The organism is Bacillus sp. RE35, assembly GCF_052146655.1.
Lineage (GTDB): Bacteria > Bacillota > Bacilli > Bacillales > Bacillaceae_G > Bacillus_A > Bacillus_A cereus.
This window is the reverse complement of record NZ_CP197377.1, coordinates 1,897,579-1,954,317: the sequence shown is the minus strand read 5'-3', so window position 1 is coordinate 1,954,317 and position 56,739 is coordinate 1,897,579. Positions and strand designations below refer to the sequence as shown.

Below are 56,739 nucleotides of genomic sequence, written 5' to 3'. Positions count from 1 at the left end.
TTCTCCTCTTAATTCATTTTGTAAGTTTTGTAGTTGACGTAAAATGTCCTCAATTTGATTTGCACCTTGTCCATATCGAGTCGCTTTCGATTTAAGCTCCTCTGGTGACATACGAATTTGTCCTGCCATTATTAAATCCCCCTTAAAATTTAAAAATAGTAAAATTAACCAATAATCAATTCTACAAATTGATTATATCAATAATTTAAAAATTTCTAAACAAAAAAATGATATTTTTCCAAAATTTCTCTTTTACTATAATAACGATATATTGTATAATACTAATTTATTTGTTTTTTAAGCACACTCTATAAATCTACTATAAAATAAAGGCAAACCATCTATTTTATATATTTATAAGGACTTATTCACTTTAAATCCCAGCGAGAAAGTAGCCACTAAATCATTATTTCCCTCCCATTCAGACTATAATACTCACTTCAAAGTCATAATTACCTGCCTTTCAACAAACCCAAACTCTTCGTACATCTCTTTTGCAAAATTCCCAGCAAATACATTCAACCGAATTTCTGAATACTTCTCCTTTAATTCCTTAATACTAGCTTCCATCAGTTCTCGCGATAATCCTCTCCCGCGATATTCTGGGAAAACGTACAATTCATATATAAATCCAAGTTTTTCACGAGAAAAATAGTCTGTATTTTCCCCTATTAATATCCATCCCATTACTTTATTTTCTTCTTTAACAATTAAATAGTATGCTCCTTTTTCTACAATCGGCTTTGTAATCTCAATTGCTTTCTCGGTACTTAATTGACAATTCCCTCTCGTCCCCTCAAAAAGCGATTGGGCCGCATATTTTAATATTTCATTGGTATCTTCTTGATTCGCCTTAACAATCATTTTTCACAACTCCCCTTGAATAATAGGCATTACTATCGCTTGTTCAAGATTCTCCGCTTCCATAACAATTGCTGTTAATCCGTGTTCTGTACTTGTTTCATGGAGCTCTCCCTTTTTCCAAAACACAGCTTGTCCCGCCTCTACCTTTATCTTTTCTTTATTTACCCCACATACATATCCTGCTCCTTCCACAATAAGAAGCAGTTGAGATACAACTGCTTCATGATTACCGATGATTCCATTCTCGTGTAAATGCATAGCACCGATATGTATATTTCCTTGATGGTTTAATATTTTTGACATGATGAAATTAGATTGAAATACTGATAGGTGCTTTCCTACTTTTTCACTAAAATCAAAAATTTTCATTACTAGTCCTCCTTATACGTATAAAACCATCCTTACTGTCTGCATCATATGTCCTTCAAAGTCTTCTTCAAATTGCTCTAATTCAGCAAAACCTTTCGCTTCATAAAAGCGTTTTCCTTTTTCATTTGCTGCTTCTACATGTATGTACAATTTCCGTATCCCATTTAATGCTTTAATTCCTTTTTGTAATAAAGCACTTCCGATCCCTTTTCCTTGCTGATCTGGTAACAAATAAATCGCACCTAATTCCGCTTCGTTTTGTAGTCTAACAGGTGAAAAGTTCGCAAACCCTATTACTTCACCCTCTTCTTCCGCAACGAATAAATGCGTATTTTTAAGACGATATTTCATTTTTTCATCAGAATATGCCTCGTCTAAAAAACTATCTTGAATTTCTCTCGGAATAATGCCTTCATATGTATCATGCCAAGCTATTTTTGCTACTGATTGTACAGCGTGAATGTCTTCTTGCTTCATTTCTCTAATTATATATGTCATCTCGATGTCTCCATTCTCTTTAAATTATATTCTGCTAATATACTAGAAGAAACGGCAAAACCATTTTCATAATTCACCTTAATTAATTTTAATTTCTCAATTGAAGCTGTTGCAAAATTAAACTTTCCATAAATATATTCCATTACACTTAAAAACTGCTTTGTATGTAATCTATTTGCAATTGTACAATGCGGAACCCATTTTCCCGGTACGTAATATGAATTTGGGTTGTCATGAAAAGTTTTAAAATAATCATGATAAGAATAATGAAGTTTTAACAATTCATCGGTAACGGTCGGCGCTAGAAAGACCGTTCCATTAGTAGGAAAAATTCCAACAGAAGGAAAAGTTACTGCGTCTATATTTTCTTGAATGGCTACAAACTCCCCTAGTTTCTCCGTATACAAATGAACATCTAACTCATTATAATCCGCAATCGTTATATGAGGTTCTACTCCAGCTAATTGATTTGTTCCAATTACATTTGTTAATTCATTTTGCAGTTCTGTAATTTTATGAGTAAACACACGATCAAATGTAGCAATAATAGCGTACAATCTTTCTCACCCCTTCGTTACACATAGCGCTTCCCATTCTTCACGAATCATGCCCATTCGAATAGAATCATAGTATGTTCCGTTATAATAACGACACTTTCGCATTCTACCTTCTAAGCTCATTCCTATTTTCTCCGCTACTTTCATCATTCGTTCATTACCAGACCAAGTCGTGAGCCCTACTCTACCAATTTCCATCTTTTCAAATAATAAATCTCGATATAACGTTAACGCTTCTGTACCGTATCCACCATTCCAGTAAGTTGGATTATAAATAACAATTCCCATCTCCAGCCAACGCGTCGGTTTATGCTCCCAATAAAATCCGACCTTCCCTATAATTTGACCGTTATTTTCTATAATTAAATTTGACAGTGGTTCTTCTTGCAAACGAGTTTGCACCTTCTCTTTATAGGAAGAGTATTCTTGCATTGAGAACGGGAAATATGGTGCATCCCATTTCTTCCATTCTGGGCTTTCTTCTTTAAATACGATATTCCATAATGTTTTTATATCTGATTCTTCTATTGTACGAATTGTAACTTTCTTCCCCTTTAATATAACGTTTTGCATAATTCCCTCCTGCATTCCTCTTCATTTCATATATAATTATAATGTTTTTTCAGAAAAATCAAAACTAATATCATTTATTATATTGTATAATTTTGTTATTAGATACCAATTATTGATTTAGAAAGCTGGTGATTTAGTGAATAATCGATTTAGTATTGCTTTATTTCTCACTATTATTACGACAAATATTATTCTATATTTCTTCTTACCATCAAATATTGTTACGAAATGGGACTTCAATGGAACGCCTACATCAACAATGGATAAAAGCACTTTTGTAATCGTAAATATAATTATATGTTCCTTCTTATTCTTTGTATTTTTAGCTTTATCTAAAGCAGCGAATAACCAGAAATTTCTCCATTGGATCGGCAACACAATGTTACTATTCTTATTTTTTGTCGATATTGTCATCGCCCTCATTGCTCTTGGCTTTTCACTTCCTCTTGATCATTTCATATTTTTAGCATTAGGGCTTTTATTTATATTAATAGGTTATTTCAGTTCCAAAATTGATACGACTAAATCAACCGTTTCATTAGAATGGAATGATAAGTACCTTGAAAAAAGAGCTTCAAATATTAGTAGTATTTCAATGATGATAGCAGGTATTTTTTTAGCGATACTTCCTTTTATCGTTTCTGCTCCCTATAGAGGTTATGCTATACTAGCAATTCTTTTAGGAATGACGCTTATCATTCTGCCGAGTACGATTTATTTACTTATTAAAGACAGCAAGCAATATACTCCTTAAAAAAATAGGAGGTTATATCCCTCCTATTTCAGCTTAATGTTTTATTTTCCACTTTTTCTATCTCAACTAAAATCCCTTTCTCTATCCAACCCTCTACGCCATCTTTTTTAATTAAATCATATCCTGAACAGCTACCATCAATGAGAGAAACGATATCTCCCTTCCTAACGCTTATTTGCGCACAAGAAATATCGGTTTTCACTGTATATTCACCTGACTCAAGTTGTTTTATATATTCATTTTTTACAGTGAGTAAATTATTCGTTTCCTTTTGTTTACATACGGTGTAGTCTTGCATCTTCTCGATAGGCTCTATGTAATAATACGGATATGTCACTCCGCCCTGCATTTCTGAATTCGCATTAAAATCCGCTATTACTTCATACTCTGGAAAATAGTCTACATATGTATAAGAAAACGTATCGCCCGTTTGTTTCCTCTGAATAATAAATGCATTTAATTGTCCTGCTTCTTTAATTGCATTTCCTCCATCAATTGCAATAATTTTTTTCTCCTTATCAATAACTGGATTGTTAGACGGTGCTTCTTCAGAATAGTTCACGACAGGCCAATGACCAACTATTACATACTTATTTGCTTTATGTGATTTATTAAAAAACTCTGGCATTGCTATCGCATTTTTGCGCTCTGTTTCTTTCCAATCTACTCTATCTTCTAGACCGGCATGCACAATAATATAATCTTCTGTTTCAATCGCTGTTGGCAAGTCTGTTAGCCAATATAGTTCTTGTGAAAATTCACTTAACAATGCTTCTTTCACTTCACGAATTGAAGTGCCCTCATGAACTGAAAAACCTAATTGCTCTAGCCATTCATTAAAAATCGAGTGCTTTCTCATACATAAATAATTAATAAGATCAGGATTTTCATTTAGAAGAGCATCAACTAAAACTTCACAATTCCCTTCAACAACGTGAACCTTTGAATTGTTCTTTACAAGATTCATAACGTAGTTTACTACGCCTACGCTATCTCGTCCTTTCTCGCAAGGATCTCCATTAATAATTAAATAATCTTCATCTTTAAAGTTAACTTTATGTAGTGCTTCTTTTAAAAGATTTAATTCTCCATGAATATCAGATATGACGATAACTCTAGCATCATTAGGGATTGATAGTTTCTTTATTTTTTTCAAGTATAAGCGCTCCAATCATTCTCTTTATTAAATTAAAACAATTCGACAAAATACACTATATAACCTTTTCAAATACATATACCATAACTTACAACCTATTTACGGTTTAATAATAACTTAAAAAATAAGAAGAAGCTGTTCCAAACTTTTGCGGGACAACTTCTTCTTATTTTTTATAATTCTTTATGAAAAGAATAACTCACCTTATCATACCCTTCTCTTTCATAAAAACGATGAGCATCAATTCTTGAAAATGCTGACGTGAGGACGATAGACTCACATTCGTTTTCCTTTCCCCAGTTCTCTATATACGAAAGTAATACTTTCCCATGTCTTTTTGAACGATGTGCTTCTGCTGTTACAAGGTCATATACGAAAACGTGTTTCTTATTATAAAAGTTCGTACAAATTGCTACACCTGCAAGGCTAACAACTTCATCATCCTCATTACGCAGCGAAAATAGTTTATAATTTTCTTCTTTCATATTTCGAAATAAAGAGCTTGTTTCCTCTTTTGAAAGTTTCGTTCTTAATTGCTGTAAAACAGGTAATACTTCATGTAATTGCTCTTCTGTTACTACTTCTTTAACATTCATTTTTAACTCTCCCTTTACTATTTAAATAATTTTCTAAATGTTATATCATTATTATAGAAAGCAACTGCCCTTTACTTAAGCGGCAGTTTAAGTGTTTTTTATAAGGCCAGTTTTAAAGGAGAGTTTTATATGGATTTTACTATCCCATTGCAATTACAAAGTAACACACCTATTTACTTGCAAATTTACGAATATATAAAAGCTGAAATTATACAAGGGACTATTTCTGTTGGCACACGTCTACCCTCACACAGAAATTTAGCATCACAACTTAATATTAGCCGCATTACTGTTGAATCAGCTTATCAACAGTTATTAGCTGAAGGTTATGCAGAAAGTAAACCGAAACGTGGTATTTTTGTAGCAAATTTCGATATTGACATTATCCCAAATAAAAAACGAAATGCAGCAAAGAAGACGAACAATTTGATAGAAGAAAAATTTGAATATGATTGTAGCCAAGGGCTTATTGATCAAAATGCATTTCCGATTACAAATTGGAAACGAGCATTACAAGAATCCATACTTACATACGAAAATGCACTATTTGCCAAAGAAGATCCTCAAGGTGAATTCGCTCTTCGAGAGCATATATCAACATATTTATATCATTCTCGCGGTGTACATTCTTCACCTGATCAAATTGTGATCGGCGCCGGAACACAGCCACTTCTCTGGCTACTACTTCAACTGCTTGGCCCTACAAAAGAATACGGCATTGAAAACCCTGGATTTCACCGTATACACGCAATTATTAAAAGCTGTGATAGACAAATTCATCCCATACCATTGGATGAAAAAGGGATTGATATTTCTAGTTTATACAATACAAATTCCAATGTCGCATACGTTACACCATCACACCAATTTCCACTCGGGATTATTATGCCTTTATCTAGAAGATTAGAATTGTTAAAGTGGGCTAATGATTGCAATGGATACATTATTGAAGATGACTATGACGGAGAGTTTCGCTACGCTGGTAAGCCGATTCCTTCTTTACAAAGTCTTGATTCAAATGAACGCGTTATTTATATGGGAACTTTCTCAAAATCTTTTTTACCTTCTTTACGAATGGGATATGTTGTTTTACCACCACACCTTTTAAAGATATACCAAGAACTGCATGGAATTTTCAAACAAACAGTCGCTACAATACAACAACTTGCTTTTGCTAACTTTATACAAAATGGGAATTGGGAACGTCACCTTAATCGAAGTCGTACACTTTATAAAAGAAAACATCATGCATTAGTAAAATCCATTATGAAAGAAATGGGGGCTAATGTTCAAATTCTTGGCGAACAGTCCGGACTTCATATTGTTTTATGTGTAAATAACAGTATGAATGAAAATGAACTGATTGAATCCGCTAAAAAACAAAGCGTTAAATTATACCCACTTTCTCCATATGATTTCGTGAATGATTTACGTAAGGAATCATACGTATTACTCGGCTTTGGTAGTATTCCGGAAAATAAAATTGAAACGTTGGCTATATTATTGAAAGATGCTTGGTTTCCTAGTTGCAAGGAAACTTGTTAACAGTGGGTTTAACTTGTAACATGTTAACAATTCAACAAAATAAAAAAGAAGGCTGTTCCAAAATAACTTTTTGGACAGCCTTCTTCTAGTTATTCACCTGACCTAGCTTTCCTTCCCGGACGTTTCACACCAGTCGTTTCTGTTGAATAGGAAGCTTCAATTATAGCCGTTGGATCTACAGAGAGAACGAGATCTTTCATTTTCGGATAAATGAATCGGTTTGTAATGCAATAAATGATTCTCTTATGCTCCCCTAAAAAACCACCTTCTCCATGTAGATACGTAACAGATAGTTGCAATTCTTTCATAAGTAAATCGCCTATTTCTTTATTCTTACCAGAAATAATCATAACGCTCTTACCTTGATTAATACCATCTAGTATAAAATCAATCATCTTCGTAACAATATAGAAAATTGCTAACGAGAACATCGCTTGTTCGATTGAAAATAAAATGGCAACAAAAATGAAAATAACTGCATTTACTGCAAGTAAAAATGTACTAATCGGTACATTAAAGTGTTTATTCATCCAAACTGCCAACATTTCCGAACCGTCAATTGCTCCACCCATTTTAACAACAATCCCAACACCAATTCCAAACAGTACTCCACCATAAAGTACAATTAATAACTCAGAAGTCGTAATTGCTGGAAATGGTTTTAAATAAATTAATCCGAGTGTTGTAACTACATTCGCATAAGATGTACGGATAAAAAACTTCTTTCCCATTACTTTTGCAGTAAATAATAAAATTGGGATATTAATTCCTAAGAACACACCATAAAGCGGCAATCCTGCGACTTTATTTGCCATAATAGCAATAGCCGTTACCCCGCCATCTACTAATCCATTAGGTGCTAAAATAAGCTCTAATGAACCTGCTACTATAATTGAGCCAATTGTTAATAATACGTATTCAAATACTTTCTTCATTCATTACCCCCAAAACTTATATATTTTCTTAGTATTATTTTAACGTAATTTTACTACTAATTCAAAGGTATCGATTTATATACAGAAAAGTTTCACCTTTATCGCTATTTTTATGTAATACATGTAACGCGTAATACTAAAAACACACTTACAAATTAAAAGTAAGTGTGTTTTTAACATCTATTTAATCTTTACGTACGGCTTCATTTTTAATTTGAATATTTCCTCAACTGCCCTTTGATATCCACCAGCATTTCTAAGCGACTCTCCCACTTTACGACTATTTTCCTTAAACGTCACATCATCCATTACTTTCTTTACAGTCTCACGTAACAATTCAGAAGTTAACTCGTTACGATTAAGTGTTATGCCTGCCCCTACTTCAGTCAATCGTTTTGCAACGAATGGCTGATCTCCTGTTACCGGAATTACAACTAATGGAACACCGTAATATAACGCTTCACTCGAACTATTCATACCACCATGTGTCACGAATACATCAGCATGCTGTAAAACTTCTAATTGCGGGACATAATTATACAATTTAAAATTTTTCGGGATATTTTCAAATTGACTTATATTTATCTTCTTGCCAACGACTAATACGACTGTCGCATCTACATCTTTAAACGCTTCAAAACATTTTTCATACAAAGCAGGTTGTTCATTAAAAACTGTTCCCATAGAAATGAAAATCACTTTTTCATTTTTTAAATCTTCGGTAGGAAAACTCCCCACTTCTTTTCGAGTAGCAATTGATGGACCTACAAATTTATACGATTCATCAAATACCTCTGAACGTGGCTGATATTTTTTTGAAGTATATACAATCGTAATATCACCAGGATGGTTCATAATATCATACATACTATTACATTTCATTCCATACTGCTTATTCCATCTTTCCATTCCCGCTAAACAAGATTGATATAATGGATCCATTTCATCTACTTGTCTCAATTCTTGCTCATCATGAAAATTAATGTACTGATTAACAGCAAACGTTGTACAGGATGAAACGCTTGGTAATTGTAAAATATTCGCTATAATACGTCCTACTGGAAAATGATTATCATATATTAAATAATCATATTTTTCCTCTTTTGTTTCTTCTACAATTTGAGTAACAATACGCTCTGATGCTTCAATCATATGAGATAGCATCGTCAAAGGGCTCCCACCTTCATTTACTCGTTCCATAATATTAATTTGAGAGAGAAAATTCTCAAACACTCGGAATTCCGCACCTGTTGCTTCAACCTTCTTTCTATAATCTTCAATACAATAAGAAACAACTGTTTCCCCTCGCTGAATTAACTCACTTACAACAGCTAAAGTCGGATTAATATGACCTTCCCCAGGAAAATTTATTACGAGTACATTTGCCATAACATTCTCTCCTATCCAATTAATATAATAAAATTAACAATTAATTATATTAATTAATTTAAGTCTATTATAAATGAATGCATTCTACTTCTTCATGCTTTTCTCTTCATTCTATTATTGAGAAATATTTTCTATAGTCTACATTATTGTGATTCACAATCTTATAAATGAATGCTTACTTTTACTCTTCATAAATTTAAAGATACGAGTCTTACATTCAAGTATTACCACTATTATTTTTAGACAATTCATACAAAAATAGAGAAATATAATATTTTTAATGAGTTTTCACTATAAATGTAAGTATGCTGTCTATCTTTTTATCTTTATCCTCATAACACATCATCTGTTATATAATGAATTTATGGAATTTACAGAAAAAGAAGCACATGCCTTTAAAAGTGGTTACGAAACAATTATGTCTATTCCTCACTTAGAAGAATATAGACAGCCTTATCGTTATTTATACCGACTGTTATCTGTGCAAGGTAATGTGGAATTTAAAAAATGGTTAAGTCACCCATCCTATTTTTAAATACGAATGAGAGGGAGTATACAATGGATATTCAGAAAAAGCGTTCTGTAACAGAAAGTGAAATACAGCAAATGAAGGATTTGGCTTATATTTGCGGGCAACAAGATAACCTTGATTACTCTTCAGATTTACATATCAACTTTTTAAAAAATCGAAATGAAGATTATATAAACGATTTTCTTCTTTATAACGGTACTCAATTAATTGGCGCTTTAAATATGTATGATTTCGAAAGACCAACAAAGCTTGAACTAATAGGCTTTGTACATCCTCATTTTAGAAAACAAAGTTTCGGAACTATCCTTTTACAAACTGCAATGAAAGAAATACAAAATAGAGAGACAGATGAAGCTCTTCTTATTATTAATGGGGATTCTATTTCTGGGAATGAATTTGTAAAACATATGAAGTTACCATATTTATATAGTGAATATAGTATGGAGTTCAAAACAAACGAAATTCAAAAAACAACAGATAATAATATACAGCTTACTCTTGCACCTTCAGAATCACTTCTTGACCTTATTAAAATTTCTAGTAAAGCTTTTGGTGATTCAGTAGAAAATACGGCTACATGGTTACAAAAAATGATGAATTCATCTTCCCATCAAGTTTACAGTGTCCTTATTGCTGAAAAAGTGATAGGAACAATTACAGTTTCTAAACAAGAGCAATCTACTACACTATCAGGATTCGCCGTTCATCCTTCTTATCAAGGTAAAGGATACGGAAAAGATATTCTTTGTAATATAGTACATACCCTTATTACAGAAGGAGTTTCAACAATTGAGTTAGACGTCGAAACGAAAAATATCCACGCTTTAAAACTATATACACAATGTGGTTTTGAAATTAAAACGAGGCATGACTATTATAATTTAATGAATTTTTAGGTGAATACATATGTTAAAAAAACAATTTATTCTAATTATGATATTTTAGCAAACATCTATAATAAACATTGGAGACATTTTGTTGAATCCTCCTACCCAGCCTCGTTTTACAAGATGCTCTTCCCTACTCTCGTATATTAGATCTTTGTTGCGGGACTGGTCATCTCTGCCGGTGATAGTTTAATTTAGATGAACTAAAAAGTGTGTTTCACAAAGTTTACTCCGTATTACATAACGAGGGTATATTCGCATTTGATATGAATAAAAAAACTGAATCGAAATGATTCAGTTTTTTCTTAATATATTTACAACTGCAGTTGTTTCGTCATTTTCTTTATAGACACGCGGAATTCTTCTATCTAGCATACATGTAACTTCATAGTTTATTGTACCTAACATATCCGCTATTTCTTCTACTGCGATATTTTCTTCACCTTGTTTACCGTAGAATACTACTTCGTCTCCTACTTGTACTGGCATCGCTTTTGAAACATCCAACATTAACTGGTCCATACAAACACGGCCAATAACAGGTACTCGAACCCCGTTAATTAACGCATAGCCTTTATTAGATAATTGACGATTATAACCATCAGCATAACCAATTGGTACAGTCGCAATCCATTCTTCACCAGTTGTTACATACGTATTCCCATAACTTACACCACGATTCTTCTTCGCATGTTTAATATGAGCTACTTTTGATTTTAACGACAACGCAGGCTGTAAAGAAACGACTGAATGATCCACTTCTTTTGACGGATACATACCGTACACTCCTATTCCAACGCGTACCATATTTTGAAATGTGTTACTTAATTCCATTGATCCCGCACTATTTGAACTATGAATATATGGTATTTGAATTCCTAATTCTTTCGCTGTATTAACAGCTTTTTCAAATAAACTTGTTTGCATATTCGTATATGATTTATCGATTTCATCTGCCGTAGAGTAATGCGTAAATATCCCTACTACCTCTACATACTCCATACGGTTTAATTCTTCTAAAAATGGTTTAACTTCTTCTTCTTGTAAACCGATACGACTCATTCCTGTATCAATTTTCACTTGAATTTGTACTTTCTTTTGAAGACGGTTTGCAATTTCATTTATACCATGTAAATCTTCTACTCTATAAACAGTCATCATAACGTCATATTGAATTACATCTTCTACAGCCGCTACTGGTGTGTATCCTAAAATTAAAATCGGCACAGTAATTCCTGCTTCTCTTAATTCTATTGCTTCATCTACAAATGCAACTGCAAGTTGATGTATTCCTGCTTCAATTGCAGCTTTGGCAACTTCAACTGCCCCATGGCCATACCCATTCGCTTTTACAGCAGCCATCATCTTAATTTCTTCATCATTTACATGTTTTTTAAATTCTTTTACATTATGTTTTACAGCATTTAAGTCAATTTCTACAATTGTATCTCTTCCATATTTCAAACTCATTGGTCTAACTCCTAACTCAATAATTGCATTCCATTCTATTTCACGTTTCATATGACCTTTTACAATATAATACTTTTCATTATGCTAGTCAAACTACTAGAATTTTCGGAATTTTGAGTATGATATAATATCCTCAAGAAACTATTATATACGGAGACGAGGAGAATTACAATGTTTGTTCAATCTGCATTGCATCAACTAAAAGTTGCTATTGATACTTCTATTGATATGCTTAACCAATATAGTGAAAACAATTTAAAAATACAACCGATTCACTCAAAACGATCATTATTTGAAATGTGTGCACATCTTTCTCTTATTTGTCATGCTGATTTACTCATTTTAAATGGTATTCCAGAAAAAGAATTACATACCTTTTATATAGAACGTACCCCCGTAACAGTTGCTCACATGCAACAAACGATGATTGAAGGTTACAACCTTCTCTCTAAAACATTTCTTTCCTACTCCCAAATAGAATTAGCAGACGTTATGACTGCCTATTGGGGTATTTCTTATTCGCGCTTTGAATGGTTACTTGAAATCGTTGCACACTTTTATCATCATCGTGGACAAATTTATATTTTATTATGCGAGCATATGAAAGATCCTCGCATTCCTTTATTTGAGTGATTTTCCACTCATTCATTAATTATAAATAGAGAAGCTACAAAACCAATAAAAAGTATCATTCCTAATAAAATAAATGTTTGAGCATAACCTCCTATTTTCATAAGATAAATAGAAATGATAGGTCCTATACTAGTACCTAAAAATAAAATAAAAGTATAAATAGATACTGCTATTCCCCTTGCTCTCCCTCCTAATTGACCTACAAGAGAAACTAAAGACGGAACGGATATAGCAATACCTATTACAAAACAGACACTCATCATTACAAGTAGAGATAGATACGAAACAAAGCCCATTGAACTTAGACTAAAAATAGCAATCAACAATCCTCCTTGAAGAACTTTCCTTACTTCAAACCTCTTTGTTAAACGACCTGCAAGTGGTGACAGCAACATACCAAACAGCCCTGCTAAGCGAAAATAAAGGATTTGTTCTGCAGTTAAATTGTAAGTAGGGGAGCTCAAATAATTCCCTAAAACAGTATACATATTAACAAAAGCCATTAATAAAACGAATGCAATTATATAGCTTAATACTAAGCTTTTATTTGTAAAAACTTTACCCATCTGTTTAATTGGTCCCAAAATATCAGTATAGGATTGAGACGTCTCTCCTTTCGGAAGAGAATAATAAATCCATATAGCAGTACTTATATAGACAATGCTAAGAAGAAAGAAAACCATATGCCATCCAAAATGCTGACTAACAGCAGTACTTATTACCTGCCCTACAATTCCAGCTACTAAAAAACCGGTACTAACAAACCCTATTGTTGTAACCCTTTTTTCTACTGGGAACATTTCTACAACGTAGGCTAACGCTACTGGAGAAAATGTAGCTGCGGCTATCCCCTGTATACCTCTAAAAATAACAAGCCAAAATAAACTATCTACAAACCCTAAGCAAAAAGAAACTATCGACAGTGCAAGCAATCCAATAAAAATCACTTTTTTTCGTCCATATTTATCAGAGATTGCCCCAAATAACAAACACCCTATAGCAAAGCCAACAGAAAATATACTTCCTGTAGCTGCCGAGTGTGTTAATGACGTATTAAAAATGTTTGAAAATAGAGCGATTAAAGGTATTGTTACATATAGGCTAGACATAACTACCATACCGGACCAACATAATACAGCTGTCATTATTGTATAATTCTTTTCACTATTTACTTCCTTTCCTATTTCCATCATAAACTCTCTCCCTTATTACGATTTGTTTTTATTAGTTTAAAATCTCTAAATCACTAAAATAGCATTCCTTTAACTCTTATTTTAATTACATAGCAAAAATTATTACCGTACATAAAGTTAGTTAAACATATAATAAGGCAAACTAATTATGTGTCCAAATAAATAAGTTGATCTTCATAATCAACTTATTTACCTACCTTCTCCTAATTTCACCTGCATAGTTGCTTGCATTTTATTTAATAGCTTTTCTAAAACTTGACGCTCTTCTTGATTAAAGCCATCAACTAACGAAGCGCAAGATAACCAAAAAGTTGGTAAAGAATGTGTAACTAGTTCTTTTCCTTTCGGAGTAATTTTCACCTTTAATCTTCTTCGATCTTCAGAATGGTGGAATCTTACGATTAACTCTCGTTTCTCCATCCAATCTAATAAGCCAGTGACAGAAGCACGTGTAATCCCTAATCGACTCGCAATATCCGAAGGACTCATGTTCACCTCTTCCCCATTCGCTTCCATTTCACGCAAAATAAACAATAGTAAAAAATCTAATTTACTCTCTGAAATACCAAGCGGAGCTAAATCTACGTCAACAGCATCAAGAACATTATCAGACGTCCATAACATTAACAAACCAAGTTTTGCTGCAATTTGATCCGTATCCGCTGATGCTGTCTTTTTGATTAACTCTGCGTACGGCTCAATCCCTAAAGGAAGAGAGTCTTTTCTTGAATCCATTCATCTTCACTCTCCTTTCCCACTAATTAATTAGCTTACCTAATCACTTTCTCATTATACTCATATTTTTCCTTTTATTGCAAGCACATTGTTAAACAAAAAATCCTATTATTAAAACAGGATTTTTCACACTCACTAACTATTAGTTTTAAATAATGCGCAACTTCTTTAAGGCATAAGAAATTCCGCCTTCACTCGCCTTCGTTGTAACGAAATCAGCCCTTCTCTTCAACTCCTCTCCACCATTTCCCATCGCAACTCCTAATCCTACATACTGCAACATCTCAATATCATTTCCACCATCGCCAAAAGCAATGGCTTCTAATTTACTAATGTTTAAATGTTCCAATACTTTTTGAATTGCAGTTAGCTTCGATACTTTACTATCTTCCAATACATTTATAACGTAACCATGAAAACGCTCAAACGTAAGTGCTGGATATCTTTCAATGAATTTTTGAGCTTCTGTATCATCAGCATACAGACATATGCAATAAATCTCATCTGATAAGTTTCTAACTTTGTCAGGATACTGCTCTAAATTTAAGGTTTCATTTAACGCTCGCATGACACGTTCATCTGTGGAAGCAATATTATTCATTGCAAATTCTTCTGTAAAGTAAGAAACACTGTGACCATGTAATTCAGCAAAATTTGAAATATCATGAACGATTTCGCTTGAAAGTACTGATTTATGTATAACTTCTTTCCCACATTTTATATGTGCACCATTTGCTGAAATAAACGTATTTATACCTAGTTCCTTAAATTGTGAGCATAAACTATATGGTCTTCCAGTTGTAACAACTACGTGAATTCCTTTATCTATTAATCTTTGTACCGCTTCTTTTGTACTTTCGTGCATGCTTCTATCAATCTCACTTAATAACGTACCGTCAACATCGAAAAATACAACTTTGTACATAAGTCTTTACATCCCGTCCAAATGATTCGTATCATTAATGAAATGCACCGTTTTTTGTTCACCCTCAATTTCAATTAAACTTATTCCCGTATCTCCCATTTTGAAATAGTAGTCCATTGAAATTGGCATTTTGAAAAATGCACGTAATAGACTATTAATTACGCCCCCATGGGCAACAATTGCAATTCGGTCATATGTATTCTCTGTCAAGATTTTAGAAAAGATTCCTTCTATTCTCATTCGAAACTCAATAAACGATTCCCCGTTTTCAAAACGATCATGAAGAAACTTTGGCTCTGGATATTTCTTTGCTTCTTCAAATGATAAGCCTGCTTGCACTCCATTATTAAACTCCATTAATTCCTCTTCTAATTGAATTGGACAACCAATTGCTTCTGCTAATGTTTCACCCGTTTCACGAGCGCGTTTTAATGTGCTTGCCCAAATGAAATCTGGTGCAAAATCTTTCTTCACTTTCTGTACAAGTCTTTGTACTTGTTGTCTCCCTTTGTCAGTTAACTCAAAATCAGCTCGACCTTCATGCACATGTAAAATATCAGCTTCTGATTCTCCGTGGCGTATTAGTAGTATTTGCATGTTTCTCTCTCCCTTTATTTAACATTCATAAAATTCCATTATATCACATTTTAAGATTCCAAAATAAAAAAGGAACGGTCTCCCGTCCCTCATCCATTCACTTTTTCCGCATCATTCCAATAATATTTACTAAACGCTTCTGTTAACACATCAATTGTGTTATATAATTCATCTAACGTATTATCAACACCACCAACTTCAATTAACATCGCATTTTTCGATAAATCTTGGTTATAAACGCCATTTCCATCTTTTTTATACTTTGGAAAAATCCCTCTACTTAATCCGTAATAGTTTTCATCTAAATAACTATTGATCGCTCTTGCAATTTTTTCATTTTCAGCACGGCCTTCATTTTCCATCCCAATTATAAAATATAATCTTGCATACGATTTTCCGTTAATTACTTTTGTTGTTACTTTCTTACGCTGATCGTCACGGTGTATATCAATCGGAAACGCAATTTTATTATTTTGTGCTAATGCTTCTTTTACATATTCATGAGACGCTTTATATGACTGATACCATACCCACTTTTTACTCGCTAATAAATCACCCATATTCGTTTTATCATGAACTACCGGAATTCCTTGTCCTTCAAGTTGCTCTTTCATACGTTTTCCTAGTAAAGACACATTTACATCTGGGCTAGATGGATCAGTTGCCCCTGGTAATAATGGAAAGAAGGATTCCCAGCTATGTGTATGATAAATATATACTGCACTTTCACCTTTTTTCGCTCCGTTCTTTTTCTGAACCGGATTATTCTTTTCCGCTTCTGTAACTTTATCTTTTGCTATTTCCCGTTCTTTCGTTACTTCTTCAATCGGTACACTAGATTCATTTGGGATATTTGTCAAGTTTGTCCCTTCCCCAGCTACGATAATATTAGAATAATACTTTGACATACCAGGTACTTCTTTACCGACGAATGTTCTTAAATCTTTAATTTTCAAATCTGTCGCGATAGAGAACATTAAATTCCCAACTGACTCTCTTTTATTCTTCTTAAAATAATCACATCCGTAATAGCGATTCTCACTTTCTATCATTTGAACAAAACCTTGCATCGATACTTTTCCAAACCATTGATTTGCATAATTCGATTTCATTGTATGTAAAAATGACGTCAAAATCGACGCTATCATAATTACTATTAGCGCATATAAAAGGAGTAACGAAATCAGCTTCTTCCCATGTATTCGAGTTGCATACTTTTTCACTGCATCACCTTCTTTATACATGGATATGTACAAGCTTTTCAGAATATACGCACAAAAAAAGAGAAATGGTATACCATTTCTCTTCCTCACTTTTATTGTTCTTTTCCTGTATCATTTGAAGGTAGTTTCTTCGCTTGTTTTTCTTTAAATATTTCTCCAATTGCCCCAAGAGTACCAAGTGTTTCAATTGCATTAGACGGAATAAAGACTTTATTTGCTGGTCCTTTTGCAACTTCAGCTAATGACTCAAATGATTTGTAAGCAAGTATACGCTCATCCAAATTCGCTTCACGAAGCAATTCAATACGATTTTGTTCTGCTTTTGCAATTTCTTCAATTGCTCGTGCTTCCCCTTGTGCTTCTAATTCTTTTGCTTCTTTTATACCTTCAGCTTCGCGAATACGCGCTTCTTTATCCCCTTCAGCCATCAAGATTTTACTTTGCTTTTCTCCTTCAGCGCGAAGGACTTTATCTTGTTTTGCTGCTTCAGCTTCTAAAATAATCGCACGTTTATTACGCTCAGCCTTCATTTGTTTTTCCATTGATGCTTGCACATCTTTTGGCGGGTTAATATCAACAACTTCGACACGTTCAATACGTACGCCCCATTTTTCTGTTGCTTCATCAAGCGCTAAGCGGATTTCTGTTGAAATCTTTTCACGACCAGATAACGTTTCATCCAGTTCCATTTTACCGATGATTTGACGCATCGTTGCTGACGTAATATTACGAACACCATATTCATAGTTTGAAATACCATATGTCGCAAGTTCTGGTTCAACAATTTGATAGAAAATAATTGTATCAATTTCTACTTGAACATTATCTTTCGTAATTACCTTTTGCGGTGGTACATTCGTTTGTTGAATGCGTAAGTCATGATATACACGAACACGATCTACAATTGGTATTAAAATATTTAACCCTGGGTGCATTATACGTTGAAACTTACCAAATCTTTCAACAACCCCAACTTTTTGCTGAGGAATAATTTTAATTGTTAATGCGATAAATGTAACTACAATTAGTGCGAATATAATCGTTAACGTTAATGCTACCATATTTATTCACTCTCCTTTTTCACTTGTAATATAGTACTATGCCTCTTTATAACAACGACTTTTTCTCCAGCATCAATTGAAGAATCTGCAATAGCTGTCCAAGTATCTCCATCCACCTTCACAATACCATTCGCTTCATTTGTAATCGCTTGCATAACAATCCCTCTTTTACCAACAAGCATATCTACTGTATCAGTAAAACCTTTTGCTTCTCGAAAGTTTTTTGAAATTCTTTTCGTAAAGAATGTCAAAGTTAAACTTACAATTGCACCAACAGTAACTTGTAACAGTAGTGCATCAGGAGCAAACAAAGCAATAAGACCTCCGACAACAGCTCCAATTCCAAGCCAAAGCATGTAAAATGTAATCGACAACATTTCCGCGATAAATAAAATACCAGCTATTATAAACCAAATTACCCAAGCAGCCATATGCAACCCTCACTTTCTTTCTCATTTTCTATATGTATATGAAGAAAAGAATGGTTTATCCGCCCTTTCTTACACTTGGGCGTTTGCTACAAGCTATTGTACATATTCACTGTTACAATGATCATTAATATAATACTATATCAATATATTCTTCATTATACATGAAAATCCCTTTCAAAAAGTGACAAAAAATTAAATTCTTTAAAAATTTTAATTTTTAAATTACAATTATTACAATTACTAAATACTTTTTTTATAGAGGTGATATTCTTATTGAGAAACCTGTCACTAATCTACTATTTAGGTTCCAAAATATGCATTACTCTCGCTGACATCGTATATGTAATGATTATTACAACTCATATTTATATAGCAACTAAATCAGCTACTATTACTGCTCTTTTTCCATTATTACAAGTTATCACAAATCTAATTGCTAACATCTCTGCACCACTTATGATAAATCGTTTTCCATCTTATACGCTGTTATATACGCTCCAATGGTTGAAAACAGTCTTTTTACTATTATTAATGATTTTGTTCCCGGTCTTATCCACAAACATTATAGCTCTATTAACTTTTATTTTTGTCATTTCATTATGTAGCGGGTGGAGTGCTCCATTATTATACGGTATTCTTCCGCGCCTTACACCGAAAGAAAAATTAGTAAAAGTAAATAGTATCTTTTCCTTTTCAACACAAATTGTGCAAGCCGTTGCTTATTCATTTACGAGTATTGTCGTTCTTCTCATTGGCGCTACTTCTACACTCATGATTAATAACATTTTAATGATTTTCGGATGCATTGCATTACATTTTTCATTACGTTCCATACATACTGAAAGAATAGCAGATTCTCCCTCTTCCAAAATTACTGTTTTATTGGAAGGTTGGAAACTCCTATTTCAAAATCCTTCTCTCCGTACCGTTACATATATGGACTTAATCGAAACTTTCGCAGGGACAATATGGATTGGTGCTATTACGATGGCATACGTTACGACTATCCTTCATAAGGGCGAAGAATGGTGGGGATATATTAATACAAGTTATTATGTTGGCACGTTAATCGGTGGTCTATTAGCATGGAAAATGAGTTCCTATATTCAAAACAATTTAATACGATCTATGTCGATTAGCTCTCTTATATTTAGCATTCTTACATTTTTATATGGTATGACGAGCAGTGGATTTATTGCGCTTTTTCTATGTGTTCTAATGGGACCATGTTATCAAATTAGAGATATTTCCCAAACGACTGTTTTACAATCAAGTGTTGCCCCTGCTTTATTATCAAAAATGTATACAGCACATGGCGCACTTCTTTCAACAGCCTCTGGACTATCTATGCTTAGCATTGGCATTATTACTGATATGTTCGGTGTTCGTACAATTTATATCATCGCTTCTATTCTTATTTTATGTTCCGCTTGTTTATCTTTTAGTTTATTAAAATATCATAAGACAGAGCAGAACGATATTTCACTTTAATCACTAAAACAAAGAGGACAGGGATCCCTGTCCTCTTTGTTTATTCTATTCATGATAAGTTGGGGATTTTTCTATGCTTTGTCGCTTGTTCAAAAGCATAAGCTAATTTAATTAATATCCCTTCACTAAATGCAGTGCTTGCAATGGTAATTCCAAAAGGCCTCCCGCTTTCCATATACCCTGCCGGTATTGCTATAGACGGATAACCCGCTTTCGCACATATAGTAGAACCTATATAGGAAGGAAACAGTATCGCATCAAGATTATATTTTTCCAATGCAAAATCAATGCCTTGTTCTTGAGAAAAATATATATCTTCTAATCTCGCATTTAAATATTCTGGATTTCGTAACGTATTAGGAAAATCTTTTCTTCCCTCTAACTTAGTTTGTCCATATTTTAAAGCTCTTTCTGCTATGTTTTTATTAAACTCCATTAACTCCGAAATAGAATGTACCGGGATAGTAGAAGGTAATTTAGAAAGATAGTTATCTAAACTATGCTTCAGCTCATAAAGCGGAACTCCCCAGCTCCATTCTCTATGAAAAGAAGGAATATCAATATTTTCTACTACTGTCGCTCCTTCATTACGTAATACTTGGATCGTTTCCTTAAACAAGATTTCATCATACTCACCATTTTCGTAATAATCTTTTGGTGCATCGTTAAACACACCAATCTTCGCTCCATTTAAACCATTTGCATCAAGGTAAGATGTATAATCCCGATATGCCCTACCGTCACTTTTGTGAGTAACTACATCTTTCTCATCCACTCCAGTTAAACTCCCTAGCAAAATAGTAGCATCGGTTACCGTTCTAGCAAATGGTCCAGCTGTATCTTGCGAATAAGTAAATGGAATAATTCCTCTACGACTAATTAAACCGACAGTCGGTTTAATACCTACTACAGAATTTTGAACAGCAGGGCTCAAAATAGAAGCATCGGTTTCTGTCCCAACAGATACTACTGTAAAGTTAGCAGCAACTGCTATTGCAGATCCTGTACTAGATCCGCCAACAAACATATGATCCTTGCCCGTTCCATATGGATTGATTGTTTGACCACCTCTTGCACTATATCCAGCCCACATTTCAAAAGACATTGCATTTGCTAATTCTGTCATATTCGTTTTTCCTATTATCACTGCCCCTGCTTCTCGCAGTTTAGTAACGAGAAATGCATCTTCACTGCTTATATTTTGTTCTAGAGCTATTGTACCTGCACTTGTATGCATGAAGTCATTCGTTTCAATATTATCCTTAAGCAAAACAGGTATTCCATGCAATGGTCCCCTTACGCCGTTTGTCTTTCTTTCATAATCTAACGCTTCTGCAATAAAAATAGCATCTGGATTGATTTCTAAAATTGAATTGATTTTCGGCCCGTCTTGATCATACTTTGCGATTCTATAGAGATAATACATCACTAGCTCTTTTGAAGTTAGCTTTCCAGATTCCATTTCATTTTGAATATCTTGAATTGTTAATTCCTTTTTTAAGATTGAATTAAACTGAATTTCCATTTATATTCTCCCTTATATGAACTTTTTTAACATATACCCCTTACTTTTTCAATTTTTCATCTCAACACATCCTAAATTAATATCCCTTTAAAGAAATTCAATACTCTTATTTAAACACCTTTAATTTCCCGAAAAATAAAAAAAGTCTGAAACGGATTAACCTTCGCTTCAGACTCTTACATTACTGTGCGTATACTTCATCTAATAAATGTAAAAACTCACCTTGTTTCCCAGCTAATTCAGGGCATTTTGCAATATCAACCCATTCATAGCAAAATACTAATCCTTTATCTTCCTCACCAGCACTTACAATATGTTCCCAAGTATCCTTTACATCTGTTAGTAAAGTTACATGGAAAAAGTGGCGTTTTTCATACTCCTGTTTTTCTTTCATATGTATAATGTAATCTGCTAAAAACCGCTCTATGCATAAATGACGCAATCCGGATTCTTCCTGTACTTCACGCAATATAGCAGCTTCTAACGTTTCACCTTCATCAACCGTTCCCCCTGGCACTTGAATACCAGCTTCATGTATATCACGATGTTTAAAAACAAGTAATTGCATAACCCCCTCTTGTTCTCTTGTAATATATGCATGTACTTTTTTCTTATATAACATCGTCATTGTACATCTCTCCCCTCAATTGTTCACTCTGTTACTTCTTCAAGCGTCAGTTGATTATCATACAAATATGTAGCTTGTGGATTTCCCACATACCTTACGTGCCATGGTTCATACCGATAGCCCGTAATCGTTTCTTTCGCTTTTGTGTATCGAACCACAAAACCAAATTTATGGGCATTTTCAGAAAGCCACTGACCTTCTTTCGTTTCCCCAAAAACTGTCTCTAACTGAAATTTAGCAGATTGAGACGTAATATCCATAGCTAGTCCAGTTTGATGCTCACTTGTGCCAGGAACCGCGCTAGACATTGCTGTTTTTGCTTCCCCGTCTTGTTTTTTATACATCGTATTTAATGCTTTTTGTCGATCAAAAGATCTAAATCCAGAAACTGCAAAAAGAAAAATACGCTCGTTGTCAGCCTGCTGAAACATATCCTCAAGCGCCCTCGCTGCCTCTTTTCTCATCTTTTTCTTTTCGTGATCACCTTCACTAGAGTAGCGCACTTTCGGAATAACTAAATCTGGCGGTCTATACCCATCTGGTAAACGCCTACTTTTATTTACAAGTACAAGCATTGAATTCGGATTATTAATTACCGCAATATCCCCATCCATATTAGCAATCGTTTCTTTCGCTTTCGGAAATATGCTATTTACACTTACTTCCCGCGCCTGCTTATCCTTATACATTTTATAATTGATTCCTGCTACTCCAATAATAATTATTGCAGCTACAATACCAAGTAGTGCCCATCTTTTTTTCATATAACGACCTCTTATTTTAATAATTTGGCCATTTCATACTCATCGATGCCCTTTCCATCGATAATAAGAGCAGCTTTTTTGACACCTTCTTTCTCAAATCCAGCTTTTTTATATAGTGCCTGAGCTCTTGTATTGTGGGCCATTACTGTTAATTCTAAACGCCATACATCATGTAATTTTGCCCACTTCTCAACCTCTTTAAACAATCTCGTCCCAATACCTCGCCCGTTATACTCTTGCAAAATACCAATTACAATGGTTGCCACATGCCTCTTTCTTTGAATGTTATTTCCATTCACTAATATAAAACCTACTATCCTCTCATCTTCAACTGCTACAAATATTGTTGCATATTCATTTTCTATAAAGCGATGGATCATTTTTTCTTGTTGCTCAGCTGTAGTTTTTCTTTCTCCTGGTTCATATAACATAAACTTCGTTTCTTCATCTAATTGCTTACTTAATTGCAAAAATGATGATGCATCTTCTATTTCGATCTCCCTAATCACTTCAATCACCCTACCAGTTTCATAATAAAAAGTTTTCCTTATAAAAAGATTTTCTCTACTTTCCTGAAAATCCCTTTGTAAATCTCCTGCTATAAATTGACAAATTTCGATATTACTATAACAACGACAAATTATGTCTATTCTGTGACGTCTCATCATTACAAAGAAAAAACGCAAGCATTACACTTACGTTTTTTCAAAAATACTGTGAATTCCTCCTCATCAGGTGAGGTCTCTCACCAATTTAAATTTCACTTTATCCATTCACTTTTTCTGCCTGCCAAAAATATTCACCAAATGCTTTAGCAAGTGCATCAATTGATCGATTCAATTCTTCCTCTGTATTATCTACACCACCAACTTCTATTAATATCGCTTGTCCTGATAGGTCTTGATTATAGATTCCATTTCCTGTCTGGAACCCTTTTTGAATGACCCCACGGCTCACTCCTGGATATTTCTTATTAATCGCCTCATGTAAAGCTGTCGCTAATTGTAAGTTTTTTTCATAGTTTTTATTTCCTTTCCCTACTACAAATGCAAGCTTTGCATATGATTTATCTCCAATTGTTTTTGTCGTTACATTCTTTCGGGCACTATCACGATGCAAATCAAAAAAGTATTGAAGATCTTTATTTCCAGCCATAGCTTGCTGCACAATTTCTCGTGACATTTTATACGAACTATTACTGTTTAAACCTTTACTTATTAACTTTTGACCAACATCACTCTTATCGTTAGTAGCTCCAATCCCTTCACCTTCTAGTTGTTCACGGAAACGATCTCCTAATATAGAAATATTCGACACAGAACTCGTTGCTTTATTCGGATTCGGGTCATTCGTTAAGTTAAGTAAAGGTAAATAAGATTCCCAGCTATGTGTATGATAAATAAACGCAACTTGTCTCTTCCCAGTCGTTTGGGACGGCTGTTTTTTCTCTTTATTCGTATCTTGTTTAGGTGCTTGTCCAGTTCCACTAGTCCGTTCCTTCACTACTTCTTCAAGAGGAACACTCGACTCTATCGGTAAGTTAGAATAATTTGTACCCTCACCCGCAATAACAATTTCTGTATCGTACTTACCAAATCCCGGGAGCTCTTTCCCGACAAAACTGCGTACATCATTAAAGCGAATATTTGTAGCCATAGAAAAGAGAAAAGAAGAAATTGAAAAATCTTGATTCAAATTTCGATACTCCTGTGTAAAATAATGATTCTCTTTTCCAAGTACATACATGTAACCATTCATCGATAACTCATTTAACCAATTATATAAATACGTTGACTTTGTCTCTTTCATAGAGGTTACCATCAGACTAATAAGAAAAAAAGTCGCTAGCACTGTAGTAATAACAAATAAAACTAACTTACGCATATTTGTAAACTTCATAAAAAAAAAGCCCCGATTCATACTATCACCTCTCTATTTCAAGTTATGTACAAGCCCTAGAGAATAGACCGTTAAAATTTCGGCTATATTGTTAATGAGGTGAAATGAATTGAAGCTATTAATAGGAATATTACCAATCGCTCTATCATTCATTTTTTATTTGTCCGCTAAGCAACCAAAAATCTCTATTGTGCTACATATTTCTGCGTACTTGGCACTATATGTACTTGGTACAATTATTTCCATTAATATATACGATGTTTTAATACAAGATTTAGTTTTCATGACGAGCATTCATGGAATTTTACTGAATCCATTTTTCCTTATTGCAGGAGCGTATATAGGAACATACACTTTGTACCTACTTTTGTCTCACATTATTATGAAAATAAAAAATGGAGCGTAATGAAATGCAACCACCATTTATCTGTCATACATGCAAAAAAAGAATTGTGAGAAAGAAAGACCTTATTACAGCCACATGGTACTTCCGCTTTTATTTATTTCACAGTGATTGTTTTAAACGACAGCAAGTGTTTATCTCACGATTTCTCCCTGTGAATACACTTTTCAATTTCTTTCTTATTATATATGGACTTATTTTTGGCAGTATTCTTATGATTACAGAACCATCTATTATTTGGCTGACTTTCTTTTTTCCTATTTTTTATCGGTTTCTTTCTTATTATTATGTTGAACGTTTTTTCTCTACATAACGCGCAGACTGACCTCTCGGAATACTTAAACATTCCCACTCATTTTCTTTTAACATCTTCCCAATGTAAATAATCTGACCAATATGCAATGCATAATGAGAAATTTGCCTTTCAATTGCTTGCATGACAGTATGTGCTTCACCGCGAATGTATACCGTCTTCAATAAGTGTTCCGGCGTTAAAGTATTCATCGTATTAAAAACATATTTCCATCCTTCTTGCCAAGCTATAAGGGTTTCTTCTTTTGAATGATAGCATCCTTCAAATTCACCATCTCGATTACGATCTGTTTTTTCACCATCAGACGTTAAAAAATCCGTCCATCTAGAACGCATATTACCGTGCAGATGCTTAATAATAATCGCTATACTATTTGTTTCTTCATGAGAAGACCATTGTATTTGTTCATATGATAATTGAGAAAGTGCCCGTTCCCCTTGTTTCTTTGTTGCTTTAAAGTTCGAAATCGCACATTGCAAATATTCACGTCCGATATCCATATTAGCCCCTACCTTCACCCTAGCTAATTTTTGTTCCATTTGGCAATTCCATATTAGGCTGAAGTAACACAACATCATCAGCTTCAGGAACACCACCAAGCACAAGCACTTCTGATTTGAATCCAGCTACACGCTTTGGTGGAAAGTTTACAACAGCAACGATTTGTTGACCGATTAAATCTTCTGGAATATACCTTTTCGTAATTTGAGCACTTGACTGCTTTATCCCGATTTCTCCAAAATCTATTGCTAGTTTAATCGCTGGTACTCTCGCTTCTTTAAATTCCTCTGCATGTATTACAGTTCCAATTCTCAAATCCAAATTTAAAAAATCTTCAAAATTAGCCATTTATCATTCCCCCCAATTATTACTTAGACAAAATACAAAAATCCCCTTCAAAAAAAGAAAGGTGCCTAAGCACCTTTCTTTTGTAATTCACTTGATTCATTTGATTTATAGAAGAAGAAACCAAGAATCCCGCCAATACATGATGGAATTAACCATCCGATTCCTTCGTTATATAACGGTAACATTTGTAGTACATTAGAAATCGCGTCAATTTTAATTTTCGCACTTTCTAAACCGTTAAAGAAACTAATTAACAATGCACCTAAAATAGCTCCAATATAAATTGTATTACGCTTCCCAATCCACTTATGGAAATACGAAAGTACGATTAATACAATTGCAACTGGATAAATGATCATTAACACAGGTAATGTTACTGCGATTAATTGTGTTAAACCTAGGTTAGATACAATTAAACTAAATACACATACCATTGTTACAATCGTTTTATGCGAAAGTTTTGGGAATAAGTTTGTAAAGAAACCTGCACACGCAGATGTTAACCCAACAGAAGTTGTTAAACAAGCGAGTATAATAACAAGCCCTAATAAAATTTTACCACTCGTCCCATATAGCTCATTTACAACATTCGTTAAAATAAGGCCACCGTTTTCTGAGATACCAAGTGATGTACTTGTTGAACCAAGATAAGCAAGTGATAAATAAATTAACGTTAAACCAAGTACAGCAATAATACCTGATACTACTGTTATTTTTGCAATTTGACTACTCTCTTTTATCCCTTTAGAGCGGATAACTTGTACAACGACAATTCCGAATACGAGCGCGCTAATTGCATCCATCGTTAAATATCCTTGAATAAATCCACCAAAGAAAGCATTTTCTTTGTAAGCAGCTAACGGCGCAGCTGGCTCTCCAATTGGATCAATAATTGCCTTTCCGACAATAACAGCGACAATTAATACTAATAATGGTGTAAGAAACTTTCCGAACCAATCCACTAATTTAGATGGATTTAATGATAAATACCACGTTATTCCGAAGAAAACTATCGTGAAAAGAAATAGCATGTACCACTCTGAAACCATTGCCTCTGATAAAAACGGCTTCATACCCATTTCAAACGAAACAGCTCCAGTACGAGGAATCGCGAAAAATGGTCCAATTGCTAAATAACTAATCAATGGGAAAATAAACGCAAATATAGGGTGAACTCTAGAAGATAGCGCTTTCAAGTCCCCCTCTACAAACGCGACAGCTGTTACAGCTAGTAGGGGTAATCCGACTCCCGTTACAAGGAATCCTATTGTAGCAATCCAAACATTCTCTCCTGCTTGTTGACCTAAAACTGGCGGAAAAATTAAATTTCCTGCTCCTAAAAATAATGCAAATAGCATTAAACCAATTGCTACCGTATCACCTGGCCTTAAACGTCCCTTCATGCTCTTCATTTGCATAGCACTTTTTCACTGTTTATCTCTATATTTTACAATATGCTATGCATCCTCCTCTCTGCTCAAGATGATAAAATATGCCCCTTACAAAGCAGTGTCTTTCTCCATAATTTCTCCATTCCCCTTATTTTTACTCTAATCATTAATACAATTATTATTTTTAATTTTGATTTTTTTGAATTTTCAAATCATTAGAGTGTTATTACGTGGAGTGTAGATGTCAGACCTCTTTGTTTTTATCACACATATAGTAACATATTTAGTTGCAAAATAAAAACATATTTTCAAATTGATTTTTTTGAAAATCGAAATTATCTACATTTTTTATTCTCTTACACAAATATTGTTACAATCTCACCTATTATTCGATTGTTATTTTCAAATAACTTTATACACGTAACATACAAAAGCCATCTAATATATGAAGTGCACCCCAATTGTTAGACACAGTCTAACAATTGGAGGTGCATTTTTTATGGTTAAATTTTCTTCAAAAGAAAAAATCCAAGCGGTGAAACGATATTTAGATGGTACAGAAAGTGGAAAAATAATTGCTAAATCTATAGGAGTTAACCCTAGCGTACTTCGTGAGTGGATTAGACGATATGAGTCTTCAGGTGAAAAGGCCTTTGAAAAGTGCTATACATTCTACCCAGCCCAGTATAAACTAGATGTACTTTATTATATGAATGAACACGGGACATCTATCAGAGAAACAGCGGCACTTTTCAATATACCGTCTTATGAAACACTTCGGAAATGGAAAATAGCTTATGAAACAGGAGGATTGGATGCCCTACAATCAAAGAAAAAGGGGCGTCCAACCATGAAAGATAAAAAAATAAAACCAGTAGATGAAGGATCAATCGAAGCCTTACAAGCGGAAAATGAGCGTTTACGTATGGAAAATGCATATTTAAAAAAGTTGAATGCCTTAGTTCAAAACAAAGAAAAATCACCAAACAAGACAAAGCGCAAGTAATCTACGAGTTAAGGCATGAATTTCCTATCAAGGAGTTACTTCAACTCGCAAACATTCCACGTAGTACGTACTATTACTGGATGAAACATTTTAATCGTCCTGATCCAAATACGGAGGTAAAAGAACTGATTCAAGCTATTTATAATGAACACGATGGGTGTTATGGTTATCGTCGTATTCGTGATGAACTTATGAATCGTGGACACAAAGTAAATCATAAAAAAGTATATCGCCTTATGAAAGAATTAGGGTTAAAATGTCTGGTTCGTATGAAAAAATATCGCTCTTACAAAGGGACAGTTGGGAAAATTGCGCCAAATATTTTAAATCGCAACTTCCAAGCTGAAAAACCAAATGAAAAGTGGGTTACAGATATTACGGAGTTTAAGTTATTTGGGGAGAAGTTATACCTATCACCAATGTTGGATTTATTTAATGGTGAAATTATCACGTATACAATTAGTTCCAGACCGACCTATTCCCTTGTTTCAACGATGTTGGACCAAGCCCTTTATTGTGTAACCGATCCGGATAAACTCCTCATTCACTCTGATCAAGGTTGGCACTATCAAATGAAACAATACCGCCATTCTCTTAAGAATTGTGGCATAACTCAAAGTATGTCTCGCAAAGGAAACTGTTATGACAATGCCGTTATTGAAAATTTCTTCGGTATTATGAAATCGGAATTTCTGTATCGAAAAGAATTTGAAAGTATAACACATTTCAAACAAGAATTAGCAAAGTATATAGAATACTATAATCATAAAAGAATTAAGGCAAAATTAAAGGGTATGAGCCCAGTACAATACTGGGCTCATACCCTAGAGGCTGCCTAATGAAACGACCTGTCTAACTTTCGGGGGTCACTTCATATATAATTAGATGGCTTTTGTATGTTACTCTATGGTTTCAACTTCACGTGGATTTTTCATCTCTTCCACATACACAACTCTAAATCCGTGATCTTCTAAATCTTTCAATAATGTCTCTAATTCACCGTCGTTAAACTCTTCTCCTAATGTAAACATAATTCTACGAACTAATAAGGCATCATTATCAAAAGTCATCAAACTTTGAATACCAGTGTATTTCTTTAAAACTGTCGATAATTTTTGGATTGCTCCATTATAGTCTTGCGTTCCAATCATGACAGAGTATTTACTAGAGTGAACGCCCCATGCATCCTCTAATAACTCAAAAACTTTTTTATGCGTTAAAATTCCAAGGAAAACCCCTTTTTCATCAACTACTGATAAATAAGGCAATTTTTTTATTGTAAAAAATACTTTAAAGAAAGATGAATCTTCTCTCACAAATCCTTCTTTATCGTTTAATAATTGTATTACACTCTCATCAAGTGATCCTTTATATTCTAAAATATCTACTTTATATATATTCCCTAAAAATTTCTCTTTTTTTTCATCTAAAACTGGTACACAACGATACCCCGTTTTATTTAAATGCTCTAACGCTTCCCCAATCGTAATCGAACTTGAGCACAGTAAAACTTCCCTTTTCGGCACGTAATTCCCTTTAATCCTCATAAAAAGCCTCCTTATGTTAAAATACTTTCTGTGCCATAACTATATTATATTTTCAGAAAAAAATAAATGATTTATTTTATTTTTCTGAAAATTATTCATTTTCTTGTCATAATTTATTCATGAATCCTTCACTTGTATATTTTTGCTATCAAATCTTCTCTCTGAATTACTAAATGAAAAATATATTGTAACTTCTTTCAAAAAAAGCTAAAATAAGAATAAGAATTTTCTGAATATTCTAAGAGTAGGTGGTTATATGTCCTTATTACGCTCACATATATGTAAATTTATAATTGGTGTTATTTTTATTTTTGCCATAAGTCCTATTCCAGCTCTTTTTATTACACACAATTACTCCTATCAAAATGGATTTATTAGCATTTTTCAAAACTTCGCACAGCTTTCTTCTATATCAATTCCAAAGGTTGATTGGATGCATGAATCTATCTTTTTCTCAGCAAACCAAATGATACATACTTCTAATCATTCAACACCATTATTCCCTTACATATGGGAAATATATTTTATATCGATTGTTCGTTTTACTTTTACCCTTGCGATCGGATTTTTCATAAGTTTGGGTATCGGCCATTTATTTTTCAAAGTACCTAACTCGTTTAAAAAGTTTACTACTGTATTGAAATGGATACCTTACTCTTTTTGCACTGTAGTATTACAATGTTCAGTCTTATTACTACTTCTATACATCGCACAATTTATAAACCTTCCTTACTACTCATCATTTATCATCGTATGTAGTACTTCCATGATTATCGTTATGCAAGCAGTAAAAAAATGGATTCCTTTCTTAAAAAACACAAATGAATATGAAATAAAACATGATTCTTTTCTTGTAGACACATTGTTTTTAGCGCTTACTTCAAATCATAAATCAATTTTAGGTTCCATTATTCTTTCATTCGTTTTTATGGAATGCGTTTTTCATGCAAATGGACTGTTACAATTTATCGTTCAATTTGGCGGAAATTCACCTATAATTGTTACAATCGGCTTATTACTACTCTATATCCCATATAGCATACTTTCTTTCCTTCAAACACTATGGACCACAAACTACTCCAAGCAACAGTCATACACTTTAACGAGAAGTGTTCCAAAACCTTAATTTAAAATAACCCTCTATAATCTAAAAGTAGGGGGTTATTCCTTTTGTATAGCGGACAAAATAACAGCAAATTCAAAAACTATTACAGAAACATACCAATATTTACCCTTTTCCTTTGACTATTCTTTTCATTTGGATTTATTATAAAAGTATAACATAATTGCAGGAGGTGACATCTTTATTCCAGACCTTGGAATGGAGAACACGCTTGGACATATTAAATATTTTTCTCATCTTTGTACTTATTCTTATTTCTGGTTTTTTCGTTGCATCAGAATTCGCTGTTGTAAAAGTACGAAAAAGTCGAATTGACCAACTTGCAAATGAAGGTAATAAACAAGCTTTAGCTGCAAGAAGCGTCCTATCTAATTTAGATGTTTATTTATCAGCTTGTCAGCTCGGAATTACAATCACTTCTTTAGGGCTTGGTTGGCTTGGTGAACCGACTGTGGAACATATACTACGACCGCTCTTTGAAAAAATTAATATTACTGGAACAATGGCTAACACTTTATCTTTTGTTATTGCTTTTAGTGTTATTACATTTTTCCACGTTGTATTAGGTGAATTAGTTCCAAAGTCTTTCGCAATTCAAAAAGCAGAAGCAATCACACTCAAATTTGCAAGACCGCTTATTTTATTTGATAAAATTATGTATCCATTCATTTGGCTACTCAATAGTACAGCTATATTTTTCACAAAACTACTCGGATTAGAACCTGCGAAGGAAAGTGAACTTGCTCATTCTGAAGAGGAATTGCGACTCATTTTAGGTGAAAGTTTTAAAAGCGGTGAAATAAACCAAACCGAATATAAATATGTAAATAACATTTTTGAATTTGATGATCGAGTTGCGAAAGAAATTATGGTTCCTCGTACCGAAATGATTTGCTTGTCTACTGAAAATACGTTAGAAGAAAATATGGATATCGTCGCTACTGAAAAATATACACGCTATCCAATCATTGAAAAAGATAAAGATGATATCATTGGGATGATCAATACGAAAGAAGTATTCCATGATCAAACGAAAGGTATTTATAAACCACTTGAATCTTATATACATCCTGTTCTAACTGTATTTGAAACAGTTCCAATTCGTAAAACGTTAGTCCACCTTCAAAAAAATCGCGTTCAGATGGCAATCGTTATGGATGAATATGGTGGTACTGCCGGACTTTTAACGATGGAAGATATTCTTGAAGAAATCATTGGAGAAATTCAAGATGAATTCGATGCTGATGAATCACCTATGATTGAAAAGCGTACACCTAAGCTTACTGTTTTAGATGGAAAGGTGCTTATTTCTGAAGTAAATGATATGTTTGGCCTACATATTGATGATAGTGATTTAGATACAATCGGAGGATGGCTTCTCTCTCAAGCAGTTGACTTAAATATTGAAGCTGGCTATTCCATTGAATATGCTGGTTTTCAATTTAAAGTATTAGAACTTGATGGACATCAAGTCAAAAAAGTTGCTGTACATAAACTAGATATTAAAAAGGAGCTATAAAGTGACTGTTTTATTAACAATTTGTATCATTGCCTGTTTCGTTGTTTCATTTCTCGCCTTTATTTATCCAATTATCCCTGGCATACTAGCTGTCTGGGCTGGATATTTGATTTACCATTTCGGTATAAATGGAGGCGAATTAACAACTTCTTTTTGGATTATTCAAGTCATTTTCACTCTTTTCATTTTCGTTGCTGATTTTATTGCAAATGGATATTTCTTAAAAAAATACGGTAGTTCTAAATGGGGTGAACGTGTCGGAATGATTTCTATCATTGTCGGCTCGTTCTTCTTCCCACCATTCGGACTTATTATCATACCGTTCTTATCAGTATTTATAACAGAACTAGTACATAAAAAATCGCCAAAAGATGCTTTTCTAGTTGGAGTCGCTACTGTAGTTGGTTTTTTAAGCAGTACAGTAGCGAAAGCAATTCTCCAAATCATTATGATTATCATCTTCTTGTGTTATATCATCTTTTAACCATCCCGACTTCGGGATGGTTTTTTAATATGCAATACCTACTCGACTATTTTCATATATATTTTTCTTACATAGATCCCATGCAAAGTGTGCTGTATCACCCACTGTAATTTTTGATCCACCCTCTGGCAATATATCTTTTTCAGTTCGATATACCTCTGTCGCCTCACCATCTATTAAATGTGTCGGACAAACAACTGTCCAACATAAATTATTACTATTACTTAGTACCTTATATGCAGCCAAATGATCTTCCGCTGCCGTTGTCGTTTTCCTTTTTGATTCCGTTGATTGAAAACGATATAAATTTAGATCTGTTCTTGCTTGTAAAATACCAGCTGTTCCTATTGTTATGATCCTACGAACCCCATCTTCTTCCATTTTCTTTATAATTTGTGGCATACTCTTCGCTAATGTTCCATTTTGATCCGTTCCAAGTGCACTAATTACTATATCACTTCCTTCTATCGCTTTCTTTATATCATTTTCGTTCAATACATTCCCTTCTATCACTCTTAACCTTTCATGTTGTATTTCTATTCTATTTAAATCACGCGCTAATGCAGTCACTTCAGCTGAATCCTTTAATGCTAAATTAATTATGTTTGAACCTACTCGTCCTGTTGCTCCCAATATACATACTTTCATTTGTTTTCCCCCTCTTTCATTCTCTTTCTATTTTTCAATAATCTCAGTCAATTTACAACAAAAAAGCTTCCTCATATATAAGAGGAAGCTTTATTATTACTTTATTTCTTTTCTTTAGAATCAGTAGACTTCTCGGTTCCGCTTGTTTCTTTATCCTTTTTGTCCTCTTGTTGTGTTGTTGTGTCGTCTTCTTTCTTCTTGTCCTCACCTTTACTACAACCTACCATTAATAAAGAACTTGCAAGTGCCATAGCAGTTAATGATTTAACCCATTTGTTCATTTGCGTTTCCTCCTTGTGATAGAATATGTACAACCTCATATTACTCTCTATTTTTAAAGGAGAGATTGAAAAACAGTAAATATACGGTAAATTTTTGTAAATTTTCCGATAACAAAACCTAATTTTAATTTATATATTTCATTTCCAATCGATACACAATAAAACTAGTTTTTTCTCTCAATGGACGTAAAAAAACTAAGGCGCATACCATTTCGCCTTAGTTTCTCATGCAAATTTTTCATTTTCATATAGATGTGTAATCTTATATTCCTTCTTCATAACATATTGCCACACACTATAAGCGTAACGGTTCATTTTCAGGAAACAATTTTCCAAAAATGAGCGAAACTCTGGGTTAGCAACTTCCACTGCAACTTGAGCAAACTTTAAAGCTAATCGTTTCAAATGCGCAATATAACTGGTTGCAATATGAATATCCCCTGTATATTTACTAACTGTTTCCTTTCCCATTTCATGCAAATCAAACTCCATTGTTTCACAGGTTATATGCTGCACATTCTCTCCTTCTTGAAAATTTACTTGTTCATTATATGCTTGTAACATATATGGTAAATGGTGCTGTAATAGATTTTTTAATTCTTCGTCTCTGACCTTTCCAGCATACTCTCCAACCTTGTATATTAGCATATAACTATATTTCATTAATTCTTTCATACAGTCCATTAAAGCGCCTCCCTTCTCTTTTGTCCATATACTATAAATATGATGCTAAAACATTCGCTATTCTCGCTAAAAACCAATCCCATCTACTAATTTTCTCAAAATCTTCTTCAGAAAATCGTTTTGATTTATGAAAGTCTACCTGTAATCGACTCCATACTTCATCAACAACTGTTTTATCATATATGATACAGTTAGACTCACAATTTAAATAAAAACTTCTATTATCAAAATTCGCTGTCCCAATATCAACAATTTCTCCATCAATAATTGTTACTTTCCCATGAAAAAATCCATTTCGATATTGATAAATCTCCGCTCCAGCATGTAACATATCTTTCAAATATGGATAGGCAGCTTGTTTTAACAATATGGCATCACTTTTAAATGGCACGAGAATTTTCACATTAACACCACGATTTAATGCAGCTTTTAACTCTTTCACCATTTCTTTACTTGGTACAAAATATGGTGTAGCGATAATTAAAGACTTTTTAGCCTTTTTTAAAAGTGCCCCATACTTTTCCCATAAGCCTTTTCCATTTGAAAATAAATATTGATATTTCACATTCCCTAATGTAGGTATACTTTCATGTATAGGCATTTTTTCTCCTGTATCTTCTTTCCAATCTTCGGCGAACTTTCTTTCCATATCCGCTGCACCCTCACCATGGATGCGCACGTGATAATCACGCCATGGCCCAAACTTTGGATTTTGTCCAAGGTACTCCTTTCCGATATTAAAACCACCGACGTATGATACCTTTCCATCTATCGTAACAATACGTCTATGATTCCGTTGATGCAAAGAATAGAACACATTTTTCAGTTTCGGTTTTTTACTAAATGTAAACTTCACACCGTTTTCCTTTAATCGGCTAATTACCTTTTTCTTCAGCTTATATCCACCTATCCGATCGACTGACAATTTCACTTCTACTCCGCTAGATGCTTTTTTCTCTAATAACTGTAAAAACTCTTGGCTTATTTCATCTTTTCCTACAATATAAAAATGGATATATATATACTTTTCTGCATCGTTTATATCCTCAAATAATTTTCTATATAACTCTTCACCGTTCGTATATAATTGAAATTCACCTAATCGAACTTGTCCTAATTCATATTCACTAGCCATTTCCTTCCCCATTTCCACATCGATGTTCATCCAAATGAATACACCTATTAAACAAAGGATTATAGCGAAAAAGTGCTTCATGGATAAATTCCTTTCTCCACTTACTGTTATTTCTATATCTTCCCTTTTTTATTACATTATCATTCAAGAAAATATGTCATTGCATGATATATGTCCATATCAAACAATAGCTCATTTGCATATTGTATGTTGTATCTTAAAATAAAAGGAGGAAATAACAATGGGCTTCGCACATGGTAATGGATTTGCGCTATTAGTCGTATTATTTATCCTCTTAATCATCGTCGGTGCTGCTTGCTTCTGCTAAGTAGCTACTGTCATATGATATGTGGATGAAAAAACTATAAAAGCGGACACCTATTTTTAGGTGTCCGCTTTTCATTTTAAAACCATTTCCGACTGCTATAGTAACTTAAATGGCTAAATATTCATCTCAAAAGGTTAACAATGTGGCTACTTTCTTACTCTCTGCCTTACGTATATGACGCTGTTCTGCACGTAACACAGCAATACGATGTAATTCTTTCTCTTCTTCTGTTTCAGGGATAACACGCGGTACTGGAACTGGATTATTTTCCTTACTAAGTGCCACAAAAGTAACGAATGACGTTGCCGCTATACGCTTCTCACCTGAAATTAAATCTTCAGCTACTACCTTCACAAACACTTCCATCGAAGTTCTTCCCGTCCAAATTACGAAAGATTCATAACTAACACAATCTGAAGAACGAACAGGATGTAAGAAATCGACCCAGTCCATAGATGCTGTGACACATTCCTTTCTCGAATGTCTGGATGCTGAAATAGAAGCAACCATATCCATCTCCGCTAATATCTTCCCACCAAATAGCGTGTTATGATCATTTAAATCTGTTGGGAATACTCGGCTCGTTTTGAACACCCTTGACTCATTGGCTGTTTTCCCCTTTACTTCTGTCATTGTTATCACCCCTTTAATGATTTATCCCTAATATTTCAATAATCACTATACTAAATGAACTACACGTTTAATATTAACAACATTCAGAACTTTTAGTCCACAAAAAAGAACCGATTTTATCAATCGGCTCCTCTAAATACATATTGTTCTTTCGGCTGTTCAACTTTATTCCATTTTGTTACTTCTAATACAGGAATATTCGCATGAAACGGCTGATAAAACTCAGTAGTTATCTCTCCTTCTACTTGAATCCAGTCATCATTATTCCACTCTACGCCTTCTGGCTTTTTCACTAACATACCATACACACCAGAATCTGCTACGCAATGTATAATACCGAAACGGAATAAGAAGTATTGTTCTTTTTTAGAAGAATCATCCCTAAAAACAAACCCTTTAAAAGATAATTTTTTCCCAGTAAACTCGCCAGGATAATTATAAATTGTTTCCATACCCTTTAGGAAGTCTTCATCTTTCAAATTAATATTGTCTTTCGTAACAAACTCTTTCTTCCCTTTTTCCATTACACCACGGTATCCTTCTTTCCCGTAATAAATGCTCGTATCAGGTCTTAGAAATTGTCTTGTCATAAATGGATCCTTACTTTCTGCTTGTGCAACAGGAAAGTGAAATCCTTTCGCTTTAACAATATCCGAATCTAACGTCGCAATTGGGAAAAATAACCCTGAGATAATTGGAAAACAAAACAAGGAGTACGAAAATGCTTTTTTCCACCATGTATTCTCATCTTTTGAATGATCATGCCCGCAATGGCTATGGTCACAACTGCAATCATTTTTCTCTTTTTCCTTTTGGTGCTCTTTTTGGAAAACGACGATAATTTGTATAATCGTTAAGAAACCTAAAATAATTGCTGCTGTTGTTGATAAATAGGCATACTTCATATTGATATACTTCGTAATGTTACCGGAAATATGAAGCTGCGCAATTAATATTGTAAAACCTAATAATATATATGCTCGAAACATAACCTACCACCCCATCGCATAAATGAGTAGTGAGCTTGCATAAACAACAAGAGTAACTGTAACTATAACAACAATTACAAATTTAGTTTTAAATGTCGCAAGCATCATAAACATATTTTTAATATCCACCATCGGTCCGTAAACGAGGAACGCGACAAGTGAAGCTGTTGAAAACGTACTTTGGAACGAAGAAGCGATAAATGCATCTGCCTCTGAACAAAGTGATAATATATAAGCAAGTCCCATCATAACAGCTGATGAAGAAAACGGACCTTGTCCAATAGCAAGAAGTGTTGAAGTTTGTACAAACGTTTGTACCGCTGCTGCAATTAACGCACCTAGTACTAAATATTTTCCCATTGAGAAGAATTCCTCAACAGCGTGTGTACATACATCCCACATTTTTTTACGCAGTGGACGCTTATTATTCACTTCTGGGAAGTGATCATCTCTTAATTGATGTTCTTTAAACATAAAGGATAATATAATTCCAACGATAATGGCTACGATAATCGCTACAATAGAACGATACCATACCATGTGCATACTACTCCCAAAGGCAACATAAGTAGCAAATAATACAACTGGATTAATAATAGGTCCAGTTAACATAAATGCAATCCCTGCGTATGGTGGAACGCCTTTTCCAATTAATCGTCTTACAATCGGAACAATTCCACATTCACAACCTGGAAACAACATACCTAAAAAAGTAGCTAATAAAACAGACAGAAATCGGTTCTTCGGCATCCATTTTGCCACCATATCTTCTGTCACGAACATTTGAATGAATCCTGAAATAAATACACCAATGAGCACGAAAGGAAGTGCTTCGATCAATATGGAGATAAAAATTGTATTCATTTGCAGGAATGCTTTCGGTAATTGAAACAATTCCATGATGTATTTCCCCCAACTTTTCATTAACAATATGTAATTTTAACCCCATTTCATTAATTGAACAAGGTTTATATGGCATACATACCCTTTATATACATTACATTGTACAAGTTATATTCTATTCAAAATTTGAGATTTCATAGCAAAAAAGCTGCTCTAGCGTAGTTATATAACTATGCTAGAGCAGCTTTCTTATCGTTAAAAGTAACGTTTCTTCCAAAAAACAAAAGCTAACGTGAAAGATAGTGTTACACATATGATGAGTACAATTACAAAACCGTGGGCTTCCCCTTCAAACGGAACCTTTACGTTCATTCCAAAGAAACTAGAAACCATCGTCGGTAAAGATAAAATGATCGTAATTGACGTTAACAGTTTCATAACACTATTTAAATTATTTGATATAACGGAGCTAAAAGTATTCATCATTCCACTTAAAATGTGACTATATATTTCCGCCATTTCAATAGCCTGTTTATTTTCAATTAATACATCTTCTAATAAATCTTGATCGTCTTCATACATTTTTAAAAATGTACTATTACGCATTAACTTTTGAATTACAATTTTATTAGCCTTTAATGACGTTGTAAAGTATACTAAACTTTTCTCAAGGCCTAACAATGTGAAAATCTCTTTATTTTTCATTGACTGATTTAATTGATGCTCTAAATCAATTGTTTTTCGATTTATTTGCTTTAAGTATCTTAAATAATAAGTAGAAATCGTATATAAGAGCTGAAGTGCAAAGCGCGTCTTCTTAAACGTATAAAATTCTTTAATACGTTGATTAATAAAACGTTCAAAAATTGGATTCTCTTCTAAGCAGATTGTAACAAAACAATCCGGCATCACAATCATACCTATTGGAATCGTGTCATAAATCGAATTTCCTTCTTCGTCATGTCTAACTGTCGGAATATCCACGATAATTAAAGTATTATTGTCTTCCTTTTCAATACGAGAGCGTTCTTCATCATCCAAAGGGTCTTTAATGAAATCTAAGTCTACATTTAAAGTTTGTACTAGATATTGAATTTCTTCTTCTGTTGGATGAAGTACATTAATCCAGCACCCCTTTTGCATTTCCTCAATCTCTTGTAGTTTTCCGTTTCGGTCTGTTAAATATATATTTAACATACTATCACCCCGATTCTTTTTACATGTAGGAATCTACCTCTCTTAAATCACAGTTTTTAAACCGCCATTCTCAGCATATGAAACATACGTTTAAATTTCAATAGAAAAATTATTTTGAAAACGTTTTTATAAGAAAAATATTATAAAGTGAAACTTTAATCAGTGGGGGGCTTCATCCTCACCAATTATTAGCCCTTACAAATCGGGCTTTTACGGGTTATCCGCCCCCAACCAAACTTCTTTTTTTCGCTGAATTGTGCGGTGAGGGTCTCACTGCCCGTTAAAGCGGGATAAACATAGAAAAAGACAGAGTGCTCTCTGCCTTAAAAGCTTATGTTGCCTTTATAACATATTTAGAAAGCATCCACAAGTTAAACCCGACTGAAATCGTATAGCCCGCGTATGTTGAAATGATAAAACTTACATAATCGAAATACGGAAGCAATACAATATTTAAAACTATCTTCACAATAATTCCAATCACTAGTCCTAGCACCGTCTTCTGCTGTTGATTGATTCCTTGTAGCATAGCAGCCGTTACTGTAAAAAGAGAAAATAGTATGCAAGCAGGAGCATAATACTGTAAAATGATTCTCCCCATCTCTGGATCATTTCCAGCACCGAATAAAAGAGTATATACAGGTTTGGCTAACACCATCATTCCAATTGCCGCCGGTACCGTAATTGCTACTACTAATACATTTGTTCTCGTAAAATGTTTGTACAATAGCTTCGTATTTCCTGCTGTGTAAGCTTTCGTCATCTCTGGTACGAGAGACATACTAAAAGCTGTCGCAACGGATACCGGGATAAGCACAACCATTTGAACAAGACCAATTATCGCATTAATTTTTTCCGCTTCTCCTTGCATATACCCTATTTGTATAAGTAGTTTATTAATTGTAAATGTATCAATCGTCTGATACAACGGAATTGCTAAGCCCACCACAACAAAAGGAATAGAATATGTAAAGAGCTCCTTATACAATGAGAAAAAAGATTTCGTTGTTTGTGGTATACTTTCCATCTCTTTTTTCTTTAAGTGCCTTCTCCTTCTTATATAATACGCACTTAAAACAGTTAATCCACCTACAGCTCCCATAAATGCACCGAACGTTGAAATACCAACCGCTAGCGAAACAGAAGCTTTTAAAACATATAAAACGACAAAGCTTCCTATTAAAATGGTTAAAACCCGAAAAAATTGCTCTACAACTACACTTAATGCAGAAGGCCCCATCGATTGGAATCCTTGAAAGAAGCCCCTTAATAAACTCATTACTGGCACAAGTATTAACGCAAAACTTACAATTCGAATATTAATAGTAACCGCTCCTACACTATTCCCCGTTTGATCATTCCCATCGATGACAAGTTTAGCTAAATGCGGAGCTAGCATATATAACGTAAAACACGAAATGACTCCCATTATAAACATAAACACGATTCCACTTTTCAACACTCTCTTAACCGTATGATAATCATTCAGTTGATCATATTTTGATACCATCTTTGAAACAGCTAGCGGTAATCCCATTGTTGCTATACTGAGCATGATGGTATAAGGACGATATGCATATGTGTATAGAACGTAACCACTCGTACCGACCATCGCTGTAAATGGTATAACATATATAAACCCTAACATTTTTGATATCATCGTTGCCATCGTTAAAAATATCGTTCCACGTATAAACGGTGACCCTTTCATCACATTCCTCCGCTACGCTTTATTATTACACATTATGGACAACTCCTTTTCTTTAGAACCGAAACAAACAAAAAAAGCCAATGAAAAATCATTGACTTTAACGCGCTGCTTTTTTCTTTTTGAAATACTTTAAACCAAAGTATAGAGCAATAAAAAGAACAGCTCCTATAATTATGTAATGTGTGTAATCAGATGCATACTCTTTAATTTGTCGCCAATTCCCACCAAGTTTTTCACCTAAGTATATAAATAGAATTGACCATGGAATGATCGCTACAACCGTATAAAGTGTAAATAGTTTTAATGGCATCTTAGCTAGCCCTGCTGGAATAGAGATCGCATGACGTACTACTGGGATAAAGCGCGCAGAAAATATTACGCCTGCTCCATAACGCTTAAACCAACCTTCCGCTATGTCTAAATGATGTTTATTAATAAGTAGATATTTCCCATATTTCTCTACAACCGGACGCCCTCCGTAGTATCCAAGCCAGTATAAAAAGATTTGCGCTAAAGTACCACCAATCGTTCCGGCGATAACTGCACCCACAAAACTAATTTTACCATTCGCTACTAAAAAGCCAGCATACGAAAGTACAATTTCACTCGGGATTACTTCAATCATTAAAGCAAGAGCTACTCCAAAGTAACCTAAGCTTGCAAAAAATTGCAATAACTGATCTATTATGTTTGCTAACATGTTCTTTTTTATCTCCTTTTTTCTTCACATACCATCCCATTATTACATAAAGGCTGCAATCTGCCAATATCTTCATTTTAACAATATGTACAATTCAAGCAGGATTAATCTATTAATTTCTCTTTCTGCGGGTCTTTCATGTAGGCAAACATCTCTTTAATTTGGTTTTCTGTATTTCTAGCAATTGATAAATTAGGCAATTCATTTTCACCAAAAAACTCCACCTCTTCTGTTTCAATGCTAGTTTTCTTTTCTCCACCAATAATCTCGCATCCAATGAAAATCTTATATACATGCGTCGCCGATGGAGATGGTTGATGTTTTTCTTTATCAAATATAGCTAGTAACTTAAAATGATCTACCTCATAACCTGTCTCTTCGAAAACTTCTTTTGCTGCAACTTCGGTTGGCGTATAACCGACATCAGCCCATCCACCTGGCAATGCCCATTTCCCATCGCTTTTTTCTTTCACAAATAATAACTTTTCATTTTGAAAAACAACCGCTCTTATATCAACTTTAGGTGTTTGATAGCCTGTCTCACTTGCAAATAATTTCTCTACGACTTCCCAATCTGTTTTCGTATAATGTGACATCATTGAAATAGAAATATCTCGTAATTGCTGGAAACGCTCAATATCATACACATCCTTAGAATACGTTAAACCCGCTTGAGCTATAGATTGTATTTGTTTTACCCAATCAATCCATTTAATCGTCATATATCCGCATCCCCATTCTCTATCAAATATATTACTTCATTTTTATTGATACATCTTTATTATACAAAAAAAAGAGATTGATAACGTTTCAATCTCTTTCAAAATTAATCCAATTCATGTAAGTGGTCTTGTATATACTTTCTTCTTTTATTTATATATTCATAAATCATATCAGCCTCTTGATCAAATGTTTCTAATTTTTCTTTCATGTATGGATCTTGTAGTAAATATGGGCGAATCAATTCACACAACCCTTCTACTTTCGGCCTCATAAACGAAACTGTGAATTGATTTTCTAATATTTCTTCCAAAATACTTCGATACTGCTTTCTAAATACAGGTATGTCTAGCAATCTTGCACTTAACGTATTATACCCTTGAATGCGAATATATTCATGATTAAGTGGTCTCCCTTGTACATCTCGCCCCCAAGTCGCATCATAATCCCACGGTATAACTTCAAATAAATTTGTTTCATCGTTATGATATAGTGCATAGTTATGAACGAAACCATCAAAGTTTTGCGTAAAAATAACTCCTGCTAACCATCGTAAATATTTATCTACATGTAGAAACTTCCCAATTTCTTTTTCATAGGCTTCCCTCGTCAAAGTATTCGCTTGAAATACAAATTCACTCAGTTGTTCTTCACTATTTTTATTCGAATATTTAAATTCATAACCCGCAAAGAGCTCTGTCTTAACATCTTTATCTCGTTCACTCATTAATGAAAAATTCGCATCATCATCTATCGCATAATAAATAGAACCACTCGGTAATCCTCTATTTTTTAAAAAATTTTCATCAACCGATTCTAACTGTAAGTACACACCTTGAATTTGACCATTAATTTTTATAAATACATGTTGTGATTTTGGCGAAAGTACACCAATATCATGAAAAAAATCTAAAGATAATTTATTTCGTATGAGAGACGGATCCATAAACTCCGAATTCAAATGAAACTCTTTCGCACCTTGAAATTTTTTAGGCTTATAAAACATAACATGATAAGACTTTTTCTCAAATTCGCGAATATGAGCTCCTCGGTATACGATATCAATATCATACTTCTTTTTTCCATAAGTTAATTTCGCTGGCACTGGACTATCTGACCAAATGTCCTTTTTCAATTCCACTAAGTACATTGGATGAACAAAAAAATCATATGAAGGCAGCATGTTTTCTCATCCCTTCTCAGTTCTCTTCCTTCAATGTATGCGCCTTTTCTTGTCCATACATCCGCAATCATCTATTTATATAAAATTACACTCTTGTCCTGTTCAGAAAGATGCCTACATACATATCATGTTAAGGAAAAAGAATACCTTTTCACTTTAATACATGATAAGGAGGATTTCTATGAAACGTGATATTAGAAAAGCTGTCGAAGAAATCAAAAGTGCTGGGATGGAGGATTTCTTACACCAAGATCCAAGTACTTTTGAATGCGATGATGATAAATTCACTCATCATCATTGTACAACTGGATGTAAATGTACAACTGGGGGTAAATGTCCAAGAACAAGATGTACTCGCGTGAAACATTGTACGTTCGTTACAAAATGTACGCACGTAAAAAAATGGACATTTGTTACGAAATGTACACGTGTACGTGTTCAAAAATGGACGTTCGTTACGAAAGTAACGCGTAGAAAAGAATGCGTATTAGTTACAAAACGTACTCGCAGAAAACATTGTACATTCATTACAAAATGCATACGCTTTGAAAAGAAATTTTTCTGGACAAAACGAAGTTTCTGTAAAAAATGCGAATTCTTCCCTAACAGACACGGTCACTCTTGCGATGATTCATGTGATCATGGTAAAGACTGTCACGATAGCGGACACAAATGGAATGATTGCAAAGGCGGACATAAATTCCCATCTTGCAAAAATAAGAAATTCGATCACTTCTGGTATAAAAAACGTAACTGCTAGTTTTTATACCACCCAAAAAAGGCCGTTTTGCGGCCTTTTTTACATTTATTGAAAGTGACTTATATCTGCAAATTGTTTCACTTTACCAATACCCTCTTCAAATTCTATTATGCTCAAACTGGCACTATGCATAAATGGATCATCCCACACATTTTCTATTTCCATTCCCGCGAAATACCCTATAAGTAATTTTGCTGCTGCCGCATGAGAAACAATCAATATGTTTTGTCCTTTATGCTTCTCTAAAAGAAGCTGCATCCCTTCAATTACTCTTTCATAAACGGCCTCAAAATTTTCGCCTGATGTTGACTGAAAAAGATGTGGCTCATTCCAAAACAGATGTACTTCTTCTGGAAATTGCTTTTCTATATCCGTGATTGTTTGTCCTTCCCATATACCCATGTTAATTTCATAGAAATGCTCATCCGCTATAATGGGTATATCACGTTCCCCTTTTATTAACTCTGCCGTATGAAGTGTTCTTTCGCTCGGACTACTATAGATCGCATGGATTGGTAAATCTTTCATTCGATTCCCTAATTGTTTCGCCTGAACTATACCATTTTCAGTTAAAGCAGAATTTTTCCGTCCCTGCATTCGCTTCGCTACATTCCACTCTGTTTCACCATGCCTTGTTACATATATAGTTGTTTTCATTTCTTACTCCCCCTCACCATGTTGGTCGTAATTCCCACGGTTCAACTCTCCCTACAATCCACTCCGCTCGTTTACTTTCAATCCCTTTTATAACTCCATCAGCTATCTCTTCATGAGTAAGCCATCTTCCATATGTATCTTCTAAAATAAAACATAAAATAATTCTATGATAAATACATCGCGTACTCCCTATTTTTTGTGCAGGCATACGTGATGCTTTACTACCTAAAATATGAAATAAACTATATGTTTTAGACGACAAATCTAGTTCTTTACAAATATTTGATAGTACATGCTTTGCACTTGTGTGTACCCATGCAACAACTAATGTGATTGGGCCATTTTTCTTAATTGTACTTTTAATAGCTAGCTTTACATCTTCATCATTATGATAATCTAACGAAAGGCATGTAATATTTTCTAGTGCAGAACTCATTCGCTTAACATTTTCTAATTTCACTTCATCTCGCCCGATAATAGAAACATAAAATCCTTTCTCACAAAGCCACATAGAAACTTTCTTTAGCATTCCTGTTCCACCAATTACAAGTGCATGCAAATACTATCCCTCCCTAATAAAATGTCATATGAGGTTTCTCATCTCTATAATAATTTAAACGGTCTTGCAGTGTCCCTGAGTGAAATTCAAATTTATGACCGTCAGGATCAACAAAGTATATAGATTCGCAATCTCTTACATCACGTTCTCTTCCTTGTAAAATATGAACATCATTTTCTTCTAATCGCTGTATTAGAGATTTAAAGTCTTCTTGTTCAACAGAAAATGCAATGTGCGTATAAGATTGATGAATCTCATTTCTCGGAATATGCGTCTCTTCATTAAGCGCTATCCATACTCCACATATGTTAAAATAAGCCAATTCCCTTCCTTTAACTAATAATTCTCCTTCTAATACTTTTTCATAAAACATAATAGAGTTTTCTAAATTAGATACCGAAAAACAAATATGATTGATTCCCCTTAACAACTATAATTCCTCCTTATACAAATAAAAGATGAGCGAAAATTCACTCATCTTTTATTATACTATTTTTTTGTAATATATGCCCATTTATAACTGAAGTCCCCGCCAAACGTATGGTTAGCAATGCCTTTTACAAACGGCTTCTCTAAATAAGCTGTACTTTGTTGGTACGTAGGAGAAATTGCTGCGTCTTGACCAATTAAGATTTTTTCAGCTTCCGCAAGTGCATTCCAGCGTGCTTTATCATCTTTTAATAGCTCTCCTTTTGATTTCGCTACTAAATCATCATACTTCGGATTAGAATAATCCATTTCATTAAATGAGCTTCCAGTAACAAACATATCAATATAAGTCATTGGATCCGGATAATCAGGACTCCATGCAGATAATGAGAATTCATATTGGAATTTCTTTTCTAAATCTAGCTTCTGCTTGTATGGTTGCTGTTTCAAATTCACTTTAATACCAGGCAAGTTTTTCTCTAGTTCTTCCTTAATAAAGTCGCCCACTTTTTTACGGCTACCGTTATCATCGTTTAGTAATTCAACCGTAATTGTATCTTGACCAAGCTCTTTCTTCGCTTCTTCCCATAATTTTTTTGCTTTCTCTGCATTATCTTTACTATCACGGAAGTTTTTATTTACAGAGCGGAAATCTTTTCCATCCGGACCTGTCGTGAATTTTTCAGGTACTAAGAAATATGCTGGCAATGAACCGTCATTTAGAATGACATCAGCAATTCCTTTTTTATCGTATGCTAAATCAATCGCTTCACGTACTTTTTGGTTTTTAAATGTTGCATTTTTTTGGTTAAAACGTAAGAAATATATGCGTGGATCTAACTTCGTTTTAAATTCATCTGGCTTATTCTTTTTATATTTATCAACAAATTCAGAAGTTAAAATAACTCGATCTGCTTGATCACTATCATATAAATTTACTCCCGTGCTTGTTTCCTTCACAATACTTACATTAATTTCGTCTAATTTTACAGTATCTTTATCCCAATAATTAGGATTTTTCTTCAACTGATAATTTTGTTCATGTTTCCATTGACTCATTGTAAATGGTCCATTATATAATAATTTATCTGCTTCTAATCCGTATTTATCTCCTTGCTCTTTCACATATTTTTCATTTAATGGGAAAAATGTAGGGAACGACGTAAGCTCAAGAAAATAAGGTGCTGGTTGCTCTAATTCTACTACCAACGTTTTATCATCCTTCGCTTTAACACCCAATTGATCTGCTGGTAATTCACCTTTATTTACTTTCTGTGCATTTTTCACATCAAATAAAATGAATGCATATTCTGCCGCTAATGCTTTATCTAATGTACGTTGCCATGCATATACAAAATCTTGTGCTCGAACTGGATCACCATTTGACCATTTCGCATCACGTAATTCAAATGTATATGTCTTTTTATCTTCACTAATCTTCACATCTTTTGCCATACCTGGTGTTGGTTTATTATCTTTATCTAGACGATATAAACCTTCCATTGCATTTACAAATACACGGAAAGATACAGAATCTGTTGATTTAGATGTATCCATTGAAGGAATTTCAGCTGTTTCTAGCAAATTTAAAACTTGTTTATCGGCCATTCCCTTATTCGATTCTTTCTTCGTTGTCGAAGCCTTCTCACCATTCCCACATCCTGCAACCAATACACTCGTCGTTAACGCAAGTGCAGCAATTGTTGTTGTCTTTCTCTTCATTCTTCCTTCCCCCAATCTATATGTATAAGTTAAATCCTATATAATATATTTCATTATACAAAAGATTCTGATTATTTTAAATATTTATTTTAACAAACATAGAAAAAAGCGATCGGAAATTTCTTTCCAGCCGCTTTCTTGAATAGCATTTACTTGTAATCCATCCTCTATATCAAATGGATTTTGAACTTTAAATATTTCTTCCATCAGCTTCAAAAACTCTTCTTCAGTTTTAGATTCACCATTAACCATAAGTGAGTATGGTTCCACTTCACCTAATTTATAATCGACAACAAATTGAATCTTCACCTTTTGTCTTGGCGTTCCGGTGTTATACCCTTGGAATTCTACTAATTCTAACCCTTCCGTTCCACGATAATATATCCAACCTGAATTTTGAAAATAATTTTCGAAAGATTCACCTATTGAAAAGAAAGGATATTCATAAAGCGAGCTTGTACGAACCTTTTGAATAACGTCTCGATCAGTCGGAAAAAAGAAATGGCTAAAAAATATGCTAGCAACTGCTAAAATAGTAACAATTGTCGCTCCCATTTTGCTCGTTCCGCCGCTATCATTGATTAGATAGTTTTCAACTGATTTATCTTTTATTTCTCTTGCTTTTATTCGGTATATACGTCTTTCCACAAATTGATAGTATAATCCATTTGCAAAAATCCCCATTCCAAACAGAATAAAAATGAGTAATAAAAACGTAAGAGGCACCATATTAATGATTGGCAACGCTACATTAAATCCCATATAATACGAAAATGCATCACACGCTACTAATAACAACATAAATAAAGCAGCTGGTACATAATACTTACGATATCCTAGCCAGCCTATATTGAAAATAGCAGCCCAACCATTCCAGCTCCACCTAGCAATCCGCTTATTCTCAAGATTCCATTTCCTTTTGTAATACGGATATTGTCTCCCTACATATACTTCCAGTTCTTTATCTATTAACGAGCTACCTTCCTCTTGTTCATTATCCAAGTTTCGCTGACAACTTGCACAATTTAACTGTTCCTCCTCGCAAGGTTGCCCACAATTTATACATTTCAAAACAATCCCTCTTCCCATCCATACGTCATTTCAAAATACCTTCGTGTTTTAATAACCACTCTTTCCTCCATAAACCACCAGCATATCCAACAAGCTTTCCACTCTTTCCTATTACACGGTGACATGGAACAATTATTGAAATTGGATTCCGACTATTTGCCCCTCCTATTGCCCGTACAGCTTTTATATTTCCAACTTTCTCTGCAATATCTAAATATGAAGCACTTACGCCGTATGGAATAGTATAAAGTGCATCCCATACATTTTTTTGAAATGCTGTTCCCTCCGCAGACAGCGGGACCGTAAACTCTTTTCTTTTCCCTTTAAAATATTCATCTAACTCATTTATACATTGTTCTATCATTTCATTTTTATTTTCTTCTTGTCGTTCATCAACAAATATAACAGACGTAATTCCTTCTTGATTCGCTGTAATTTCAAGCAAACCTACTTCGCTTTCATAATAAGCCTGGTACATATGCCATCCTCCAATTCAGTTCATATTAGTCATTGTAACACGAATATACAAAATTTTTCGTATAAGCGTTTTATTAGAGAAACAAAAAAGAGAATGGTAAAATATAAGAAAATTCAATCAAGGAGGCTATTTGATGAATTCCAAGCTTTTTTCACCTTATACAATTAAGAACGTTACACTAAAAAATCGTATCGTTATGTCGCCTATGTGTATGTATTCATCGGGGAATGAGGATGGCAGCGTTACGAATTTTCATCTCATTCATTATGGAACTCGCGCTGCTGGCCAAGTAGGTTTAGTTATGGTTGAAGCAACTGCGGTGTTAGCTGAAGGACGAATTTCTAACAAAGACTTAGGTATTTGGGATGACAACCTAATTGAAGGCTTACATAAAACGACTACTTTTATACATGATAACGGCGCAAAAGCTGCCATTCAACTCGCTCACGCCGGAAGAAAAGCAGAATTAGAAACAGATGCGTTAGCTCCTTCAGCCATTCCATTTAATGAAACAATGAAAATGCCAATAGAAATGAGCAAACACCAAATTAAAAATACTGTATTAGCTTTTCAGCAAGCTGCAGTACGATCAAAACAAGCTGGATTTGATGTTATTGAAATACATGGCGCTCACGGTTACCTTATCAATGAATTCCTATCACCACTTACTAATAAACGGACGGATGAATACGGCGGCTCACCTGAAAACCGCTATCGTTTCTTACGCGAAATCATTGACTCGATAAATGAAGTTTGGAACGGACCGTTATTTGTCCGTATTTCAGCAAATGATTATCATCCTGAAGGGTTAACAGTTCAAGATTATGTTCAGTATACAAAATGGATGAAAGAACAAGGAGTAGATTTAATCGATTGTAGCTCTGGAGCTGTTGTCCCTGCACGTATCGATGTTTATCCTGGGTATCAAGTACAATATGCTAAACATATTAAAGAGCATGCTAACATTGCAACTGGTGCAGTTGGATTGATTACGACCGGAGTACAAGCAGAGCAAATTTTAAACAATAACGAAGCAGATTTAATTTTTATCGGACGTGAGTTACTTCGCAATCCTTACTTTCCACGAATAGCCGCCAATGAACTTGGCTTTGAGTTAGAAGAACCGTATCAATATGAGCGAGCGCCAGGGAAAATTCATACGAATAAATAAAACCGAGAAGTCATTCTTCTCGGTTTTATTTATTCTATCGTTGTAATTTCATTTGAATTATAAGTATGGATACCCGATTCTTCTCGCAGCGCGGTTATATACATCCCTTTCGCCACATCTTTAGCTGAAATTGGTTTATACTTTTTGAAAGCCCCTTTAAAGATAAAAGGAATAATACGAGATAACTTTTCAGCCATTTGTTCGCCGAAACGAAATTCTTGTCGATTTCCTACTAATAATGATGGTCTAAAAATGTGAATACCACCGATCACTAACTTTTGCAATTCTTCTTCCATTTTCCCTTTCACTTGTGAATAAAAGAAAAATGATTTAGGATTCGCTCCCATAGAAGACACGACAAGAAAATTTTGTACCCCTTGTTTTTCAGCTAAACAAGCAGCTCGTAACGTATATTCATAATCTACTTTTTTAAAATTTGCTTTTGTTTTTGCTTTTTTTATTGTTGTTCCTAAGCAACTAAAAACATCATCCACAGCAAAGAACTCTTTATATTCCTCTAATACCAAAAAATCAACTTGTTTCTGCTGTAACTTCTCATGTTGCAATTGCATTGGCTCTCTTACAAAAATAGTAACCGAATCGTAGTAATCTGATTCAAGTAATAGACGCGTTATCTCTTGTCCAACTAAACCACTTGCACCAAGTATTAACGCTGTTCGCTTATTCATATATGCATATACCTCTTATTTTACTTTTCTCTCCTTCAGTAAAATACAACCTTTAGGAGTTTCCTGCTCTTATTTTACCACAAGTAAAACACTATGCGTACGCATAGTGCTTTACTCACTCTTTTTTCTCATCTCTCTCTTGTAATTTCGTTATTGTTGTAGCGTCCCCTAAATTACTTATTAATCTTCTTAAAAAAATTAATACGAAAGATAATGGCAATACTACCGCTAATATTAATAAAATAGCTTCCATTAAGTAACCCAAGCGCTCATCCCCCTCTTTACCTCCTTTTCAATATATGAAAACAGCGTTGTCACATATGCATGCATTTGCAAAAATAATACACCTATATTTGACAAATTTATAACAAAAACAAATCGGAATGATTATTATTTATTGCAACTTTATTAAAGATGTATTATACTAAGTTCGCAAACTAAAACGTAATTATTCCGTTTTGTATTAAAATGATATTTTTCTTCTATAATTGGGGAAAATATATCCGTAAAAAAGAAAAGAGGAGAACTTCATGCCTAAAAGATTGACTATATTTTCATTCTTACTTATTTTTACCTTAATTTTCGCTGGCTGCTCAAATAAAAAAGAAAGTAATGCCAAGAAAGATGGAAAGCTAACAGTTTATACAACGATTTTCCCACTTGCTGATTTCGCAAAGAAAATTGGTGGCGACTATGTAAATGTTGAAGCAATTTACCCACCTGGTGCAGATTCACATACATTTGAACCAAGTCAAAAACAAACAGTACAAGTTGCAAAAGCCGATTTATTTGTTTATAACGGCGCTGAATTAGAACCATTTGCTGAAAAAATGGAAAAAACATTACAAAAAGAAAATGTTAAAATTGTAAATGCATCTAAAGGTATTGAGCTTCGTGCTTCTACTGAAGAAGAGCATCATGATCATGGAGATGGCCATAAAGAAGATGAACATCATCACGATAAAGACCCACATGTTTGGTTAGATCCTACTCTAGCAATGAAACAAGCAGAAAAAATTAAAAATGCACTTGTAGAATTACAACCTGAACATAAAAAAGAATTCGAAAAAAACTTTGCAGCACTTCAAACTAAATTTACTGATTTAGACGATGGATTTAAGGCAGCTGTAGCGAACGCAAAAACGAAAGAAATTTTAGTTTCTCATGCTGCCTATGGTTACTGGGAACAACGATACGGCCTAAAACAAATTCCTATCGCTGGAATTTCAGCTTCTGATGAACCATCTCAAAAGCAGCTTGCTGACATTACAAAAACAGTAAAAGAACATAATCTAAAATATATTTTATTCGAAACGTTCTCTACTCCAAAAGTAGCATCCGTAATTCAAAAAGAAACTGGTACAAAAGTTTTACGCTTAAATCACTTAGCTACTATTTCTGAAGATGATGCAAAAAATAATAAAGATTACTTCACTTTAATGGAAGAAAACGTAAATACATTGAAAGAAGCAACAAACTAATCCATTATATTTTCTAGGCAGCTGAATCTGTTATTCAGCTGCCTTTTTATGTATTTATCCTTGACTTGACCAAAATAACAAGTAAAATTATCCATATTAGCTTGAAAGCTATATTAATTTAGAAGGTGAGTTGGAATTATGAATCTTCACATTTGTGAAGTAACAGCAAAAAATTGGCGTTCAGTAGTTGCTTTAGACGTCGCAAAAGATCAGCAACAATTTATTGAAAGTAACGCGTTTTCTTTAGCAGAATCATTATATGAAGGAAACGGAACGTCAGTAGGTTTATATGATAGCGAAACACTTGTAGGATACGCAATGTATGGATGGTATTCAGTAAAACATAAAAGTGTATGGCTCGATCGCTTTATGATTGACCAACAATATCAAGGAAAAGGATACGCAAAACGTTTCCTTCGCTTACTTATTCAATTCTTACAAGAAAAATTTGAATGTAAAATAATTTACTTAAGTTTACATCCAGACAACAAACTTGCAATGGGACTGTATGAATCATTTGGTTTCCGCTTAAATGGGGATATTGATGATGAAGGTCCAGTTGTAGGTGTTGTAATGGAGTTACTAATAGACGAAAATACAAGCCTGTGAAAACAGGCTTTTTATTATACAGTCATCAATTTTTAGTTTCTTTCCCTTATTTAATTCTGTTTTGCAATCTAATAGAATACTCATAAAAAATAAGCCTACAATTTACGCAGACTTATTTCACACACTCCTCGAAATGTTCTTGGAACCACTCTTTATTAATATCTCTTCCGATAAAAACTACTTCACTTACTCGCTCTTCGCCCTCTTGCCACTCTCTATCGTACGAAGCAGCAAATAACGTATGTACACCTTGGAAAACGATACGTTTATCTACTCCGTCTATCGATAAAATTCCTTTGTAACGATATAAATATTCCCCTAGCTCTTGCACGACAGCTGACATCCACTCATTAAGCTTTTGTAAATCCAGCGGACGTTCTTCACGTAATACAAATGATTTCACACCTTCTAAGTGGTTATGTTCTTTATGAGGGTAAATTTGCAACGTATCTTTCGTTTTAAACGTTTGGATTTGTAATAAAGATGGTATATCTACCTCACAGTTAGTCGCCTCAATTAACTTTGCAGTCGGGTTAATTCCTTGAATTTCATGCAAGAGATTTTCTTTCTCATTCTCTTCAATTAAATCTAATTTATTTACTAAAACAACATCAGCAAACGCAATTTGCTCTTTTGCTTCTAATCCTTTTTCAAAATGTTTATGTATATGATAACTATCTACCACCGTTACAACACCGTTAATTTGGTAAGCAGATTGGATGACTGGATCTAAAAAGAATGTTTGAATAATCGGGCCTGGATTTGCAAGGCCAGTCGTTTCAATTACTAAACCATCAAAATCCATTTTCCCTTCTGCTTTTACGTCCAATAACTGTTTTAAAGCAACAAGTAAGTCTTCACGTACAGTACAGCATAAACAGCCATTTGTCATTTCCATAATTTCTTCTTCCACATTCATAATCAACTGATTATCAATGCCAATTTGCCCTATTTCATTTACAATCACCGCTAATTTCTTACCGTGATTTTCTGATAAAATACGATTTAATAATGTCGTTTTCCCCGATCCAAGAAAACCAGTTAATATTGTTACTGGAATCATTTCGTACATCTCCTTATAGCTATATGTTTCTACATTATAACATATAGAGAAAATCGTTTTTGTAGCAAAACATATTTATTGTCTGTACACCTAATTAACTATATAATAATATGTAGTAAGAAAGCCTTTTCAAAACATTATTATTCATCAAGGGGGTACTTATAATGGAGCGAGTTCAAATGGCTGAAACGCTAGAATTTTCTCGTATTATTCAAGGATTTTGGCGTTTAGCAGAATGGAATATGACAAAACAAGAATTACTTTCTTTCATTGAAGATTGTATGGATATGGGAATTACTACTTTTGATCACGCTGATATTTACGGCGCATATACGTGTGAAGGGTTATTTGGCGAAGCTTTACAATTAAAGCCTTCCTTACGAGAAAACATGCAAATTATTACAAAGTGTGGAATCGCTCCCCCATCACCGAAATTTCCAGAACGATATGTTGCTCACTACAATACTAGTACAGAGCATATTATGCAAAGTGTAGAAGCATCACTTAAAAATTTACATACAGATTATATTGACGTATTACTTATTCATCGTCCCGATCCTTTTATGGATCCAAATGAAGTGGCAAAAGCCTTTTCACAATTAAAACAAGAAGGAAAAGTTCGTCACTTCGGTGTATCTAACTTCTTACCTTCACAATTTAATATGTTAAATTCGTACTTAGATTTTCCACTTATTACGAACCAAATTGAAGTTTCTGCATTGCAGCTTGAGCATTTTGAAAAAGGAACAATTGACTTATGCCAAGAAAAACGAATCAATCCAATGATTTGGTCACCTCTTGCTGGTGGTGAGATCTTTACTGGTCAATCAGAACGTGCTGTACGTGTACGCGAAACTGTGCAAAAAGTTGCTACTGAGCTAGGTGTTTCTAATATCGATACGGTTATGTATGCTTGGTTACTTGCTCATCCAGCTAATATGATGCCAATCGTTGGCTCTGGTAAATTAGATCGCGTAAAAACTGCCGCTCTTGCTACAAAAGTTAACTTAGACCGTCAACAATGGTTTACAATTTTCGAAAGCTCTAATGGACATCCTGTACCATAATGCATAAAAAGAAGAGCTATTTTCTTACAGCTCTTCTTTTTCATATGTATTTCTAGTCATGGCAAA

At 33.9% G+C, this 56,739-nt stretch carries 66 protein-coding genes and 2 pseudogenes (2 of these 68 cut by a window edge); 19 read left to right on the top strand and 49 right to left on the bottom strand.

Annotated elements, in window-relative coordinates; translation table 11 throughout:
• The 6 genes from ACTL4X_RS10230 to ACTL4X_RS10205 all read right to left on the bottom strand — a co-directional run.
• Window positions 1-129, bottom strand: the 5' portion of a protein-coding gene (locus ACTL4X_RS10230; protein WP_000918601.1) for a WXG100 family type VII secretion target. 168 nt of this gene lie to the left of the window's left edge; only the first 129 of its 297 coding nucleotides appear in the window; the start codon lies at window positions 127-129; its stop codon lies beyond the left edge, outside the window.
• 306 nt (window positions 130-435) lie between these two features.
• Complete coding sequence (locus ACTL4X_RS10225) at window positions 436-864, bottom strand: GNAT family N-acetyltransferase (protein WP_000635647.1); 429 nt, start codon at window positions 862-864, stop codon at window positions 436-438.
• A 3-nt stretch (window positions 865-867) separates the two neighbouring features.
• Window positions 868-1,233 (bottom strand): cupin, encoded by a 366-nt coding sequence (locus ACTL4X_RS10220; protein ID WP_000688073.1) that lies wholly within the window; start codon window positions 1,231-1,233, stop codon window positions 868-870.
• Between the two features lie 12 nt (window positions 1,234-1,245).
• Window positions 1,246-1,731 carry a GNAT family N-acetyltransferase gene (locus ACTL4X_RS10215; RefSeq protein WP_000221048.1) on the bottom strand — a complete coding sequence of 162 codons (486 nt, stop codon included), beginning with the start codon at window positions 1,729-1,731 and terminating at the stop codon, window positions 1,246-1,248.
• The gene (locus ACTL4X_RS10210; RefSeq protein ID WP_000270858.1) at window positions 1,728-2,288 is read right to left on the bottom strand and encodes a 2'-5' RNA ligase family protein; all 561 of its coding nucleotides are present in this window, start codon (window positions 2,286-2,288) and stop codon (window positions 1,728-1,730) included. The genes ACTL4X_RS10215 and ACTL4X_RS10210 overlap by 4 nt, the downstream gene beginning before the upstream one ends.
• 6 nt (window positions 2,289-2,294) lie before the next feature.
• Window positions 2,295-2,861 carry a GNAT family N-acetyltransferase gene (locus ACTL4X_RS10205; protein WP_001181783.1) on the bottom strand — a complete coding sequence of 189 codons (567 nt, stop codon included), beginning with the start codon at window positions 2,859-2,861 and terminating at the stop codon, window positions 2,295-2,297.
• Between the two features lie 136 nt (window positions 2,862-2,997).
• On the opposite strand from ACTL4X_RS10205, the gene ACTL4X_RS10200 reads away from it, so the two are divergent.
• Window positions 2,998-3,615, top strand: coding sequence for a DUF1648 domain-containing protein (locus tag ACTL4X_RS10200; protein ID WP_001065170.1), 618 nt, complete (start codon window positions 2,998-3,000; stop codon window positions 3,613-3,615).
• A gap of 28 nt (window positions 3,616-3,643) precedes the next feature.
• Here ACTL4X_RS10200 and ACTL4X_RS10195 read toward each other — a convergent pair whose 3' ends face one another.
• Window positions 3,644-4,771, bottom strand: coding sequence for a metallophosphoesterase (locus tag ACTL4X_RS10195; protein ID WP_000721393.1), 1,128 nt, complete (start codon window positions 4,769-4,771; stop codon window positions 3,644-3,646).
• A 173-nt stretch (window positions 4,772-4,944) separates the two neighbouring features.
• Window positions 4,945-5,367: a GNAT family N-acetyltransferase gene (locus ACTL4X_RS10190; RefSeq protein WP_001101116.1), complete on the bottom strand. Its 423-nt coding sequence runs from the start codon at window positions 5,365-5,367 to the stop codon at window positions 4,945-4,947.
• Window positions 5,368-5,496: 129 nt separating this feature from the next.
• Between ACTL4X_RS10190 and pdxR the strand changes: the two genes are divergently transcribed.
• Window positions 5,497-6,912 (top strand): MocR-like pyridoxine biosynthesis transcription factor PdxR, encoded by a 1,416-nt coding sequence (pdxR, locus tag ACTL4X_RS10185; RefSeq protein WP_000348028.1) that lies wholly within the window; start codon window positions 5,497-5,499, stop codon window positions 6,910-6,912.
• Window positions 6,913-7,001: 89 nt separating this feature from the next.
• On the opposite strand, the gene ACTL4X_RS10180 is transcribed toward pdxR, so the two are convergent.
• Together ACTL4X_RS10180 and ACTL4X_RS10175 are read right to left on the bottom strand one after the other, a co-directional pair.
• Window positions 7,002-7,847, bottom strand: coding sequence for a YitT family protein (locus tag ACTL4X_RS10180; protein WP_000755126.1), 846 nt, complete (start codon window positions 7,845-7,847; stop codon window positions 7,002-7,004).
• A gap of 180 nt (window positions 7,848-8,027) precedes the next feature.
• The gene (locus tag ACTL4X_RS10175; protein WP_000024488.1) at window positions 8,028-9,236 is read right to left on the bottom strand and encodes a macrolide family glycosyltransferase; all 1,209 of its coding nucleotides are present in this window, start codon (window positions 9,234-9,236) and stop codon (window positions 8,028-8,030) included.
• Window positions 9,237-9,609: 373 nt separating this feature from the next.
• Between ACTL4X_RS10175 and ACTL4X_RS10170 the strand changes: the two are divergent.
• The 3 genes and pseudogenes from ACTL4X_RS10170 to ACTL4X_RS10160 all read left to right on the top strand — a co-directional run.
• Window positions 9,610-9,771 (top strand): annotated as a pseudogene (locus ACTL4X_RS10170) (nitrate reductase); the annotation flags it as partial.
• 23 nt (window positions 9,772-9,794) lie between these two features.
• Window positions 9,795-10,664 (top strand): GNAT family N-acetyltransferase, encoded by an 870-nt coding sequence (locus ACTL4X_RS10165; RefSeq protein ID WP_000354427.1) that lies wholly within the window; start codon window positions 9,795-9,797, stop codon window positions 10,662-10,664.
• A pseudogene (locus ACTL4X_RS10160) lies at window positions 10,665-10,927 on the top strand (class I SAM-dependent methyltransferase); the annotation flags it as partial. It lies immediately after the preceding gene.
• Window positions 10,928-10,949: 22 nt separating this feature from the next.
• Here the strand turns inward: ACTL4X_RS10160 and alr are convergent.
• Entirely contained in the window at window positions 10,950-12,125 is a 1,176-nt protein-coding gene (alr, locus tag ACTL4X_RS10155; RefSeq protein ID WP_002182683.1) for an alanine racemase, read from the bottom strand.
• Window positions 12,126-12,296: 171 nt separating this feature from the next.
• Here alr and ACTL4X_RS10150 point away from each other — a divergent pair, with 171 nt between their 5' ends.
• Window positions 12,297-12,758 (top strand): DinB family protein, encoded by a 462-nt coding sequence (locus tag ACTL4X_RS10150; protein WP_000497994.1) that lies wholly within the window; start codon window positions 12,297-12,299, stop codon window positions 12,756-12,758.
• Window positions 12,759-12,766: 8 nt separating this feature from the next.
• Here ACTL4X_RS10150 and ACTL4X_RS10145 read toward each other — a convergent pair whose 3' ends face one another.
• The 7 genes from ACTL4X_RS10145 to ACTL4X_RS10115 all read right to left on the bottom strand — a co-directional run bounded on the left by ACTL4X_RS10145 (window position 12,767) and on the right by ACTL4X_RS10115 (window position 18,923).
• Window positions 12,767-13,948: an MFS transporter gene (locus ACTL4X_RS10145; protein WP_002041020.1), complete on the bottom strand. Its 1,182-nt coding sequence runs from the start codon at window positions 13,946-13,948 to the stop codon at window positions 12,767-12,769.
• Between the two features lie 192 nt (window positions 13,949-14,140).
• Window positions 14,141-14,686, bottom strand: a complete 546-nt coding sequence (locus ACTL4X_RS10140; RefSeq protein WP_000378332.1) for a MarR family winged helix-turn-helix transcriptional regulator — start codon at window positions 14,684-14,686, stop codon at window positions 14,141-14,143.
• 148 nt (window positions 14,687-14,834) lie between these two features.
• Complete coding sequence (locus tag ACTL4X_RS10135; RefSeq protein ID WP_000278978.1) at window positions 14,835-15,611, bottom strand: Cof-type HAD-IIB family hydrolase; 777 nt, start codon at window positions 15,609-15,611, stop codon at window positions 14,835-14,837.
• A gap of 6 nt (window positions 15,612-15,617) precedes the next feature.
• A complete protein-coding gene (locus ACTL4X_RS10130) occupies window positions 15,618-16,208 on the bottom strand; it encodes a histidine phosphatase family protein (protein ID WP_001166435.1) in 591 nt (196 codons plus the stop codon).
• An 89-nt stretch (window positions 16,209-16,297) separates the two neighbouring features.
• Entirely contained in the window at window positions 16,298-17,452 is a 1,155-nt protein-coding gene (gene spoIIP / locus ACTL4X_RS10125) for a stage II sporulation protein P (protein ID WP_441395020.1), read from the bottom strand.
• A 71-nt stretch (window positions 17,453-17,523) separates the two neighbouring features.
• The gene (locus ACTL4X_RS10120) at window positions 17,524-18,492 is read right to left on the bottom strand and encodes an SPFH domain-containing protein (RefSeq protein WP_000226252.1); all 969 of its coding nucleotides are present in this window, start codon (window positions 18,490-18,492) and stop codon (window positions 17,524-17,526) included.
• A 2-nt stretch (window positions 18,493-18,494) separates the two neighbouring features.
• Window positions 18,495-18,923, bottom strand: coding sequence for an NfeD family protein (locus ACTL4X_RS10115; RefSeq protein WP_000741976.1), 429 nt, complete (start codon window positions 18,921-18,923; stop codon window positions 18,495-18,497).
• A 273-nt stretch (window positions 18,924-19,196) separates the two neighbouring features.
• On the opposite strand from ACTL4X_RS10115, the gene ACTL4X_RS10110 reads away from it, so the two are divergent.
• Window positions 19,197-20,414, top strand: a complete 1,218-nt coding sequence (locus ACTL4X_RS10110; protein WP_001245232.1) for an MFS transporter — start codon at window positions 19,197-19,199, stop codon at window positions 20,412-20,414.
• A gap of 49 nt (window positions 20,415-20,463) precedes the next feature.
• On the opposite strand, the gene ACTL4X_RS10105 is transcribed toward ACTL4X_RS10110, so the two are convergent.
• The 5 genes from ACTL4X_RS10105 to spoIIP (ACTL4X_RS10085) all read right to left on the bottom strand — a co-directional run bounded on the left by ACTL4X_RS10105 (window position 20,464) and on the right by spoIIP (ACTL4X_RS10085) (window position 25,251).
• Window positions 20,464-21,939, bottom strand: a complete 1,476-nt coding sequence (locus ACTL4X_RS10105) for an amidase family protein (protein WP_000405417.1) — start codon at window positions 21,937-21,939, stop codon at window positions 20,464-20,466.
• Between the two features lie 181 nt (window positions 21,940-22,120).
• Window positions 22,121-22,567, bottom strand: a complete 447-nt coding sequence (locus tag ACTL4X_RS10100; RefSeq protein ID WP_000178293.1) for an NUDIX hydrolase — start codon at window positions 22,565-22,567, stop codon at window positions 22,121-22,123.
• A gap of 23 nt (window positions 22,568-22,590) precedes the next feature.
• Window positions 22,591-23,331, bottom strand: a complete 741-nt coding sequence (locus ACTL4X_RS10095) for a M15 family metallopeptidase (RefSeq protein WP_000747645.1) — start codon at window positions 23,329-23,331, stop codon at window positions 22,591-22,593.
• 11 nt (window positions 23,332-23,342) lie between these two features.
• Window positions 23,343-23,840 carry a GNAT family N-acetyltransferase gene (locus ACTL4X_RS10090; protein ID WP_000617576.1) on the bottom strand — a complete coding sequence of 166 codons (498 nt, stop codon included), beginning with the start codon at window positions 23,838-23,840 and terminating at the stop codon, window positions 23,343-23,345.
• 256 nt (window positions 23,841-24,096) lie between these two features.
• On the bottom strand, window positions 24,097-25,251 hold the full coding sequence (spoIIP, locus tag ACTL4X_RS10085; RefSeq protein WP_001079278.1) for a stage II sporulation protein P: 1,155 nt from the start codon (window positions 25,249-25,251) through the stop codon (window positions 24,097-24,099).
• A gap of 88 nt (window positions 25,252-25,339) precedes the next feature.
• Between spoIIP (ACTL4X_RS10085) and ACTL4X_RS10080 the strand changes: the two genes are divergently transcribed.
• Both ACTL4X_RS10080 and ACTL4X_RS10075 read left to right on the top strand, forming a co-directional pair.
• Window positions 25,340-25,636 (top strand): hypothetical protein, encoded by a 297-nt coding sequence (locus ACTL4X_RS10080; protein ID WP_000770738.1) that lies wholly within the window; start codon window positions 25,340-25,342, stop codon window positions 25,634-25,636.
• Window positions 25,637-25,640: 4 nt separating this feature from the next.
• Window positions 25,641-25,946, top strand: coding sequence for a hypothetical protein (locus tag ACTL4X_RS10075; protein WP_002164560.1), 306 nt, complete (start codon window positions 25,641-25,643; stop codon window positions 25,944-25,946).
• Here ACTL4X_RS10075 and ACTL4X_RS10070 read toward each other — a convergent pair.
• The 3 genes from ACTL4X_RS10070 to brnQ4 form a co-directional block, all read right to left on the bottom strand.
• Entirely contained in the window at window positions 25,919-26,485 is a 567-nt protein-coding gene (locus ACTL4X_RS10070) for a DUF1572 domain-containing protein (RefSeq protein WP_000435830.1), read from the bottom strand. The two genes, ACTL4X_RS10075 and ACTL4X_RS10070, sit on opposite strands and share 28 nt — an antisense overlap.
• A complete protein-coding gene (gene csaA / locus ACTL4X_RS10065) occupies window positions 26,466-26,795 on the bottom strand; it encodes a chaperone CsaA (protein WP_001263013.1) in 330 nt (109 codons plus the stop codon). Before csaA ends, ACTL4X_RS10070 begins: the two co-directional genes overlap by 20 nt.
• Before the next feature lie 65 nt (window positions 26,796-26,860).
• Window positions 26,861-28,198 (bottom strand): branched-chain amino acid transport system II carrier protein BrnQ4, encoded by a 1,338-nt coding sequence (gene brnQ4, locus ACTL4X_RS10060; protein WP_011110049.1) that lies wholly within the window; start codon window positions 28,196-28,198, stop codon window positions 26,861-26,863.
• A 487-nt stretch (window positions 28,199-28,685) separates the two neighbouring features.
• Here brnQ4 and ACTL4X_RS10055 point away from each other — a divergent pair.
• A protein-coding gene (locus tag ACTL4X_RS10055) for an IS3-like element ISBth10 family transposase (RefSeq protein ID WP_441395019.1) occupies window positions 28,686-30,031 on the top strand; the annotation gives its coding sequence in 2 pieces (ribosomal slippage) (window positions 28,686-29,127 and window positions 29,127-30,031; 1,347 coding nt in all).
• A 60-nt stretch (window positions 30,032-30,091) separates the two neighbouring features.
• Here ACTL4X_RS10055 and cbpA read toward each other — a convergent pair.
• Entirely contained in the window at window positions 30,092-30,739 is a 648-nt protein-coding gene (gene cbpA / locus ACTL4X_RS10050; RefSeq protein WP_001220526.1) for a cyclic di-AMP binding protein CbpA, read from the bottom strand.
• Between the two features lie 256 nt (window positions 30,740-30,995).
• On the opposite strand from cbpA, the gene ACTL4X_RS10045 reads away from it, so the two are divergent.
• The 3 genes from ACTL4X_RS10045 (at window position 30,996) to ACTL4X_RS10035 (ending at window position 33,865) form a co-directional block, all read left to right on the top strand.
• Window positions 30,996-31,865, top strand: coding sequence for a hypothetical protein (locus ACTL4X_RS10045; protein WP_000055265.1), 870 nt, complete (start codon window positions 30,996-30,998; stop codon window positions 31,863-31,865).
• Window positions 31,866-32,073: 208 nt separating this feature from the next.
• Complete coding sequence (locus tag ACTL4X_RS10040) at window positions 32,074-33,381, top strand: hemolysin family protein (RefSeq protein WP_000353738.1); 1,308 nt, start codon at window positions 32,074-32,076, stop codon at window positions 33,379-33,381.
• Window position 33,382: 1 nt separating this feature from the next.
• Window positions 33,383-33,865 (top strand): DUF456 domain-containing protein, encoded by a 483-nt coding sequence (locus tag ACTL4X_RS10035; RefSeq protein WP_000217339.1) that lies wholly within the window; start codon window positions 33,383-33,385, stop codon window positions 33,863-33,865.
• Window positions 33,866-33,889: 24 nt separating this feature from the next.
• Here the strand turns inward: ACTL4X_RS10035 and ACTL4X_RS10030 are convergent, their stop codons facing one another.
• The 4 genes from ACTL4X_RS10030 to cls form a co-directional block, all read right to left on the bottom strand.
• Window positions 33,890-34,513 (bottom strand): NAD(P)-dependent oxidoreductase, encoded by a 624-nt coding sequence (locus tag ACTL4X_RS10030; RefSeq protein ID WP_000861645.1) that lies wholly within the window; start codon window positions 34,511-34,513, stop codon window positions 33,890-33,892.
• Between the two features lie 101 nt (window positions 34,514-34,614).
• Window positions 34,615-34,794: a hypothetical protein gene (locus ACTL4X_RS10025; RefSeq protein ID WP_001045960.1), complete on the bottom strand. Its 180-nt coding sequence runs from the start codon at window positions 34,792-34,794 to the stop codon at window positions 34,615-34,617.
• A gap of 225 nt (window positions 34,795-35,019) precedes the next feature.
• Window positions 35,020-35,478, bottom strand: coding sequence for a spore coat protein (locus ACTL4X_RS10020; protein ID WP_000340527.1), 459 nt, complete (start codon window positions 35,476-35,478; stop codon window positions 35,020-35,022).
• A 31-nt stretch (window positions 35,479-35,509) separates the two neighbouring features.
• Window positions 35,510-36,694, bottom strand: a complete 1,185-nt coding sequence (gene cls / locus ACTL4X_RS10015) for a cardiolipin synthase (RefSeq protein ID WP_002023919.1) — start codon at window positions 36,692-36,694, stop codon at window positions 35,510-35,512.
• A 160-nt stretch (window positions 36,695-36,854) separates the two neighbouring features.
• Between cls and ACTL4X_RS10010 the strand changes: the two genes are divergently transcribed.
• Window positions 36,855-36,941, top strand: a complete 87-nt coding sequence (locus tag ACTL4X_RS10010) for a YjcZ family sporulation protein (protein ID WP_000505094.1) — start codon at window positions 36,855-36,857, stop codon at window positions 36,939-36,941.
• A 126-nt stretch (window positions 36,942-37,067) separates the two neighbouring features.
• Here ACTL4X_RS10010 and ACTL4X_RS10005 read toward each other — a convergent pair whose 3' ends face one another.
• From ACTL4X_RS10005 to cotH, 8 genes are all read right to left on the bottom strand, one after another.
• Window positions 37,068-37,574: an acyl-CoA thioesterase gene (locus tag ACTL4X_RS10005; RefSeq protein WP_000141164.1), complete on the bottom strand. Its 507-nt coding sequence runs from the start codon at window positions 37,572-37,574 to the stop codon at window positions 37,068-37,070.
• A gap of 119 nt (window positions 37,575-37,693) precedes the next feature.
• Complete coding sequence (locus tag ACTL4X_RS10000) at window positions 37,694-38,563, bottom strand: TIGR03943 family putative permease subunit (RefSeq protein ID WP_000488043.1); 870 nt, start codon at window positions 38,561-38,563, stop codon at window positions 37,694-37,696.
• 3 nt (window positions 38,564-38,566) lie between these two features.
• Window positions 38,567-39,463, bottom strand: a complete 897-nt coding sequence (locus ACTL4X_RS09995; protein WP_000418716.1) for a permease — start codon at window positions 39,461-39,463, stop codon at window positions 38,567-38,569.
• Window positions 39,464-39,661: 198 nt separating this feature from the next.
• On the bottom strand, window positions 39,662-40,603 hold the full coding sequence (locus tag ACTL4X_RS09990) for a magnesium transporter CorA family protein (protein WP_000932389.1): 942 nt from the start codon (window positions 40,601-40,603) through the stop codon (window positions 39,662-39,664).
• Window positions 40,604-40,934: 331 nt separating this feature from the next.
• Entirely contained in the window at window positions 40,935-42,314 is a 1,380-nt protein-coding gene (locus tag ACTL4X_RS09985; protein WP_000678840.1) for a putative polysaccharide biosynthesis protein, read from the bottom strand.
• Between the two features lie 97 nt (window positions 42,315-42,411).
• Window positions 42,412-43,014 carry a DedA family protein gene (locus ACTL4X_RS09980; protein ID WP_000880691.1) on the bottom strand — a complete coding sequence of 201 codons (603 nt, stop codon included), beginning with the start codon at window positions 43,012-43,014 and terminating at the stop codon, window positions 42,412-42,414.
• Between the two features lie 104 nt (window positions 43,015-43,118).
• Window positions 43,119-43,736: an NUDIX hydrolase N-terminal domain-containing protein gene (locus ACTL4X_RS09975; protein WP_000153585.1), complete on the bottom strand. Its 618-nt coding sequence runs from the start codon at window positions 43,734-43,736 to the stop codon at window positions 43,119-43,121.
• Window positions 43,737-43,840: 104 nt separating this feature from the next.
• Complete coding sequence (gene cotH, locus ACTL4X_RS09970; RefSeq protein ID WP_000938001.1) at window positions 43,841-44,917, bottom strand: spore coat protein CotH; 1,077 nt, start codon at window positions 44,915-44,917, stop codon at window positions 43,841-43,843.
• 181 nt (window positions 44,918-45,098) lie between these two features.
• Between cotH and exsB the strand changes: the two genes are divergently transcribed.
• Window positions 45,099-45,677, top strand: a complete 579-nt coding sequence (exsB, locus tag ACTL4X_RS09965) for an exosporium protein ExsB (protein ID WP_000817498.1) — start codon at window positions 45,099-45,101, stop codon at window positions 45,675-45,677.
• A 45-nt stretch (window positions 45,678-45,722) separates the two neighbouring features.
• On the opposite strand, the gene ACTL4X_RS09960 is transcribed toward exsB, so the two are convergent.
• The 6 genes from ACTL4X_RS09960 to ACTL4X_RS09935 all read right to left on the bottom strand — a co-directional run bounded on the left by ACTL4X_RS09960 (window position 45,723) and on the right by ACTL4X_RS09935 (window position 50,593).
• The gene (locus tag ACTL4X_RS09960; RefSeq protein ID WP_000858834.1) at window positions 45,723-46,334 is read right to left on the bottom strand and encodes a phosphoserine phosphatase 1; all 612 of its coding nucleotides are present in this window, start codon (window positions 46,332-46,334) and stop codon (window positions 45,723-45,725) included.
• 13 nt (window positions 46,335-46,347) lie between these two features.
• On the bottom strand, window positions 46,348-46,893 hold the full coding sequence (locus ACTL4X_RS09955; protein ID WP_000543111.1) for a short-chain dehydrogenase: 546 nt from the start codon (window positions 46,891-46,893) through the stop codon (window positions 46,348-46,350).
• A 13-nt stretch (window positions 46,894-46,906) separates the two neighbouring features.
• Window positions 46,907-47,323, bottom strand: a complete 417-nt coding sequence (gene fosB / locus ACTL4X_RS09950) for a FosBx1 family fosfomycin resistance bacillithiol transferase (protein ID WP_000943762.1) — start codon at window positions 47,321-47,323, stop codon at window positions 46,907-46,909.
• Between the two features lie 59 nt (window positions 47,324-47,382).
• Window positions 47,383-49,044: a peptide ABC transporter substrate-binding protein gene (locus ACTL4X_RS09945; RefSeq protein ID WP_000824276.1), complete on the bottom strand. Its 1,662-nt coding sequence runs from the start codon at window positions 49,042-49,044 to the stop codon at window positions 47,383-47,385.
• Window positions 49,045-49,128: 84 nt separating this feature from the next.
• Window positions 49,129-50,133, bottom strand: coding sequence for a DUF2628 domain-containing protein (locus ACTL4X_RS09940; protein ID WP_002041009.1), 1,005 nt, complete (start codon window positions 50,131-50,133; stop codon window positions 49,129-49,131).
• A 7-nt stretch (window positions 50,134-50,140) separates the two neighbouring features.
• Complete coding sequence (locus tag ACTL4X_RS09935) at window positions 50,141-50,593, bottom strand: methylated-DNA--[protein]-cysteine S-methyltransferase (protein ID WP_000283912.1); 453 nt, start codon at window positions 50,591-50,593, stop codon at window positions 50,141-50,143.
• A 133-nt stretch (window positions 50,594-50,726) separates the two neighbouring features.
• On the opposite strand from ACTL4X_RS09935, the gene namA reads away from it, so the two are divergent.
• The gene (gene namA, locus ACTL4X_RS09930) at window positions 50,727-51,764 is read left to right on the top strand and encodes an NADPH dehydrogenase NamA (protein WP_001086181.1); all 1,038 of its coding nucleotides are present in this window, start codon (window positions 50,727-50,729) and stop codon (window positions 51,762-51,764) included.
• 29 nt (window positions 51,765-51,793) lie between these two features.
• Here the strand turns inward: namA and ACTL4X_RS09925 are convergent, their stop codons facing one another.
• Entirely contained in the window at window positions 51,794-52,453 is a 660-nt protein-coding gene (locus tag ACTL4X_RS09925) for an oxidoreductase (protein ID WP_001042733.1), read from the bottom strand.
• 115 nt (window positions 52,454-52,568) lie between these two features.
• Window positions 52,569-52,718, bottom strand: a complete 150-nt coding sequence (locus ACTL4X_RS09920; RefSeq protein WP_000540932.1) for a hypothetical protein — start codon at window positions 52,716-52,718, stop codon at window positions 52,569-52,571.
• Window positions 52,719-52,983: 265 nt separating this feature from the next.
• Here ACTL4X_RS09920 and ACTL4X_RS09915 point away from each other — a divergent pair, with 265 nt between their 5' ends.
• Together ACTL4X_RS09915 and ACTL4X_RS09910 are read left to right on the top strand one after the other, a co-directional pair.
• Window positions 52,984-53,934 carry a metal ABC transporter substrate-binding protein gene (locus ACTL4X_RS09915; RefSeq protein WP_001126148.1) on the top strand — a complete coding sequence of 317 codons (951 nt, stop codon included), beginning with the start codon at window positions 52,984-52,986 and terminating at the stop codon, window positions 53,932-53,934.
• A 138-nt stretch (window positions 53,935-54,072) separates the two neighbouring features.
• Window positions 54,073-54,543, top strand: a complete 471-nt coding sequence (locus ACTL4X_RS09910) for a GNAT family N-acetyltransferase (RefSeq protein WP_001048682.1) — start codon at window positions 54,073-54,075, stop codon at window positions 54,541-54,543.
• A gap of 112 nt (window positions 54,544-54,655) precedes the next feature.
• Here ACTL4X_RS09910 and ACTL4X_RS09905 read toward each other — a convergent pair whose 3' ends face one another.
• The gene (locus ACTL4X_RS09905) at window positions 54,656-55,606 is read right to left on the bottom strand and encodes a CobW family GTP-binding protein (protein ID WP_000613422.1); all 951 of its coding nucleotides are present in this window, start codon (window positions 55,604-55,606) and stop codon (window positions 54,656-54,658) included.
• Window positions 55,607-55,770: 164 nt separating this feature from the next.
• Here ACTL4X_RS09905 and ACTL4X_RS09900 point away from each other — a divergent pair, with 164 nt between their 5' ends.
• Complete coding sequence (locus tag ACTL4X_RS09900) at window positions 55,771-56,673, top strand: aldo/keto reductase (RefSeq protein ID WP_000442783.1); 903 nt, start codon at window positions 55,771-55,773, stop codon at window positions 56,671-56,673.
• A gap of 24 nt (window positions 56,674-56,697) precedes the next feature.
• Here ACTL4X_RS09900 and ACTL4X_RS09895 read toward each other — a convergent pair whose 3' ends face one another.
• Window positions 56,698-56,739: the end of a GNAT family N-acetyltransferase gene (locus tag ACTL4X_RS09895; protein ID WP_001050716.1), read on the bottom strand. Its footprint extends 543 nt past the window's final position; only the last 42 of its 585 coding nucleotides appear in the window; the start codon falls outside the window, past its right edge — the gene reads right to left on this strand; its stop codon occupies window positions 56,698-56,700.

What these genes read in the sequence shown, in the direction of transcription:
- ACTL4X_RS09980 (WP_000880691.1), bottom strand. Translation starts at nt 43,014, where the DNA reads ATGTTAGCAAACATAATAGATCAGTTATTGCAATTTTTTGCAAGCTTA.
- ACTL4X_RS10010 (WP_000505094.1), top strand. Translation starts at nt 36,855, where the DNA reads ATGGGCTTCGCACATGGTAATGGATTTGCGCTATTAGTCGTATTATTT.
- ACTL4X_RS10045 (WP_000055265.1), top strand. Translation starts at nt 30,996, where the DNA reads ATGTCCTTATTACGCTCACATATATGTAAATTTATAATTGGTGTTATT.
- cls (WP_002023919.1), bottom strand. Translation starts at nt 36,694, where the DNA reads ATGAAGCACTTTTTCGCTATAATCCTTTGTTTAATAGGTGTATTCATT.
- ACTL4X_RS10100 (WP_000178293.1), bottom strand. Translation starts at nt 22,567, where the DNA reads ATGACGATGTTATATAAGAAAAAAGTACATGCATATATTACAAGAGAA.
- ACTL4X_RS10145 (WP_002041020.1), bottom strand. Translation starts at nt 13,948, where the DNA reads ATGGAAATAGGAAAGGAAGTAAATAGTGAAAAGAATTATACAATAATG.
- ACTL4X_RS10135 (WP_000278978.1), bottom strand. Translation starts at nt 15,611, where the DNA reads ATGTACAAAGTTGTATTTTTCGATGTTGACGGTACGTTATTAAGTGAG.
- ACTL4X_RS09900 (WP_000442783.1), top strand. Translation starts at nt 55,771, where the DNA reads ATGGAGCGAGTTCAAATGGCTGAAACGCTAGAATTTTCTCGTATTATT.
- ACTL4X_RS10030 (WP_000861645.1), bottom strand. Translation starts at nt 34,513, where the DNA reads ATGAAAGTATGTATATTGGGAGCAACAGGACGAGTAGGTTCAAACATA.
- ACTL4X_RS09910 (WP_001048682.1), top strand. Translation starts at nt 54,073, where the DNA reads ATGAATCTTCACATTTGTGAAGTAACAGCAAAAAATTGGCGTTCAGTA.
- cbpA (WP_001220526.1), bottom strand. Translation starts at nt 30,739, where the DNA reads ATGAGGATTAAAGGGAATTACGTGCCGAAAAGGGAAGTTTTACTGTGC.
- ACTL4X_RS10205 (WP_001181783.1), bottom strand. Translation starts at nt 2,861, where the DNA reads ATGCAAAACGTTATATTAAAGGGGAAGAAAGTTACAATTCGTACAATA.
- ACTL4X_RS10165 (WP_000354427.1), top strand. Translation starts at nt 9,795, where the DNA reads ATGGATATTCAGAAAAAGCGTTCTGTAACAGAAAGTGAAATACAGCAA.
- ACTL4X_RS10215 (WP_000221048.1), bottom strand. Translation starts at nt 1,731, where the DNA reads ATGACATATATAATTAGAGAAATGAAGCAAGAAGACATTCACGCTGTA.
- pdxR (WP_000348028.1), top strand. Translation starts at nt 5,497, where the DNA reads ATGGATTTTACTATCCCATTGCAATTACAAAGTAACACACCTATTTAC.
- cotH (WP_000938001.1), bottom strand. Translation starts at nt 44,917, where the DNA reads ATGCTGCCTTCATATGATTTTTTTGTTCATCCAATGTACTTAGTGGAA.
- ACTL4X_RS10005 (WP_000141164.1), bottom strand. Translation starts at nt 37,574, where the DNA reads ATGACAGAAGTAAAGGGGAAAACAGCCAATGAGTCAAGGGTGTTCAAA.
- ACTL4X_RS09905 (WP_000613422.1), bottom strand. Translation starts at nt 55,606, where the DNA reads ATGATTCCAGTAACAATATTAACTGGTTTTCTTGGATCGGGGAAAACG.
- ACTL4X_RS10095 (WP_000747645.1), bottom strand. Translation starts at nt 23,331, where the DNA reads ATGAAAAAAAGATGGGCACTACTTGGTATTGTAGCTGCAATAATTATT.
- ACTL4X_RS10115 (WP_000741976.1), bottom strand. Translation starts at nt 18,923, where the DNA reads ATGGCTGCTTGGGTAATTTGGTTTATAATAGCTGGTATTTTATTTATC.
- ACTL4X_RS10070 (WP_000435830.1), bottom strand. Translation starts at nt 26,485, where the DNA reads ATGGAACAAAAATTAGCTAGGGTGAAGGTAGGGGCTAATATGGATATC.
- ACTL4X_RS09925 (WP_001042733.1), bottom strand. Translation starts at nt 52,453, where the DNA reads ATGAATAAGCGAACAGCGTTAATACTTGGTGCAAGTGGTTTAGTTGGA.
- ACTL4X_RS10000 (WP_000488043.1), bottom strand. Translation starts at nt 38,563, where the DNA reads ATGTTTCGAGCATATATATTATTAGGTTTTACAATATTAATTGCGCAG.
- ACTL4X_RS10105 (WP_000405417.1), bottom strand. Translation starts at nt 21,939, where the DNA reads ATGGAAATTCAGTTTAATTCAATCTTAAAAAAGGAATTAACAATTCAA.
- ACTL4X_RS09940 (WP_002041009.1), bottom strand. Translation starts at nt 50,133, where the DNA reads ATGGGAAGAGGGATTGTTTTGAAATGTATAAATTGTGGGCAACCTTGC.
- ACTL4X_RS10130 (WP_001166435.1), bottom strand. Translation starts at nt 16,208, where the DNA reads ATGCAAATACTACTAATACGCCACGGAGAATCAGAAGCTGATATTTTA.
- ACTL4X_RS09915 (WP_001126148.1), top strand. Translation starts at nt 52,984, where the DNA reads ATGCCTAAAAGATTGACTATATTTTCATTCTTACTTATTTTTACCTTA.
- spoIIP (WP_441395020.1), bottom strand. Translation starts at nt 17,452, where the DNA reads ATGTATAAAGAAGGTGATGCAGTGAAAAAGTATGCAACTCGAATACAT.
- ACTL4X_RS09935 (WP_000283912.1), bottom strand. Translation starts at nt 50,593, where the DNA reads ATGTACCAGGCTTATTATGAAAGCGAAGTAGGTTTGCTTGAAATTACA.
- ACTL4X_RS10180 (WP_000755126.1), bottom strand. Translation starts at nt 7,847, where the DNA reads ATGAAGAAAGTATTTGAATACGTATTATTAACAATTGGCTCAATTATA.
- exsB (WP_000817498.1), top strand. Translation starts at nt 45,099, where the DNA reads ATGAAACGTGATATTAGAAAAGCTGTCGAAGAAATCAAAAGTGCTGGG.
- ACTL4X_RS10075 (WP_002164560.1), top strand. Translation starts at nt 25,641, where the DNA reads ATGCAACCACCATTTATCTGTCATACATGCAAAAAAAGAATTGTGAGA.
- csaA (WP_001263013.1), bottom strand. Translation starts at nt 26,795, where the DNA reads ATGGCTAATTTTGAAGATTTTTTAAATTTGGATTTGAGAATTGGAACT.
- namA (WP_001086181.1), top strand. Translation starts at nt 50,727, where the DNA reads ATGAATTCCAAGCTTTTTTCACCTTATACAATTAAGAACGTTACACTA.
- ACTL4X_RS09960 (WP_000858834.1), bottom strand. Translation starts at nt 46,334, where the DNA reads ATGAAAACAACTATATATGTAACAAGGCATGGTGAAACAGAGTGGAAT.
- ACTL4X_RS10020 (WP_000340527.1), bottom strand. Translation starts at nt 35,478, where the DNA reads ATGGACTGTATGAAAGAATTAATGAAATATAGTTATATGCTAATATAC.
- ACTL4X_RS09945 (WP_000824276.1), bottom strand. Translation starts at nt 49,044, where the DNA reads ATGAAGAGAAAGACAACAACAATTGCTGCACTTGCGTTAACGACGAGT.
- ACTL4X_RS10120 (WP_000226252.1), bottom strand. Translation starts at nt 18,492, where the DNA reads ATGGTAGCATTAACGTTAACGATTATATTCGCACTAATTGTAGTTACA.
- ACTL4X_RS09990 (WP_000932389.1), bottom strand. Translation starts at nt 40,603, where the DNA reads ATGTTAAATATATATTTAACAGACCGAAACGGAAAACTACAAGAGATT.
- ACTL4X_RS10190 (WP_001101116.1), bottom strand. Translation starts at nt 5,367, where the DNA reads ATGAATGTTAAAGAAGTAGTAACAGAAGAGCAATTACATGAAGTATTA.
- ACTL4X_RS10140 (WP_000378332.1), bottom strand. Translation starts at nt 14,686, where the DNA reads ATGGATTCAAGAAAAGACTCTCTTCCTTTAGGGATTGAGCCGTACGCA.
- ACTL4X_RS09985 (WP_000678840.1), bottom strand. Translation starts at nt 42,314, where the DNA reads ATGAAAGGGTCACCGTTTATACGTGGAACGATATTTTTAACGATGGCA.
- ACTL4X_RS10150 (WP_000497994.1), top strand. Translation starts at nt 12,297, where the DNA reads ATGTTTGTTCAATCTGCATTGCATCAACTAAAAGTTGCTATTGATACT.
- alr (WP_002182683.1), bottom strand. Translation starts at nt 12,125, where the DNA reads ATGAGTTTGAAATATGGAAGAGATACAATTGTAGAAATTGACTTAAAT.
- ACTL4X_RS10225 (WP_000635647.1), bottom strand. Translation starts at nt 864, where the DNA reads ATGATTGTTAAGGCGAATCAAGAAGATACCAATGAAATATTAAAATAT.
- spoIIP (WP_001079278.1), bottom strand. Translation starts at nt 25,251, where the DNA reads ATGAATCGGGGCTTTTTTTTTATGAAGTTTACAAATATGCGTAAGTTA.
- brnQ4 (WP_011110049.1), bottom strand. Translation starts at nt 28,198, where the DNA reads ATGAAGGGACGTTTAAGGCCAGGTGATACGGTAGCAATTGGTTTAATG.
- ACTL4X_RS10025 (WP_001045960.1), bottom strand. Translation starts at nt 34,794, where the DNA reads ATGAACAAATGGGTTAAATCATTAACTGCTATGGCACTTGCAAGTTCT.
- ACTL4X_RS10220 (WP_000688073.1), bottom strand. Translation starts at nt 1,233, where the DNA reads ATGAAAATTTTTGATTTTAGTGAAAAAGTAGGAAAGCACCTATCAGTA.
- ACTL4X_RS10175 (WP_000024488.1), bottom strand. Translation starts at nt 9,236, where the DNA reads ATGGCAAATGTACTCGTAATAAATTTTCCTGGGGAAGGTCATATTAAT.
- ACTL4X_RS09975 (WP_000153585.1), bottom strand. Translation starts at nt 43,736, where the DNA reads ATGACGATTAAATGGATTGATTGGGTAAAACAAATACAATCTATAGCT.
- ACTL4X_RS09995 (WP_000418716.1), bottom strand. Translation starts at nt 39,463, where the DNA reads ATGGAATTGTTTCAATTACCGAAAGCATTCCTGCAAATGAATACAATT.